This window comes from Echinicola sediminis, from assembly GCF_054777495.1.
The window spans coordinates 1-57,671 of record NZ_BAAHAP010000003.1; the positions used below are offsets into that span (position 1 = coordinate 1).

General features: G+C 44.5%; 51 protein-coding genes (1 of these 51 running past the window's edge). 16 read left to right on the forward strand and 35 right to left on the reverse strand.

Going from position 1 to position 57,671, the window contains the following annotated elements; translation table 11 throughout:
* Nucleotides 1-13: 13 nt before the first annotated feature.
* From ACYVAA_RS01325 to ACYVAA_RS01335, 3 genes are all read right to left on the reverse strand, one after another.
* Nucleotides 14-673 (reverse strand): hypothetical protein, encoded by a 660-nt coding sequence (locus ACYVAA_RS01325; RefSeq protein ID WP_460538204.1) that lies wholly within the window; start codon nucleotides 671-673, stop codon nucleotides 14-16.
* Nucleotides 674-1,576: 903 nt separating this feature from the next.
* On the reverse strand, nucleotides 1,577-2,809 hold the full coding sequence (locus ACYVAA_RS01330) for an ammonium transporter (RefSeq protein WP_460538205.1): 1,233 nt from the start codon (nucleotides 2,807-2,809) through the stop codon (nucleotides 1,577-1,579).
* A 48-nt stretch (nucleotides 2,810-2,857) separates the two neighbouring features.
* Entirely contained in the window at nucleotides 2,858-3,196 is a 339-nt protein-coding gene (locus tag ACYVAA_RS01335) for a P-II family nitrogen regulator (protein ID WP_460538206.1), read from the reverse strand.
* 303 nt (nucleotides 3,197-3,499) lie between these two features.
* Here ACYVAA_RS01335 and ACYVAA_RS01340 point away from each other — a divergent pair, with 303 nt between their 5' ends.
* Complete coding sequence (locus ACYVAA_RS01340) at nucleotides 3,500-4,402, forward strand: nucleotidyltransferase family protein (protein ID WP_460538207.1); 903 nt, start codon at nucleotides 3,500-3,502, stop codon at nucleotides 4,400-4,402.
* Between the two features lie 130 nt (nucleotides 4,403-4,532).
* Nucleotides 4,533-4,952 (forward strand): DoxX family protein, encoded by a 420-nt coding sequence (locus tag ACYVAA_RS01345; RefSeq protein ID WP_460538209.1) that lies wholly within the window; start codon nucleotides 4,533-4,535, stop codon nucleotides 4,950-4,952.
* A 34-nt stretch (nucleotides 4,953-4,986) separates the two neighbouring features.
* On the opposite strand, the gene ACYVAA_RS01350 is transcribed toward ACYVAA_RS01345, so the two are convergent.
* From ACYVAA_RS01350 to ACYVAA_RS01360, 3 genes are read right to left on the reverse strand one after another with little or no spacing between them, the layout of a single operon-like run.
* Nucleotides 4,987-6,342, reverse strand: a complete 1,356-nt coding sequence (locus tag ACYVAA_RS01350; RefSeq protein WP_460538210.1) for an FAD-dependent oxidoreductase — start codon at nucleotides 6,340-6,342, stop codon at nucleotides 4,987-4,989.
* A 45-nt stretch (nucleotides 6,343-6,387) separates the two neighbouring features.
* Nucleotides 6,388-7,668, reverse strand: coding sequence for a kynureninase (kynU, locus tag ACYVAA_RS01355; protein WP_460538211.1), 1,281 nt, complete (start codon nucleotides 7,666-7,668; stop codon nucleotides 6,388-6,390).
* A 43-nt stretch (nucleotides 7,669-7,711) separates the two neighbouring features.
* A complete protein-coding gene (locus ACYVAA_RS01360) occupies nucleotides 7,712-8,224 on the reverse strand; it encodes a 3-hydroxyanthranilate 3,4-dioxygenase (RefSeq protein ID WP_460538212.1) in 513 nt (170 codons plus the stop codon).
* 226 nt (nucleotides 8,225-8,450) lie between these two features.
* On the opposite strand from ACYVAA_RS01360, the gene ACYVAA_RS01365 reads away from it, so the two are divergent.
* Complete coding sequence (locus ACYVAA_RS01365; RefSeq protein WP_460538213.1) at nucleotides 8,451-9,062, forward strand: thiamine pyrophosphokinase; 612 nt, start codon at nucleotides 8,451-8,453, stop codon at nucleotides 9,060-9,062.
* Between the two features lie 115 nt (nucleotides 9,063-9,177).
* On the opposite strand, the gene ACYVAA_RS01370 is transcribed toward ACYVAA_RS01365, so the two are convergent.
* Nucleotides 9,178-9,831 carry a Tll0287-like domain-containing protein gene (locus tag ACYVAA_RS01370; RefSeq protein ID WP_460538214.1) on the reverse strand — a complete coding sequence of 218 codons (654 nt, stop codon included), beginning with the start codon at nucleotides 9,829-9,831 and terminating at the stop codon, nucleotides 9,178-9,180.
* A gap of 168 nt (nucleotides 9,832-9,999) precedes the next feature.
* On the opposite strand from ACYVAA_RS01370, the gene prfA reads away from it, so the two are divergent.
* The 4 genes from prfA (at nucleotide 10,000) to prmC (ending at nucleotide 12,940) form a co-directional block, all read left to right on the forward strand.
* The gene (prfA, locus tag ACYVAA_RS01375) at nucleotides 10,000-11,076 is read left to right on the forward strand and encodes a peptide chain release factor 1 (RefSeq protein WP_460538215.1); all 1,077 of its coding nucleotides are present in this window, start codon (nucleotides 10,000-10,002) and stop codon (nucleotides 11,074-11,076) included.
* Nucleotides 11,077-11,190: 114 nt separating this feature from the next.
* Nucleotides 11,191-11,721 (forward strand): GNAT family N-acetyltransferase, encoded by a 531-nt coding sequence (locus tag ACYVAA_RS01380; protein ID WP_460538216.1) that lies wholly within the window; start codon nucleotides 11,191-11,193, stop codon nucleotides 11,719-11,721.
* Between the two features lie 86 nt (nucleotides 11,722-11,807).
* Complete coding sequence (locus ACYVAA_RS01385) at nucleotides 11,808-12,017, forward strand: hypothetical protein (protein WP_460538217.1); 210 nt, start codon at nucleotides 11,808-11,810, stop codon at nucleotides 12,015-12,017.
* An 83-nt stretch (nucleotides 12,018-12,100) separates the two neighbouring features.
* Nucleotides 12,101-12,940, forward strand: coding sequence for a N5-glutamine methyltransferase family protein (gene prmC, locus ACYVAA_RS01390; RefSeq protein ID WP_460538218.1), 840 nt, complete (start codon nucleotides 12,101-12,103; stop codon nucleotides 12,938-12,940).
* 102 nt (nucleotides 12,941-13,042) lie between these two features.
* On the opposite strand, the gene ACYVAA_RS01395 is transcribed toward prmC, so the two are convergent.
* From ACYVAA_RS01395 to ACYVAA_RS01435, 9 genes are all read right to left on the reverse strand, one after another.
* Nucleotides 13,043-13,666 (reverse strand): DUF2306 domain-containing protein, encoded by a 624-nt coding sequence (locus ACYVAA_RS01395; protein ID WP_460538219.1) that lies wholly within the window; start codon nucleotides 13,664-13,666, stop codon nucleotides 13,043-13,045.
* A 603-nt stretch (nucleotides 13,667-14,269) separates the two neighbouring features.
* On the reverse strand, nucleotides 14,270-15,970 hold the full coding sequence (locus ACYVAA_RS01400) for a GMC family oxidoreductase (protein WP_460538220.1): 1,701 nt from the start codon (nucleotides 15,968-15,970) through the stop codon (nucleotides 14,270-14,272).
* Nucleotides 15,971-15,985: 15 nt separating this feature from the next.
* A complete protein-coding gene (locus ACYVAA_RS01405; RefSeq protein WP_460538221.1) occupies nucleotides 15,986-16,537 on the reverse strand; it encodes a gluconate 2-dehydrogenase subunit 3 family protein in 552 nt (183 codons plus the stop codon).
* Between the two features lie 164 nt (nucleotides 16,538-16,701).
* Nucleotides 16,702-18,042 (reverse strand): cell envelope integrity protein CreD, encoded by a 1,341-nt coding sequence (gene creD / locus ACYVAA_RS01410; RefSeq protein WP_460538222.1) that lies wholly within the window; start codon nucleotides 18,040-18,042, stop codon nucleotides 16,702-16,704.
* 53 nt (nucleotides 18,043-18,095) lie between these two features.
* Nucleotides 18,096-18,386, reverse strand: a complete 291-nt coding sequence (locus tag ACYVAA_RS01415; protein WP_460538223.1) for a winged helix-turn-helix domain-containing protein — start codon at nucleotides 18,384-18,386, stop codon at nucleotides 18,096-18,098.
* Entirely contained in the window at nucleotides 18,383-19,000 is a 618-nt protein-coding gene (locus tag ACYVAA_RS01420) for a hypothetical protein (protein ID WP_460538224.1), read from the reverse strand. The genes ACYVAA_RS01415 and ACYVAA_RS01420 overlap by 4 nt, the downstream gene beginning before the upstream one ends.
* Nucleotides 19,001-19,333: 333 nt before the next feature.
* Entirely contained in the window at nucleotides 19,334-19,801 is a 468-nt protein-coding gene (locus ACYVAA_RS01425) for a pyrophosphohydrolase domain-containing protein (protein WP_460538225.1), read from the reverse strand.
* A gap of 116 nt (nucleotides 19,802-19,917) precedes the next feature.
* A complete protein-coding gene (locus ACYVAA_RS01430) occupies nucleotides 19,918-20,688 on the reverse strand; it encodes a hypothetical protein (RefSeq protein WP_460538226.1) in 771 nt (256 codons plus the stop codon).
* Between the two features lie 293 nt (nucleotides 20,689-20,981).
* On the reverse strand, nucleotides 20,982-21,752 hold the full coding sequence (locus ACYVAA_RS01435; protein WP_460538227.1) for a superoxide dismutase: 771 nt from the start codon (nucleotides 21,750-21,752) through the stop codon (nucleotides 20,982-20,984).
* A 222-nt stretch (nucleotides 21,753-21,974) separates the two neighbouring features.
* Between ACYVAA_RS01435 and dapF the strand changes: the two genes are divergently transcribed.
* From dapF to ACYVAA_RS01460, 5 genes are all read left to right on the forward strand, one after another.
* Nucleotides 21,975-22,748 carry a diaminopimelate epimerase gene (gene dapF / locus ACYVAA_RS01440; protein WP_460538229.1) on the forward strand — a complete coding sequence of 258 codons (774 nt, stop codon included), beginning with the start codon at nucleotides 21,975-21,977 and terminating at the stop codon, nucleotides 22,746-22,748.
* A 113-nt stretch (nucleotides 22,749-22,861) separates the two neighbouring features.
* A complete protein-coding gene (secA, locus tag ACYVAA_RS01445; RefSeq protein WP_460538230.1) occupies nucleotides 22,862-26,245 on the forward strand; it encodes a preprotein translocase subunit SecA in 3,384 nt (1,127 codons plus the stop codon).
* Between the two features lie 5 nt (nucleotides 26,246-26,250).
* Complete coding sequence (locus ACYVAA_RS01450) at nucleotides 26,251-26,802, forward strand: hypothetical protein (protein WP_460538231.1); 552 nt, start codon at nucleotides 26,251-26,253, stop codon at nucleotides 26,800-26,802.
* Nucleotides 26,803-26,804: 2 nt separating this feature from the next.
* Nucleotides 26,805-27,995, forward strand: coding sequence for a M20 metallopeptidase family protein (locus tag ACYVAA_RS01455; protein ID WP_460538232.1), 1,191 nt, complete (start codon nucleotides 26,805-26,807; stop codon nucleotides 27,993-27,995).
* A 49-nt stretch (nucleotides 27,996-28,044) separates the two neighbouring features.
* Nucleotides 28,045-28,815 (forward strand): S1/P1 nuclease, encoded by a 771-nt coding sequence (locus ACYVAA_RS01460; protein ID WP_460538233.1) that lies wholly within the window; start codon nucleotides 28,045-28,047, stop codon nucleotides 28,813-28,815.
* Nucleotides 28,816-28,853: 38 nt separating this feature from the next.
* Here the strand turns inward: ACYVAA_RS01460 and ACYVAA_RS01465 are convergent, their stop codons facing one another.
* The 3 genes from ACYVAA_RS01465 to ACYVAA_RS01475 are packed head-to-tail and all read right to left on the reverse strand — an operon-like array spanning nucleotide 28,854 to nucleotide 32,881.
* Nucleotides 28,854-30,374 carry a GH3 auxin-responsive promoter family protein gene (locus tag ACYVAA_RS01465; RefSeq protein ID WP_460538234.1) on the reverse strand — a complete coding sequence of 507 codons (1,521 nt, stop codon included), beginning with the start codon at nucleotides 30,372-30,374 and terminating at the stop codon, nucleotides 28,854-28,856.
* A gap of 4 nt (nucleotides 30,375-30,378) precedes the next feature.
* Nucleotides 30,379-31,110: an LPS export ABC transporter ATP-binding protein gene (gene lptB / locus ACYVAA_RS01470; RefSeq protein WP_460538235.1), complete on the reverse strand. Its 732-nt coding sequence runs from the start codon at nucleotides 31,108-31,110 to the stop codon at nucleotides 30,379-30,381.
* A gap of 1 nt (nucleotide 31,111) precedes the next feature.
* Complete coding sequence (locus tag ACYVAA_RS01475) at nucleotides 31,112-32,881, reverse strand: single-stranded-DNA-specific exonuclease RecJ (RefSeq protein ID WP_460538236.1); 1,770 nt, start codon at nucleotides 32,879-32,881, stop codon at nucleotides 31,112-31,114.
* Between the two features lie 533 nt (nucleotides 32,882-33,414).
* Between ACYVAA_RS01475 and ACYVAA_RS01480 the strand changes: the two genes are divergently transcribed.
* Entirely contained in the window at nucleotides 33,415-34,005 is a 591-nt protein-coding gene (locus ACYVAA_RS01480; protein WP_460538238.1) for a peptidylprolyl isomerase, read from the forward strand.
* A gap of 2 nt (nucleotides 34,006-34,007) precedes the next feature.
* On the opposite strand, the gene ACYVAA_RS01485 is transcribed toward ACYVAA_RS01480, so the two are convergent.
* The 16 genes from ACYVAA_RS01485 to htpG all read right to left on the reverse strand — a co-directional run bounded on the left by ACYVAA_RS01485 (nucleotide 34,008) and on the right by htpG (nucleotide 54,810).
* Nucleotides 34,008-34,628 (reverse strand): SPOR domain-containing protein, encoded by a 621-nt coding sequence (locus ACYVAA_RS01485; protein WP_460538239.1) that lies wholly within the window; start codon nucleotides 34,626-34,628, stop codon nucleotides 34,008-34,010.
* Between the two features lie 147 nt (nucleotides 34,629-34,775).
* Nucleotides 34,776-36,176 (reverse strand): class II fumarate hydratase, encoded by a 1,401-nt coding sequence (gene fumC, locus ACYVAA_RS01490; RefSeq protein ID WP_460538240.1) that lies wholly within the window; start codon nucleotides 36,174-36,176, stop codon nucleotides 34,776-34,778.
* 228 nt (nucleotides 36,177-36,404) lie between these two features.
* Nucleotides 36,405-36,890, reverse strand: a complete 486-nt coding sequence (locus ACYVAA_RS01495; RefSeq protein WP_460538241.1) for a hypothetical protein — start codon at nucleotides 36,888-36,890, stop codon at nucleotides 36,405-36,407.
* A gap of 23 nt (nucleotides 36,891-36,913) precedes the next feature.
* A complete protein-coding gene (locus ACYVAA_RS01500) occupies nucleotides 36,914-37,297 on the reverse strand; it encodes a RidA family protein (protein ID WP_460538242.1) in 384 nt (127 codons plus the stop codon).
* Nucleotides 37,298-37,552: 255 nt separating this feature from the next.
* Entirely contained in the window at nucleotides 37,553-40,084 is a 2,532-nt protein-coding gene (locus ACYVAA_RS01505; RefSeq protein WP_460538243.1) for a phosphocholine-specific phospholipase C, read from the reverse strand.
* A gap of 130 nt (nucleotides 40,085-40,214) precedes the next feature.
* Nucleotides 40,215-41,687, reverse strand: coding sequence for a RagB/SusD family nutrient uptake outer membrane protein (locus ACYVAA_RS01510; protein ID WP_460538244.1), 1,473 nt, complete (start codon nucleotides 41,685-41,687; stop codon nucleotides 40,215-40,217).
* A gap of 37 nt (nucleotides 41,688-41,724) precedes the next feature.
* Entirely contained in the window at nucleotides 41,725-44,871 is a 3,147-nt protein-coding gene (locus ACYVAA_RS01515) for a SusC/RagA family TonB-linked outer membrane protein (RefSeq protein WP_460538245.1), read from the reverse strand.
* Between the two features lie 399 nt (nucleotides 44,872-45,270).
* The gene (locus ACYVAA_RS01520; RefSeq protein WP_460538246.1) at nucleotides 45,271-45,846 is read right to left on the reverse strand and encodes a precorrin-2 dehydrogenase/sirohydrochlorin ferrochelatase family protein; all 576 of its coding nucleotides are present in this window, start codon (nucleotides 45,844-45,846) and stop codon (nucleotides 45,271-45,273) included.
* Nucleotides 45,847-45,932: 86 nt separating this feature from the next.
* Nucleotides 45,933-46,697, reverse strand: coding sequence for a uroporphyrinogen-III C-methyltransferase (cobA, locus tag ACYVAA_RS01525; RefSeq protein ID WP_460538247.1), 765 nt, complete (start codon nucleotides 46,695-46,697; stop codon nucleotides 45,933-45,935).
* Nucleotides 46,694-48,796 carry a nitrite reductase gene (locus tag ACYVAA_RS01530; RefSeq protein WP_460538248.1) on the reverse strand — a complete coding sequence of 701 codons (2,103 nt, stop codon included), beginning with the start codon at nucleotides 48,794-48,796 and terminating at the stop codon, nucleotides 46,694-46,696. Before ACYVAA_RS01530 ends, cobA begins: the two co-directional genes overlap by 4 nt.
* A gap of 71 nt (nucleotides 48,797-48,867) precedes the next feature.
* Complete coding sequence (locus tag ACYVAA_RS01535) at nucleotides 48,868-50,127, reverse strand: sulfate adenylyltransferase subunit 1 (protein WP_460538249.1); 1,260 nt, start codon at nucleotides 50,125-50,127, stop codon at nucleotides 48,868-48,870.
* Nucleotides 50,128-50,224: 97 nt separating this feature from the next.
* Complete coding sequence (gene cysD, locus ACYVAA_RS01540; protein WP_460538250.1) at nucleotides 50,225-51,124, reverse strand: sulfate adenylyltransferase subunit CysD; 900 nt, start codon at nucleotides 51,122-51,124, stop codon at nucleotides 50,225-50,227.
* 9 nt (nucleotides 51,125-51,133) lie between these two features.
* On the reverse strand, nucleotides 51,134-51,841 hold the full coding sequence (locus tag ACYVAA_RS01545) for an adenylyl/phosphoadenylyl-sulfate reductase (protein ID WP_460538251.1): 708 nt from the start codon (nucleotides 51,839-51,841) through the stop codon (nucleotides 51,134-51,136).
* A gap of 7 nt (nucleotides 51,842-51,848) precedes the next feature.
* Nucleotides 51,849-52,091 carry a DUF2061 domain-containing protein gene (locus ACYVAA_RS01550; RefSeq protein ID WP_460538252.1) on the reverse strand — a complete coding sequence of 81 codons (243 nt, stop codon included), beginning with the start codon at nucleotides 52,089-52,091 and terminating at the stop codon, nucleotides 51,849-51,851.
* A gap of 74 nt (nucleotides 52,092-52,165) precedes the next feature.
* Nucleotides 52,166-52,582 carry an RrF2 family transcriptional regulator gene (locus tag ACYVAA_RS01555; protein ID WP_460538253.1) on the reverse strand — a complete coding sequence of 139 codons (417 nt, stop codon included), beginning with the start codon at nucleotides 52,580-52,582 and terminating at the stop codon, nucleotides 52,166-52,168.
* Between the two features lie 344 nt (nucleotides 52,583-52,926).
* The gene (gene htpG, locus ACYVAA_RS01560) at nucleotides 52,927-54,810 is read right to left on the reverse strand and encodes a heat shock protein Hsp90 family protein (RefSeq protein ID WP_460538254.1); all 1,884 of its coding nucleotides are present in this window, start codon (nucleotides 54,808-54,810) and stop codon (nucleotides 52,927-52,929) included.
* A 391-nt stretch (nucleotides 54,811-55,201) separates the two neighbouring features.
* On the opposite strand from htpG, the gene ACYVAA_RS01565 reads away from it, so the two are divergent.
* The 3 genes from ACYVAA_RS01565 to ACYVAA_RS01575 form a co-directional block, all read left to right on the forward strand.
* The gene (locus ACYVAA_RS01565; RefSeq protein ID WP_460538255.1) at nucleotides 55,202-55,993 is read left to right on the forward strand and encodes a formyl transferase; all 792 of its coding nucleotides are present in this window, start codon (nucleotides 55,202-55,204) and stop codon (nucleotides 55,991-55,993) included.
* Nucleotides 55,994-56,171: 178 nt separating this feature from the next.
* Nucleotides 56,172-57,332 carry a homogentisate 1,2-dioxygenase gene (locus tag ACYVAA_RS01570; RefSeq protein ID WP_460538257.1) on the forward strand — a complete coding sequence of 387 codons (1,161 nt, stop codon included), beginning with the start codon at nucleotides 56,172-56,174 and terminating at the stop codon, nucleotides 57,330-57,332.
* A gap of 173 nt (nucleotides 57,333-57,505) precedes the next feature.
* Nucleotides 57,506-57,671: the 5' end (the start) of an RsmB/NOP family class I SAM-dependent RNA methyltransferase gene (locus ACYVAA_RS01575; protein WP_460538258.1), read on the forward strand. 1,022 nt of this gene lie beyond the right edge of the window; 166 of the gene's 1,188 nt are visible here — the first part of the coding sequence; it begins with the start codon at nucleotides 57,506-57,508; the stop codon falls past the right edge of the window.

Consider the following 57,671-nt stretch of genomic DNA (forward strand, 5'->3'; position numbering starts at 1 on the left):
GTGTGTTCGTTTTTTATTGATAATTAATATTTTCCCAAACCAGCAAATCTTCAATCCTTTCCAAATTCAAGTTTTCTGATTCATTAATTGCTTGAATACGGTTTGCAAATTTCTCCAAAGTCAATTCCGCTTCTTTGATTGCTTTTTTCAAGTCATCTCTTTGCAACCGAAATTTTCTTTTCTTAGGAATAGGAGTAAACTCCTCATCAAACTCTTGAACTGTTAGGTCAAAAAAAATCTCGTCATTTTCAAATTTTACTATTGGTGCAGGGTGTCCTTCATAAAAAGATTCTTTGCCGTTTGATATGTTTCTCCAAAACTGGATATCGCCTAAATCTCCACAACATTGAGGATAGAAAAGTCTTTCTCCATTAATTTCAAGGACATAACCACCAAACAATGGACTTGCTTGCTCTCGGTCATACTCGCCTTTTCGTAATTCCTCGGTATGATCAACAACAATTTTTTTCAAGTTGTCGTCACTTAATAGTTCAATTTCGTAAAGTGACGCTCCAGGGTCAAATGGCTTCAAAGAGTCTTTAAATCCTGCCTTTTTGTATGACTCATTATTGAAGTTGTCCCATTCATTTGGATATTCCCAATAAGGTCCATGTTCAGGAGTTTCAACACCCTGATTTGCATATCCAATTTCTATTACTGGTATTAATTTCATTTTCTTTTAATGACACACAACTTATGGCTAAAAGTATTACGTTTAAATCTGCTATATCTTCCTGTTTTCAAACGCTTACAATCGATTATAAACGTTTGAAAACCGATCAGTCCCAAACATAGCCAATCCCCAAAAAACAAAAAATACCCTGCATGGGGTATTTTTACATAGGTATTACTTTTTATTTATCTGACTATCCGGGATTTTGCACGTAGCATTAACAAAACAATACCTGAATAAAAGAACAGAAAAAATAAAAACCTCATAAGATTTGGTTACGTGCAACATTACGGTTACTCATATTTATTTAACCACCGAAGACACTAAACCTACACCAAGGACACCAGAAAATATTTTTAAAAACCTTAACCTCCTCTGAGTCCATTGCGCCCTCTGTGGTTTTGTAAAAAATCAGGGCCAGTATTTCATTCCTCCCGCACCTTTGCGCCGCGGCGTAGTACAACTGACGGGACGACAGTCCCCTTTGGGCACTTTGTGGGTATTAATCTTTCCTCCCTGATACAGTTTTTTTTAAACCACGGAGGACGCAAATGGGATCAAGCAATATTTCTGGGGGTACGAAGTACAATGTACCAAGTAAGAGACTTGAAAGCCGAAGGTTGAATGTCCAAAGCCAGATTTAGAGCTTTCGGCCTTAGGCGTTCGGCTTTCGCTTTTCCAGGATCAAGCAATATTTCCTCTACTCCCCAACTTTTCCGCTTGATCCTACAAAGACACAAAAAAATTCCCCCGTGCCCTTAGCTACCTCCCTGGTTTTTCCAAAAGCATCCCCTCCCCCTCCCTACACAGCGGTAGTTGAACCCAAACAAAAACAGCCACCCGCTGAAGCGGATGGCTGTTTCTAGGTTGTTAGGACTCTATAGTATTAGAGGTTGTATACTGTTATTCCTTTGTTGCAAAATCCGGATAGGCGCGCATGCTGTGCTCATTGATGTCCAATCCTTCCACTTCTTCGTGTTCATGTACACGAATGCCCACTGTTTTCTTCATGGAATAGAAAACCACAAAGCTAAATGCCAAACAGAAAGCCCCTACTGCACCAATGCCGATCAGCTGGGAGATCAACTGTGAAAATCCTGCCAGATCGCCAAAAATACCCACAGCCAATGTTCCCCAGATGCCTCCTACCAAGTGCACGGATATCGCACCAACAGGATCATCTACTTTCACTTTGTCAAAGAACACCACAGCAAACACGACCAAGGCACCTCCAACAAATCCGATAATGGCGGCCTCATTTACCGACATCAAATCCGCTCCCGCAGTGATGCCTACCAATCCGGCCAAAACACCGTTCAGCACCATGGTAATATCATAGGACTTGAATTTCCAATAGGAGAACAATAAGGCCCCAAAAGCTCCTGCCGCACCCGCTATAGAAGTGGTCACAAATACCTTGGAAACCGTTCCAGGATCGGCAGTCAACACCGAACCACCGTTAAATCCGAACCAGCCAAACCACAGCAGGAATACTCCGATCACGGCCATGGGAATATTATGGCCAGGAATGGCACTCATGCCCTTTTCGGTATATTTACCGATCCTAGGCCCCAAGAGGTAGGCACCGACCAAAGCTCCCCATCCACCTACTGAATGGACAATGGTAGAACCTGCAAAATCATAAAACGGGGTACTCAGGCTATCCAAGAATCCTCCGCCCCATTTCCACATGCCCACGATAGGGTAACAGATGGCTACATACAGAACAGAGAAAATGATAAACGGCCCCAACTTGATTCGCTCCGCTACAGCACCAGATACGATCGTGGCGGCAGTGGCAGCAAACATGGCCTGAAAAATAAAATCGGTGAAAAAGGTGTAGCCTTCATTATAGGCAAACGAATCCCAACCTTCCGGCAGGCTAAGCCCCAATCCACTGAGGCCAAAGAAACCTCCGACAAAAGCTTCCCCTGGATACATCAGGTTAAAGCCTACAAAAGCATAGGTCAATAATCCCATTGCCGGGATTACGGTATTTTTAAATAGTATGTTTACGGTATTTTTTGCCCGGGTAAGCCCGGCTTCCAACGCTGCAAAGCCAAGGTGCATGATAAACACCAATATGGTTGCTACCATCATCCACACATTGTTGATGGTAAATAATTCTTGATTCATTTGAATGACAATTAATAGTTACTTAAGATTATCTGGAATGGAGGTTTTTTATAAGGCTTCGGCCCCGGTATCTGCATTTCTCACACGGTAAGCCTCCAACACGTCTGTGACAAAGATCTTTCCGTCCCCAATCTCTCCTGTCCGGCCTTCCTTGAGAATACAATCGATCACTGGTTTCACCAAATCATCAGTAACTACAATATCTAACTTAGTCCTGGGGATAAAAGCGGGCTCAAAGGCCACTCCTCTATACGTCTCCATCTTTGCATGCTCCAGCCCCATACCCTTTACTTCATAAAAAGTAAGGAATTTTACACCAAGAGCAGCAATACATCGCTGAATCACCTCAAATCGAGATGTTCTAATAATTGCTTCTACTTTTTTCATTTTATTTAACTGACAAACTGTTTGATTGAAATAACAACCGTTTTTCAATAATTTGGCTACAAATCTAATAACCATGATTGTATTTAACACCATAAAAAAGAAAATATTTATCAAAAGCAGGGAAACTAGGGTGTTTTCACAACCAAAACCCATCAACAAAGGCGATTTTCCTGAAAAAACCCGTTTTTTTTCACACTTTTCACCTCACTTCCATTTTTTGGAATGCTTTATGGTCACTTTCTAAAGAATGTCTTAATTTTAGGCACCAAAACAAACCAGATTCACAAAGCAACACTCTACTTAATGAACAAACCGACACTTTTAATACTCGCAGCAGGAATCGGCAGCAGATACGGAGGGAATAAGCAAATAGATGGTTTTGGCCCTAACGGGGAAACAATCATAGAATATTCAATCTATGATGCCATCCGGGCTGGATTCGGAAAAGTGGTTTTCATCGTTCGCGGGGAAATCCTTGAAATGGCCAAAGAGATTTTTTTGCCCAAGCTCAACGGAAAAATCGAGGTGGATTTTGTCATTCAGTCATTGGACAGCTTGGTCCCATCAGAGTTCCAACACCCCGACAGGAAAAAACCTTACGGCACCGGACATGCTGTACTTTGTGCAAAGGATGCTATCCAAGAACCATTCGCCGTGATCAATGCCGATGATTTTTATGGAAAGGAAGCGTTCAGAGAACTTGGAAACTTCCTAAAGAATGATGTCAGAGAAAACCTTCATTGCATGGTGGGCTATGCCCTCAAAAACGTCCTTTCAGAAAATGGAACGGTAAGCAGAGGAGTCTGCGAAACCAATGGAAATGCCAAGCTCATCGGGATGACCGAAAGGACGGCCATCGCCAAAGAAGGGGATAAAATTTTCAGTCGTGAAAACGGAAATGTTTTGGAAATTGATCCCGATACACCGGTGTCCATGAACTGTTGGGGCTTCCACCCTTCCTTCTTTGAAGAAACGGAAAGAATGTGGAAGGCCTTCTTACCTGAAAACAAAGAGAACCTCAAATCGGAATTTTATATTCCTTCTGTGGCCAACACCTTGATAGAAGAGAACAAGGCAGCCATCACCCTCCTGGAAGGCGGGAAAACCTGGTTTGGGGTCACCTACCCTGGAGACAAACCGGTAGTCGTGGCCGCCCTCAGGCAGCTTCATGATGCTGGAGACTATCCTGAAAAGCTCTGGGATTAACAACCACCCAGGAGATCCACTATATTAAAACAGTTTAATAAAATTCATCTATTGGCCTAATACTTGTTTTTATTTCCAAACGTGCCTGTTCCGAATAAAAGCAGGGGTGTTTGAAAACCAATCATTACTCATGAAAAAAGTTCTTTTCTCCCACAGCCCCATTTCGACCAGCTTGGCCCTGCTGATCCTCAGGCTCAGCACATCAGCCATGATGATGACCCATGGATGGGCAAAAATCGCCAACTTCAGTGAATACCTTACCAAATTTCCTGATCCTTTGGGGATAGGCACCGCCATTTCCCTACAGCTCACTATTTTTGCGGAGTTTTTCTGCGCCGTTTTGCTGGCGCTGGGCTTTATGAGCAGAGCAGTCCTGATCCCTATGATCATCACGATGATTGTTGCCGCTTTTGTTATCCACAGCGGAGATCCCCTGGGCGACAAGGAGCTTTCACTCCTTTATTTAACGGCCTTTCTGACCCTTTTCCTGACCGGGCCCGGAGCTATTTCCATGGACGCCCAAATATTGAAAAAAAACAGGTACAGATAAAAAAAAGCCGGGAAGTTGAAGTTCCCGGCTTTTTTTATACCATCCTTGAAGTCTCTATCTGATTAATGATATCCTCATAATTGATTTTATCCCAGTTTTGGGTAATGAGCGGATCAGCCATCACCTTATCCATTATTTCATCCTGAAGCTTGCCCTGGGCATAGGCATCGGCATATTTCATATCGGAGAAGGTCACCATGGTATAAAGCGGAATCCACTCATTCGGGTACAGCTCATGCAGCTTGGCCTCGATCTTTTTCCGAATGATAAATTTCGGATTGGCCACACTGTCCCGCATTTCTATAAAGTTGTCCCTGGCCATCTGGCTGATGGCATCAGTGTCAGGTTTTCTTATTTTCTGAAACTTCTCGAATACCAACTCCCATGAAGTGGTCCCGTATTTTTCGATCAGCTCGTCCAAAATATAGCAATCTTCAAAACCACAGTTCATACCCTGGCCAAAGAAGGGAACCATCGCATGGCAAGCATCTCCGATCAGCAAGGACTTGTTCTTTAACCATGGGAAACACTCCACATTGATCAATGAGGAAGTCGGATTGTTAAAAAACTCCTCCGTCAAATTAGGCATGAGCGCATAAGCATCATCAAAGTAAGTCCTGAAGACACTTTCCAGGTCACTTTTATCATTGATTTTGTCAAAACACACCTTTTCTCCTTCAAATGGCAGGAATAAGGTACAGGTAAATGATTTATCTGGATTGGGCAAGGCGATCAACATAAACAGGCCCCTTGGCCAAATATGCAGTGCATTGGGGTCCATGGCAAACTCACCCTCTGCCGTAGGGGGAATGCTCAGTTCTTTGTATCCATGGGAAATATACTCCTGCTTGTAGTTAAGTCGGGTCTGCTTTTGCATGGCATCACGCAAAGAAGAATAAGCTCCGTCGGCACCGATAATGACATCGGACTCATTCGTTGATTTCTGCCCCTCCCCAGAGGTTAAACTCAAGGAGGTCTTTGAAATCTCTATTGCATCGCATAGATGATCAAAGAAAACCTTTACCCCTTCTTTTTCGGCTTCATCTATCAGCACCCGATTAAATTCCCTGCGTGAAATGGAATAAATGGCTTGCCCCTCCTTTCCATACGGCAAGAATGTTGTCTCGCCATGCTCATCATGGATTCTTCTTCCGTACATCGGAATAGCCATGGGCTTGACAATATCACTTATCCCTATCTTTTCCAAAGCCTTCCAGCCCCGGTCACTTAAAGCCATATTGATAGACCGGCCCTCCTTGCTGTTTTTCTCATCACGCAAATCCGGACGCTTCTCATAGACATTTACCTCCAGACCTCTTTTCTGAAGAAAAATCCCTAGAAGAGAGCCTATCAAGCCAGCCCCAATAATACTCACATTGTTATTCTTCATCTGTTTTAATTCGATTAAATAGGTTTGTATGTTAGGTTCTTTTAGTTAAGCAAATTTTTTTAAAGAACGTTCCAATATCTGTGCAAAACGAAACACATCCTCAAAACTGTTATAAAGTGGAGTAGGCGCCACCCTGATCACATTGGGATTCCTCCAGTCACCGACAATTCCGTTCTTATAAAACTCATCAAAAACGGCCTTTCCCCCCTTATGGATGAGCAGGGACAACTGACAGCCTCTTTCTTCCGGATTTTCAGGGCTTATGATCTCCAGCACCCCATTGTCTCCGTTGATTTCCTTGATCAGCAACTCCAAATAACCTGTTAAGCGGATACTTTTTTCCCTTAAGCGTTCCATTCCCGCGGCATGAAAAATATCCAAGGAAGCCTGATGTGCAGCCATACCAAGGACATTGCCGTTGGAAGTCTGCCATCCGTCTGCCCCATACATGGGCTTAAAACCCTTTTTCATTAAAAAGCGCACCTCTTCATCATGACCCCACCAACCGGCAAAGCGGTTGATCCCTGGATCATCGGCATACCTTTCATGCACATAGATACCCGCCACATTGCCGGGACCTGAATTCAGGTACTTATAACTGCACCAGGAAGCAAAATCCACCCCCCATTCATGCAGCTGCATGGGATAGTTCCCCACGGCATGTGCAAGATCAAAGCCCACTTTGGCCCCTACCTCTTGCCCTGCCCGGGTTATTGTCTTCATATCAAACACCTGCCCCGTGTAATATTGTAAACCGGCCATCATGACCAAGGCCAACTCCTCTCCTTCTTCGACTATTGCCCGGACAATGTCTTCTGTCCTCAAGAGGTGTTCCCCTTTCCTGGGAGCCACTTCCACGATAACCTCCTCCGGGTCGAAACCATGAAACCTTGCCTGGCTCTCGAGCATATACATATCGGATGGAAAAGCCCCCGCCTCTGTAAGGATCTTCCGACGTTTACCTTCGGGCTTATAAAAAGAAACCATCAATGCATGAAGGTTGCTCGTAAGGCTGTTCATCACCACTACCTCATGCTGCTGGGCCCCCACTATCCCGGCCAAGGCTTCCTTTCCTCTTTTGTGTACAGCAAACCAAGGCTCCTCCCCCTCAAAATGTCCATCTACCGCTTTTTCGGCCCAACTTTCCAGTTCTCTGTCCAAATAGGCCTTTACGGACTTTGGCTGCAGGCCAAGGGAATTGCCACAAAAGTAGATGGCATCCTTGCCATTGACCTTTGGAAAATAGAACTGATTCCGGTATTCCCTTAGGGGATCCTCCTGATCCATCTTCTGGGCATATGCCTGGCTATATTCGCTAGGGTTCATATTCAAGGCTTTTGTATCGTTAAATTCAGGCAAAACCTAAAACTTACTTTTCCATTTTGGTCCCGCACTTGGCACAGGTGGTATGTTCCGGGTTGCTCCAAAACCGCTCCATAATGGGCGGCAACTGGTTGACGATATCCGTTACCACTGCATATTCCTCATAGAGTTTATGGCCGCAGTTTTCGCAGTGCCAGATAAAACCGTCCTTTTCTCCTTCCCTCCTGTACCGTTCAAAAACCAAGCCTATGGTATTGGCGGGACGCCTCGGACTATGTGGCACCCTCGGAGGCAAAAGGAAAATCTCCCCCTCTTTGATCTCTATATCCTTCGGCGTACCCTCTTCAATCACTTTCAGCACGATATCTCCCTCCAGCTGGTAAAAGAATTCCTCTCCCTCATTGTAGTGATAATCTTTTCGGGAGTTTGGCCCTCCTACTACCATTACAATAAAGTCTTCGTTCCCCAGGTATACCTGCCTGTTGCCCACAGGAGGCTTTAACAAATGACGGTTATCATCGATCCATTTTTTAAAATTAAACGGTTTGGCTAAAGACATTTTATCAGTGGTTTTGGTACAAGTTTTTTTAGGCAAGCTTTCACTGCCTAAATGGATTTATCAACATCCGAAGAATGTCGGTTTTGGAGCCCTAAAAGTAAAAAAAAAGTACCAGTTTTTTGATTCCTAGACCTAACAGCTTTACCTCCTGAACTAAAAATATGACCTCATTTCGGCTTTTTTGATTACTTTGGCAACCTGTACCATTTTCAAACCTCCCTGCCACATGTCATCGCACCATTTCGTCAAAGAACAACAGGAGCCGGCTTTGCTGATTCTGGACACCAACCATATAGGATATGATCAAATTGCCCCGCTGTTGGAATGGGTTCCTACTGTACTTGTAGCTGAAAAAGAAGTGGAAAAGGTCACTTCCTGGGGGATCAAAATCGATGTGATATTGGCCTCAAGCGATTTCCAAAAGCTGCATTATCAGCTATTGGAGGAACAGTTTCCCCTCCGCTTTATGACCGTAAAACAAAATGATTTTCTTGAAGAGGGACTGCAATACCTCATCGCTACCAAACACCCTGCCGTCAACATCATAGGCTTTGACCATTTGCAGCTTTTCTCCATGGAAGCCAAACTGGACCTGATCAATATGGTTGTCTTTGATGGACCGATACGCTACTTCCCTGTCCGGGAAAAAACCTTCAAAAAATGGTTCCCAGAAAGCTCGGTCCAGCTACATGCCCCAGAAGGTTCGCTTATCGAGATGAAAACCGCCACAGACAGCCAGTTGATCAAAATCCAACACGCCACTTTTGTGGAGACGGGAGAAGGAACTGTTATCTTTCAATCCATGCAGCCCTTTTGGATCGGGGAAATGGTGAGTTAGTAGTTAGTAGTGAGTATTGAGTCGTGAGTCGTGAGTCGTGAGCTCAGAGTATTTTAGGTGGTATCAAGATAGAATGGGGTTAAGAAACCCAAGTTCCAAAATGAAATTACCCAAGTTATAATTTCTTCACCACTTCCCGTTTAGGAATCGCTATGCTCCACATTCCCCTGAGGTCTCCTATTTTATGCCCCTTAGCTTTGTCCTCAGGATAGAGCTCCTGGAGTTTTTTGAGGGTTCCCTCAGCAATGTCTTTCCCTGGCTCTCCATGGCAATTTAAACACAGCTCACCCGGAATCTTAATGGGCTTGGTATACAGTAAAACTTCCCCATTCTTAATTTCCTGCACATTGGGTTTGCTGGCCATACCTTTTTCCTCATTGTACTCATAAGCCTGCAGCAACATCTCCTCCTCTTCCGTTGGCCTATCCACGGGATTACGATAATCATGGGACACCCTACGGACAGAGACACCGAACTTATCACTCACTGCTTTCAGAGAGGGCAAGGCCTCCACCTGACAAAAAGCCACTGCTCCTTCAGGTCCTTGCTCTTCCAGCGCCTTAGTCAATTTGGCCATCAGTTCTTCTTGGGCCGCTTGGCTGATTTCATTTCCCCATTCCAAGGCTTTATTGATAATATCCACATCATCGACCTTTTTTATCTCCATGGACTGGTTTACTTCATCTAAAACGGACTTATCCACTTTTTCGCCAGAACCGCAAGAAACCAGCAGAGGAATAAAGGATGCAATTAAAAGAGATCTTAACATAAGCTTCCAGATTTATGTCCAAAGTTAATTTTTTCTTGCCTTCAAAACCAGTTTTGACCAGAATCAGGGAGCAACCACCGGGTAAACATTGCCTATTGATCAGGCAAAACAGGCTATTACAATGTCACTTATTTTCTTAATTTTGCCTTGCATAAAGTAAAAACAGCCATGCTTGATAAGTTAGAGCACATAAAAGACCGATTTGAGGAAGTGGGCCAGTTGATTGTTCAGCCGGACGCGATGTCCGATATGGGCAAGTACACCAAACTCTCCAAGGAATATAAGGATTTGGAAAAAGTCGTTGCGGTATACGACGAATACAAACTTGTCCTGGAAAACATCGATAGCTCCAAAGCCATTTTGGATACTGAAAAAGACCCTGACTTTAGGGAAATGGCCAAGGCTGAGCTGGACGAACTGAAAGAGAGGCAGACAGTACTGGAAAAGGAACTCAAGCAAATGCTGATCCCCAAAGACCCCAATGATTCCAAGGATTGTATCCTGGAAATCCGGAGTGGAACCGGTGGGGATGAGGCGGCGATTTTTGCAGGGGATCTCTTCAGGATGTACCAACGCTTTGCAGAAAAGCAAAACTGGAACCTTACCATATTGGACCTTACCTTTGGTTCCGCGGGAGGCTACAAGGAAATCATCAGCACCGTCTCCGGCGCCGATGTATACGGCATGCTGAAATACGAATCAGGAGTACACCGGGTGCAAAGGGTCCCTGCCACCGAGACCCAAGGACGGGTGCATACCTCCGCCGCAACTGTAGCTGTGCTGCCGGAAATGGAAGATGTGGACGTGCAAATCGATATGAACGATGTCCGCAAAGACACTTACTGTTCTTCAGGACCGGGTGGGCAGTCGGTAAACACCACCTATTCGGCTGTAAGGCTTACCCACGAACCCACAGGAATCGTAGTAACCTGTCAGGACCAGAAGTCCCAGATCAAGAACTTCGAAAAAGCCCTGAAAGTGCTTCGTTCGAGAATCTATGAAATCGAGCTGGCCAAACACAACGAGGCAGTCGGGGCGCAAAGAAAATCCATGGTGGGCAGTGGGGACAGATCAGACAAAATCAGGACCTACAACTACCCACAAAGCCGGGTAACCGACCACCGTATCAATAAGACGGTTTATAACCTTCCCGATGTGATGGACGGAAATATAGAAGAATTTATCAGTGCCCTGCGGTTTGCAGAAAATGCTGAAAGACTCAAAAACAGTGGCATGGAAGGTTAACCTTCCATGCTTTTTTTTAGTTAAGCCTAACCTAATTCTTTCTTTTTTGATTTTGGGTACGAAATATGTAGTGGGGTCAAAATTATACTTAAATGACCAAATTGAACACTTTACATGAGAGTCCAAGGCACTAAAAACATAGAACTTGTTACCTGGAGAGACCAGCATTTCCACAACCTGTACCCACTTGCCAACAACCCTGCCATAGCCAAAAACCTTAAAGACAGCTTTCCCCATCCTTATACCATCCATGACGCCCGCTTTTGGATAGAGCACAACATCAAATTCAACCCTGCCAAAAACTTTGCCATTGAAAAAGAAGGCAAACTGGTGGGGGCGATAGGCGCCAATATGGGCATAAACGAATTACGTACCAATATGGAAATCGGTTTTTGGATAGGCGAACCCTTTTGGGGACAGGGCATCGCCACTGAGGCTGTAAAGCTTTTTGTTCCCTATCTTTTCCAAAAATTCCCCGTACAGAGAGTCTTTGCCGGAGTTTACGACTTCAATATCCCCTGCATGCGCGTGCTTCAAAAAGCAGGTTTTGAAGAAGAGGCTATCCTTAAGGGGGCTTATGTCAAAGGACAAAACATCGGCGACATTTATCAGTATGTGGTATTGAGAGAAAACATAGACAAATAGGGCCAAATCCGATACAACCTACCCGTAACTGCGCATAAAAGAACTGATTAACTAAATTTGGCCTGGTTCTTGGAATTCTTATCCCTATGAAAGCATTCACCAAATCTATCAGCTACACCATAGGCATACTCTTGGGGTTCGTGCTGATGACCTCCTCCTGTATAGTTCATGAGCACTACGGACACCATGGTCAGCAGAAACACATGTATAAAAAAAAGACCAAAAGAATGCCTCCGGGGCAAGTGAAAAAGTATTATGGTATCCATCCCAAACATCAGAAAAAAGGAAAATGGTAAAGTAGGGCCCAGAAGCTGCATGTCCTTTTTTAGCCGGGCCTCTTAAAATTTCTCTTTACCTTTGTCCCAACCAAATCAGAAACATGAGCTCCGCCAGGCAACTTTACAGTACTTTCCATACGGAACTTCTAAATCTTTATCCCGATCCAGAAGCGCAGCAGCTGGTGTTTTGGCTTTTTGAGCATTTTCTGCAGTGCAGTAGAGGAGACATCGTCAGGGACAAAGAACTCCCTGAAATCCCAGAAAAGCTATATTTGGCTTTTGAGGAACTGCAAAGAGGAAAACCCATCCAATACATTATCGGAGAGGCGCCATTTTATGGATATGAGTTTAAAGTGAGTCCAGCTGTTTTGATCCCAAGAAATGAAACCGAGGAACTGGTCCACTTGATCAAAAAAGAGAATCCCCAATCCGGCCTTCATTTACTGGATATCGGAACGGGCTCGGGCTGTATTCCCATCACCCTTTTTTTAGAGATGGAGCAGGCCAAGGTCAGCGCCATCGACATCAGTGAAGCCGCTTTGGGGATTGCCCAAGAAAATGCAAAAAAACTGAAGGCTGACGTCAATTTTTACCACCTGGATATTCTCCAAGAGGATATACCATTAAACCAATTGGACATCTTGGTCAGCAACCCACCCTATGTAAGAGAGCTGGAAAAAGCCCAGATGCATCAAAACGTCTTGGAACACGAACCTGAATTGGCCCTTTTTGTTTCAAATGAGGATCCCTTGGTTTTTTACAGAACCATTGCCCAAAAGGGGCGGATGGCACTGAAGACCGGGGGAAAGCTGTATTTTGAAATTAATGAAGCCTTGGGAAAAGAGATGACAGAATTGGTAGAAGGACTTGGCTATCAAGGAGTCCGTATCCACCAGGATTTGCAGGGCAAAGACAGGATATTATCCGCCATAAAAGCCTAAGATACTTGGCTTAAACCAGGCATCACCAAGGAGATATAGTTGGAACCGGTATAAACAAGGGGAGCAACACTGCCGACAGTTGACAGTCGACTGAAAACCGTACTAGGTAGACCTGTTCATGGAAAATCCAAAGCTTCTATTCAGCCACCAGGCCACCACCAGATTGGGCACCCAGCAAAGCCAGGCCACCAGGGTATAGGCCACTACAAAATCAGCGAATATCAAATTGAGTAGAGGCAACCATATCCTTAAGGTGACCGCCGCCCAACATGCCGCATAACTATAGGTCATCATTCTTTGATGCTGCACAAGCTTCTTCCTTAAAATAAACAGGTAAGCCATAAAAGTGCTCACAAACCAAACGGTTCCCAAAAGGATAAAACCAAGTGATGTCAACCAAAATCCCGTAGCATGAAACCCCAAATAAAAACCGGCCAAAGCCCCAAGCAAGGCTGAAACCACGTAGAACCGGCCGATGGTCCGGTGCAGGGAAAGGTATCTGTTTCTAAGCCTTTGGTTAAACTGTACCCAACCTACCAAAAGAGCAATTCCGCCAAACACGATATGGATATAAAAGCCCAGGTTCCAAAAAAAGTCGGCCAAGAGTCCCGGGGCCTTTGTCCCCAACAAACCGATTTCTGTGTCATACATCACCAAATAAACCAAGGGATAAAGGCCTATTGATATAGAAAGAAGGGCAAAAACTATCAACACTAATGTTTTCATCCTATACGGGGAAGGCTTACAGCAAATTAGTGATTTCCAGCAAGATAAAAAACAACGTTCTCTATCACGCAGGTAAATCGCTATTAACAAGCTGAATGGGAGGAACCCATTGAGGGCTAATGAAAAAAACAAAACAAGGATTCCTTCAAAATCTATTACTTGAGAGGTATCCCACTACTTTAACCTGGATTATGTATTAGCGATCGTAGTAGCCTGTCCCGGCTACTGTCGGGAAGGTATGAAAAAGCAAGAAAATCAGGCTGTTTTCGACCTCACCATCCACCGTGGGTGCTCCTGTGATTGTTTTTTAAATAATGGTTATAGCCCTGGAAGGGCAAAACATTGATAACCCTGGGTACCAACCCAGGGCCAGAAGTATCTAAGTTGTCCGCTTTCTAACTAAAAATAGCAAACGGTCACTGAGCTTGTCGAAGTGAGCTGGTTTTCCTGTTAATTGTGAAAAATCTTTTCCTACCGATAGCGGTAAAGGGCCTCTTTGAACATCAAGTCATTTAGATCTTCTAAATAACTTAAATTTGTCTACCCATAGTAATCCATATAGAACCAAAAAAAAGACCGGATCGCTCCGGTCTTTTTCGATTTTTACAAATTCTGCTTTTTCAATTCTTTGACGGCATAATCACAGGCCCTGGCCGTAAAGGCCATATAGGTGAGTGATGGATTTTGACAGGCAGAAGATGTCATAAAGGATCCATCCGTGATAAATACATTCGACACCTCATGCATCTGGTTGAAGCCGTTGAGCACGGAAGTCTTAGGATCCTTGCCCATTCTGGCGGTACCCATTTCATGGATACAGTGGCCTGGAGGCGGAGCACTGTCATAGGAGCTAATGTTTTTCGCCCCAGCAGCTTCCAGAATATCAATGGCACTTTGACGCATGTCTTTCCTCATGGCCAGTTCATTTTCCTTAAACTCACAGTCGATATCCAAGGTAGGCAATCCATAAGCATCCAGCTTATCGTGGTTCAGGCTCACCTTGTTTTCGTAATACGGCAAATGCTCGCCCCATGACCCTATACCAAAGCCCCAGTTTGGACTTGGCTTGGTCTTGGAAAGTTTAAAATCGGCACCGATACCTTCAGGGCCTCCTTCACCACGGCCCCTACCGGCACCTCCTTGGTAGCCAAAGCCCCTGACATAATCATCCCGCTTGGTAGCCTCGCTGATATTCCTGAACCTTGGCACGTAGATACCGTTTGGCCTTCTTCCGTAAAAATATTTATCCTCAAAACCTTCGAATGTCCCCGAAGCACCTACACCAAAGTGATGGTCCATCAGGTTATGCCCTACTTGCTCACTTCCATTGCCCAGGCCGTTTGGAAATGCATCTGAAACTGAATTCAATAGTATCCAAGAAGTACCCAAAGTCGATCCATTCAAGAAAACAATCTTTGCATAATACTCCGTATATTCCTTGGTTTCGGCATCCATGATCCGAACACCGGTCGCCTTGCCGGACTCTTTGTCATAAAGCACCTCGGTCACTATGGAGAAGGGCCTCAAGGTCATGTTGCCCGTTTTCATTGCTGCAGGAAGCGTAGCGGAATTACTGCTGAAGTACCCCCCAAAAGGACAACCGCGGGAACAAAGGTTCCTGTACTGGCAAGGTCCCCTTCCGTTATGCGGCTGGGTGACATGGGCCGCCCTGCCGATGGTGATGATCCGATCATCAAATTTTTCCTTAACCCGAGCAGCCACATGCTTCTCGACACAGTTCATCTCCATGGCCGGCAAAAAATGGCTGTCAGGAAGCTGGGGAAGCCCCTCTGCCTGACCGGAGATTCCGGCGAACTTTTCCACATACTCGTACCAAGGGGCGATGTCCTTGTACCTTACCGGCCAATCCACACCAAAACCGTCTTTGGCATTGGCAGCAAAGTCGATATCGCTCAGCCTGTAACACTGCCTGCCCCACATCAGCGACCTACCGCCCACATGGTAGCCCCTTAGCCAGTTGAAAGGTTTGACTTCATTATAGGGGTTTTCCTTATCATTGACCCAAAAATGCTGGGTATCTTCCCCGAATGCATAGCAACGGCTTTGGATGGGATGGTTTTCTTTGGTCTCATTGGTTGCCCAGCCATGGTGCTCCAGCTCCCAAGGGTTCAGGTTGGTCGTCGGATAGTCCTTGATATGTTCCACATTCCTACCGCGCTCCAGCACCAAGGTTTTCAGGCCTTTTTCACACAATTCCTTGGCTGCCCAGCCCCCACTGATACCTGAGCCTACTACGATGGCATCGTAGGTATTTTCTTTATTTGCTTTGATATTTAAATTCATAATGTTGGTTTTGTTTTATGCCCAAGCCTTATCACCTGGTTTCAAATCAATACAGCCCTCATAGCGCCCCGGCACCAATTCGTACCTGAGTGCCTGGGTAGCTCCTGCTTCAGAACTGAAGTATCCAAAAAGTGTAAGTTCTTTGATTATCTTATATCCTCTGCTTAGCTTCTCATCCAATGCAGCGTCTTTACCGTAAACCTGGCCATCAAGTGCCGCGATAATCTCCACTTGACCTGTTGCATTCTCGGAAGAAAAGCCTTTTTCATCCTGGAGATAAACCAATGCAGTGGACACCTTTTCCCTGTCTTCCTGGGAGTAGCAGTCTTCCAACATTTTGACCATAAATGCACCTATTCCTACAGCCTTTGCTCCGGGACTATCAGGTGTTTCGGGGATGATGATATCCCCAATTTCCGCCATCAAAAGGGTGTCTTCTTCACTGAACACTCCCATAACGGCATCTTTTGAGCGGGTACAGCCTTGCTGGAAAACCGCAAGGGTAGACACTGAAAGTGCACTGCCAAAAAGCACTGCCACGCTCTTCATTGCTTCGCGTCTATTCATACTATCAATAGGGTTATACTTGATTTGAATCCCTGAAAATATCGAATTCGGAAGGGATAAAAAATTATTTTTTATGAAAAGCCATAATTCCCTGTGATTATTAAAGACCCGGGATAGACGGTAAAAAGGGAATTGCCCCTAAAAGCAATCCCCTCTTGTCCGGTTTACTCCTTGCCAATACTCATTTTGTACCAGTCTATCTTCCTGGTAAAATACATGGTCAAGGCCAAAATCACCGTAAGGCCAATACTGCCCATCAACAATGCATAATCAGTCAGCTGGAGCGTAATATAAAGAAAACCATAGGCCCCCAACAATATCAAAACCAATAAAAAGGTCAGCTTCCTGGCTTTAAAAATGGTCAGTGAGTAAAGTGCTATCATCGTCACAATTCCAAAGGTGGAAATTCCATAGGAAATATTAAACTGTGTATGTTCTGTGATGGAAACCAAAAGCACATAAAAAAGACATAAAGCAAAACCCACCAGGGCATACTGAAAAGGATGTATCTTGATTTTGTTCAAGATCTCGACCAAAAAGAAGATCAAAAAAGTGATGACGATGGTCATGGCGGCATATTTTGCTGACCGCATGGACTTTTGGTAATCATCAAGGCTCAAAATCAGATCCACCCCAAAGGCCGCTGAATTTAAATTCTCCCGCTGATTTACCCCTGTCCAAGATTGGGGGAAATTGCGGTTTAACTGAAGGACTTTCCAATTGGCTTCAAAGCCATCCTTATGGACATTGCGGTCATCCGGCAAGAAATTACCGTTGAAACTTGGGGATTGCCAGGAAGACTTGAGGCTCACCTCAGTAACACCTCCAACAGGTACAAAGGACATGTTCTTGCTTCCCTGTAGATTTAAGGCAAATTGAAAGGGTATCTTCTTGCCTACATCTGCACCGATATCAGGAAGCTCTACGGTGATACCCGAACCCAACACATCAGGGATGTTGGTGCCAGGCTTTACTTTAAGGGACTGTCCGGCCCACTGTAGGCCAATCTCTTCTTTGATCCCGCGCAAATCGGAAATCCCTATGGTCAGAAAAGCCCTATCATATTGGATTTCCTTTAGGTTTTTGGCATCCACTTTTTCCGACAACTGAAAATCACCCGAAACCCTGAGCTGTGATTTGTAAACCACCACTTCATAGATCCCTCTTCGTAACTTTTCAGGGCTGATCTCCCCTTGAATGGTAAGTTGATCAGGAAGAACATAGAGGTATTTAATGATTTCCTTGACCTCTTCCTGCTCCACCTGCTCATAAAGTAAAGGTATGGTCAATATGGGACCGTTGATCTGTTGACTGTTTGCCCATTTAGAACTGACTTCCGCAGTGGCCTTATCGCTCAATGTTTCCCTTTCCTCAATAATCCCCATGATCATTGTCGCCGGGATCAACAGCAATAATGCCAAGAAGGTGATAACTAATAGCTTTAGGGTAACTGAATGACTTATCCAGTTCCCTAACTTTTCGATTGGATTGATTTCATTTTTCATTTTTGTACATTTTTTAAAAGTACTTTGAATTACAAAGTATATGGGTAATTTTTTTATTTTAGTAACTGCTCTATGGCTCTAATATGTTTTTCAAAGGCCTTTACACCCTCTTGGGTAGCAGAGTATTTGGTATTCGGCTTTCTATCCAGGAATTCCTTTTTGAAGATAATGTATTTAGACTTTTCCAGTGATTTGAGATGACTGGCCAAATTTCCGTCCGTCACCCCTAAGAGGTCCTTTAGACTATTGAAATCCAGGTACTCGTTGACGATCAGGGCAGACATGATCCCTAACCGGACTTTATTTTCAAATGCTTTATTTAAATCTTTCAGCAGCTCTCTCACGACTTATATTTTACCTGCATCACCGCTCCGTAGATGACATGCAGTACCCCAAAACCTATGGCCCAAAACAATAGTCCAAACCCAATAAAATAACTCGCCAGCAAACCTAATACTATTTCCGCCAAGCCCAAAGTCCTCACCTCACCTAAGGTATATTTGCTGACATTGACCAGCGCCAGTCCATAAAAAATCAGGGTCAAGGGAGCTATCAATCCAATATAGCCTTTGACCAATAAGATCACGCAAAAAGCCCCCCCGGCAAGCAAAGGAATGGCCAGATTGATCAACAACCTTTTGGTTTGGTAATCCCAAAGTTTTTCCTGCCTCTGGGCCACCTTTCTTTTGGTAAATACTATTCCTGCCACCACAGAACACAATAGGGTAAGCGCCCCGATCAGTCCTAAGATGAGTATACTTTCCCTATTTACGATCAGTGTACCGTACTCCATCGACTCCTGATGTACATACACCAATTCATAGGCCGCATAAGCCCCTATGAGCGCAAAGACTCCCGCAGCAATCCCTGACAATCCGCTCAAGGAAATAAACTTGGATGACCGGCTCATGATCTCCCGGATAGACTGTAAATCTTCGATGTATTTTTGTTGGTCCATAAAAAGTACTTTGAATTACAAAGTAAATATAGAATCTATTCAGCTCAAATCAAAAAAAGCAAATGTTAAACATTCTTAACAGGCTCTTGGAATGAATTGGTTATTGCGCAATTTAACTATACACCTATATTTCAGTGGATTCCTATTATACAAGTACCCTGAAATGCGGAAAATCAAGAATAAATAATCTGCGGCGATCTGCGAGCTCTGCGGGAAACACTTTGTAAAATTTGAAGCTACCCACAGCATTGCGTACAATTACGCTGGAGTATTTGATCCCTTAATGAACAAGATGTTTGGGCATCCTACATTGATCTTTTAGACCTTTCTCAATCACTTGCCCAAAATCCCCTTCAGATCCGCAGGAGAGTAATTTACAGACTTAAGGGTTTTGCGGTCCTCTTTTCTAAATACAAGGTATAAATCCCCTTCTTTCTCATAAAAACAGTCCACACCTCGTGCTTGATAATGCGCCACCGTTGCTTCAGCCTCCTCTACGGACTTACACGCCTTGCTCATATTGGAACGCTGCACTTCATTGAATAAGGCTTCAAACTTATCCGCCAAACCAAACTCCAGTACTGCCCCAGCCAATACATACTGTATATCACACAATGCATCGGCCACTTCCACGATGTCTTGATTCCTGATCCCTTCCTCCAACTCTTTCAATTCCTCAGCAATTAATGAAACCCTTAATTTTGACCGCTTTTCCTCCGGGATGGCAGGCTGCGACAATACGGGATGCTTAAAAGTTTCATGAAAAGCGGCTACAGCGCTAAGTGTTTTAGGATCTTTCATACTACAATTACTATCACTTGGTTAATGGCAGCGAAAAAACTTTAAATAATCTCTAAATACAAAAAAAGGCCAGAAAAATTTCTGACCTTCTACCGTTAATACTTCACAATAGGTTCTTATTTCTTCAGCATTACCGCACTTTCAATATTGCTTTCGATTTTGCTGTACAGCGCGGCATTGCCATCGACGTTACCTGGACCGATTTCGATTACGCCATCCAAATCAGTATCCAAAGCAGCACTCATGTCAACTCCTGCAAATACCTGCTGCATATCAAAAACAATGTTCATATCGGTATTGCCATTTACTTCATATCCTTGGGAACTTTCTGCTGCAGCTCTCAATTGCTTCTCAGCTTCCAACCACACATGGGTAGCCTTACCTTCTACTTCACCGGTAATCAATAAGGATTTATCCTGCATTTCACTTTCCGTACCGGCCTCTGTATTTTGATACAATTTAAAAAGCACTTCCGTGTAGTTTCCATTGGGAGTTTCTCCCTGCCCAATAACCACTACTTTACTTTCTCCATCAGCAATTAAAGAAAGGTTCTTCTGTTGAGAAACTTCAGAACCAAGTTCTGCACTGATATTACTTTGTAAAGTACCGTTGCCAATGCTGATACCCGCATTGATTTCCGCCATGGAAACATACTTCATTTCCATATCCTGGGTACCTACTTTGAAGGAGCTAATACTCATTGCCCCAGCTCTAACTCTTCCATTTTCACTACTTGTTCCTGATTCACCCTCTGCGGTAGATTTCAATGTAACCTGACTATGTCCCTCTTTGGGAGTTTCCTCGTCTTCAGAACAAGCCACCAATACAAGCCCTAAGCTCAAGGGCATCATCCATTTTGCAAAATTTTTCATTGAGTTCCTCATCATAATAAATAGTTGGTTTAGTTTCTGCGGAATTTATTGCAAACAAAATGCCAAAAAACGATATCAAATCAACTTTTTATGTAAACAAGCAATCAAATCACTGAAAAACAGACAATTAAATGAAAAACACCGTAATAAACAGCGAACCAATCAATTACTATAGTTTATTCAACTTGCACCAAAACCTAAGGAAAATAAGTAAAACAACAATTTAAACCTTAGTGCTGAGCCTATAAAAACTAAAAAGTCGGACCAGAAACCCGGCCCGACTAGAAGTTAAAATTTTGACTTACCAATTACACAATAGCTTTATAACGCTGAGCTACCGCATTCCAATCAAGCACTTTCCACCAATTAGAGATATACTTTCCTCGTTCATTTTGATAATGCAGATAATAGGCATGTTCCCAAACATCGATCCCTATTAATGGTATTCCTTGAAAATCCGAGACATCCATCAGCGGATTATCTTGATTTGGTGTTGAACCAACCTTTAGCTTTTTGTTTTCGTCCACTACCAACCATGCCCATCCGGATCCAAACCTTCCTTTGGCTTCTCCTTCAAATTTTTCCACAAAAGCATCAAAACTTCCAAACGCTTCATCAATGGCAGATGCCAATTCACCATCAGCCTTTCCACCACCCTCAGGAGACATAATGCTCCAGAAAAGTTCGTGATTATAATGGCCGCCCCCATTATTACGCATAGCTGTACTGTAATTGGAAACCTTCATCAGTACTTCTTCCAAAGGCTTCTCCATATCCACCCCTTCTTCCTCACATGCAGCCTTAAGCTTTTTGGCATAACCTGCCGCATGCTTGGTATAGTGTATTTCCATGGTCATGGCATCTATGCTCGGCTCCAATGCAGTATAATCATAAGTCAAGCCAGCCTGAGAATATCCTGTGCTCAAGGAAACGGCTTCTTCCTCCTTTTCAGTCGAGGAACCGCATGCAGATAAAAACGCCGAACCCACCGCGCTACTACCAATCCCCACTGCCAATGTGGCTTTAGTACTTTGTGTTATAAAAGTCCTTCTGGAAGGATTAAATGAAACTTTCTTCATTTTATATAAAATTTTATTCCGAAAATATTTTTGTATTCAGTACTTTTCCAAGTATTTATTTTACAGCACTATTGGAGCAAGTTAAGTATTTACTTGATAAAATAAAACCAATAATCAGACAATGCGTCCGAATTAATGACAAGTTGGTTATGTTTGTAAGATAATCGGAAAGTGGATTGGTTTTTGAACCGCCCCTTTTGCCTAATTAATGTTAACGAGGATATGGAGATTTCATTTTATAAATACCAGGGCACAGGAAATGATTTTGTCATGATTGATGATCGGCAGGAGCAGTTTGATGAGCAAAACCTTGAGCTGGTCAGTCGGCTTTGTGACCGAAAGTTTGGAATAGGCGGGGATGGACTTATCTTGATCCGCAACAAGGAAGGGTACGACTTTGAAATGGTTTATTTCAACTCCGATGGTTCCCAAAGCATGTGCGGCAACGGCGCCCGCTGCGCCGTAGCATTTTCCAAGTTTTTGGGAATCGTTGACGAGCAAACGAAATTTTTGGCCATAGACGGTCCCCATGAAGCCCGTATTAACGGCCCCCTTATTGAATTAGGCATGAGCAATGTAAACAGCATATCGGTTGCTGGAGAAGATTATTTTGTCAATACCGGCTCCCCACACCATGTCAGGTTTGTGGAAAATGTGGAAACCTATCCGGTTGTCGAAACAGGTGCCACTATCCGGTACAGCAAACCCTACGAACCTGCAGGAACCAATGTCAACTTTATTTCCCCTTTGGAGGAAGATAAAATACATGTACGTACTTACGAGCGGGGGGTAGAAAACGAAACCCTTTCCTGCGGTACCGGTGTCACAGCATGTGCTTTGGTTTACGGACATCAGAACCAACTTAACCATATTAAAATCAAAGTTCCCGGAGGAGAATTGGCGGTCAAATTTGCTGCAGCATCAGACGGAACTTTTAAAAACATCCAGCTCATCGGACCTGCTGAGCAGGTATTTAAAGGAACTGTATCATTATAAGAAGGTACGCTGTTCATTTAAAGCTGGAAACCATGGCCAATCGGTTGGCCAAAAACTACCGATTGTTATAAAAAGAAAGTAATTTTAAGCGCTATTATAATATATAAACTAATATGTTAGACTTTATTGCAAAAGGCTTGGCCAAAGTGTTCGGAACCAAGTCAGATCGTGATATAAAAGAGCTCCTTCCCATCGTGAATCAGGTGAATGCCGAATTCGCCCAACTATCATCCATCAGCGATGAGCAACTGAGAGCCAAAACCATTGAAATCAAAGAAACCATCAATACTGAGCTGAAGTCCTTTGATGACAATATCGCTTCCTTGAAGACGGAGATCGATGCATTGGCACCGGACAAGGTCCATGAAAAAGATGCCCTTTTCAATAAAATAGATGCAATAGAGAAAGACCGTAACGAAGCCTTGGAAGTAGTACTGGAAAAAGTATTGCCCAAGGCTTTTGCCGTAGTAAAGGAAACAGCACGAAGGTTTAAGGAAAACACCCAATTGACCGTTAAGGCCAACGATTATGACCGCGAACTTTCTGCCAGAAAAGACAATGTAGAGATCAATGGAGATCAGGCCATTTGGCACAACAAGTGGATGGCCGCAGGCACAGAGATCACCTGGGACATGCTGCACTACGATGTTCAGCTTATCGGTGGTATCGCACTTCATAAAGGCAAAATCTCCGAAATGGCCACCGGGGAAGGTAAGACGCTTGTCTCCACCCTGCCTGCCTACCTAAATGCCTTGGCCGGTCGTGGTGTCCACGTGGTAACGGTCAACGACTACCTGGCAAAAAGGGACTCCGAATGGAATGCCCCGCTTTTTGAATTCCATGGCCTTAAAGTGGACTGCATCGACAAGTACCAGCCTAATTCGGCAGGAAGAAGAAATGCCTATCACTGCGACATCGTTTATGGTACAAACAATGAGTTCGGCTTTGACTATCTCCGGGACAATATGGCCCGCAATGCCAATGACCTTGTTCAGGGCAGACACCATTTCGCCATGATCGATGAGGTGGACTCCGTACTGATTGATGATGCCAGAACCCCACTGATCATTTCCGGTCCAGTGCCAAGAGGCGATGAGCACGAGTTTTACGAAATGAAGCCAAGGGTTGCCACTTTGGTGGACGAGCAACGAAAACTGGTACAAGGATACCTCACCGAGGCCAAAAAGCTGATTGCTGCCGGCGACCAAAAAGAAGGCGGATTGGCACTTTTCAGGGCCTACCGCGGTATGCCAAAATACAAGCCTTTGATCAAGTACCTCTCTGAGCCAGGCATCAGGGTAGTACTCCAAAAGACAGAAAATTATTACCTGCAGGACAATAAAAGAATGATGCCGGAGGCGGATGAACCGCTTCTCTTTACCATTGACGAAAAGTCCAATACGGTAGACTTGACTGATAATGGGATCGAAGTCATCACCAAGAAAAATGAAAACCCGGACTTCTTTATATTGCCGGACATTGGTACCGCCATTGCCGATATGGAGAAGGACGAAAGCCTGGATGATAAGGAAAAACTAATCCGCAAAGAGGAAATCATCAAGGATTATGGCGTAAAAGCCCAGAGGATCCATACGGTCAACCAATTGCTCAAGGCTTACTGTATGTTTGAGAAAGACACCGAATATATCCTGGTGGATGGCAAGGTGAAAATCGTCGATGAACAAACAGGCCGTGTGATGGAAGGCAGGAGGTATTCTGATGGACTTCACCAAGCCATCGAGGCCAAAGAAAGTGTGAAGGTGGAAGATGCCACACAAACCTATGCCACCATCACCCTACAAAATTACTTCAGAATGTACCATAAGCTTTCCGGCATGACCGGTACTGCCGAAACTGAAGCCGGTGAATTCTGGGAAATCTATAAGTTGGACGTAGTGGTCATCCCTACCAACAAACCAATTCAGAGGGACGACAGAGAAGATAAAGTTTATAAAACCGTTCGTGAAAAGTTCAATGCGGTCGTTGACGAGATCAACGAGCTGACAGAAGCGGGCAGACCTGTGCTGGTAGGTACCACTTCAGTGGAAATCTCAGAAGTGCTCAGCAGAATGCTCACCCTGAAGAAAATCAAACACCAGGTGCTGAACGCCAAGCAGCACGCCAAAGAAGCAGAGGTAGTCGCTGAAGCAGGTAAACCAGGTACAGTAACCATCGCCACCAACATGGCCGGTCGTGGTACCGATATCAAACTGACACCGGAAGCCAAAAAAGCGGGCGGCCTTGCCATCATTGGTACAGAAAGACATGAGTCCAGAAGGGTGGACAGGCAGTTGAGGGGACGTGCCGGCCGTCAAGGGGATGTAGGTTCCTCCCAATTCTTTGTTTCTCTCGAGGACAACCTGATGCGACTGTTCGGTTCCGAAAGGATCGCCAAGCTGATGGACCGCATGGGCTTGGAGGAAGGAGAAGTGATCCAGCATTCCATGATCACCAAATCCATCGAGCGTGCCCAAAAGAAAGTTGAGGAAAACAACTTTGGCGTACGTAAGCGTCTTTTGGAATACGATGATGTGATGAACTCCCAGCGGGAAGTGGTCTACAAGCGTAGGAAAAATGCCCTGATGGGAGAAAGGCTGGAACTGGACATTCTCAATGTAATGTATGATGTATGCGAGGACATTGTCGAAATGGCAAAATCCACTGAGGACATGGAAAACCTCCGCATGAATATTTACAGCTCTTTGGGTATCGACTACAAATTCAATGAAGAGGACATCAAGACCAAAGACACCAACACCTTGACCCAAGCCTTGTTTGATGCTTCTTATGACAATTATATCACCAAGAACCAGAGGGTTCTGGAGAGGGCAATGCCTGTACTCAAGGATGTCTATGAAAACCGGGGCGCTACAGTAAAAGAAATCATGGTTCCGATTTCTGATGGCATCAAGCAAATCGGTGTGGTAATCAATCTGGAGTCTACGATCCAAAATGAAGGTCGGGACCTGATCAGGGCCTTGGAGAAAAATGTCACGCTTGCCATTATTGACCAAAACTGGAAGGAACACCTCAGAGACATGGACGACCTGAAGCAGTCAGTTCAAAACGCCGTTTATGAGCAGAAAGACCCGCTCTTGATCTATAAGTTTGAAGCCTTTGAGATGTTCAAACGCTTTGTAGGCAAGCTCAATGATGATGTCATTTCTTTCCTTGCCAAAGCAGAGCTGCCAAAACAAAATCCTGACCAGGTAAGAGCCGCTCAGGCAGCACGACAACCTGAACCACAAGTTCAAGCTTCCAAAGAAGAAGCGGGGAGCAGCCTAAACCCACACGCAGACCGGGCAGCCGCTGCGGCAGTAGCGGCCAACAGAACTGCCCAAAAACAGCCGGTGGCTCCCAGAAGGTCAGAAAAAGCCTATGGCAGAAATGACCGTGTTTCCGTCCAATATTCCAATGGCAACGTCAAGAAGGATGTGAAATACAAAAGTGTCGAACAGGACATCAACTCCGGTAAATGTGTTGTTATAGAAGAATAAAGACCATGACAAAACAAGCCTTTGCTCTAGTATTCGCCCTTATTTTCCTGGCTGGTTGCGCCGGGGGTAGCAAGCTCAGCAGATCAGCTGCAGCTTATAATGACTATGAGGAAAACCTTGGCCGTAGCAGAGTGACTTTTCCTGAAATCCCTCAGGAAAACCTCATTGCTCCTACAGAAAACAGTGGCCCTATAAGTGCGGATGCGGGAGCTGCTGTGGATTCAGACCTCCAACAAGCCTTGAACAATTTTGCAAGGGAAAATGAGGAAAAAGGGGCTTTCAATGGCTTTACCATCTTGGTCTATAGCGGTGTAAACAGAGAGCAGGCTTTTGAAACAAGAAACAAACTGTACAATACCCTTCCCAGCCAGATCAAAGCAGAAATGGAATATGAACAGCCACGCTATTTGGTAAAGGTAGGCCGCTATATCCACCGGATTGAGGCCCAAGCCCTGTTTTATTCCATTAAGCAGGATTTCCCCACCGCCAGAATCATCAGGCAACGTTTCGGAAAAACTCCAGAAACCGAGGAAATTGAAGAAGGAGACGACATTTAACTATGCTAAAGAATAGAGTCCAAGAATTGGCCAAGCAGTACCTTGGTCAAATCACTGATAATAGAAGGCACCTTCATGCCAACCCTGAGCTTTCGTTTGAGGAATATAAAACCAGCGCCTTTGTAGAAGAACAATTGAAGGCATTGGGCATTTCCAGCATAGAAAAAAAGGCCGATACGGGTTTAGTAGCGCTGATCGAAGGCAAAAATCCCTCAAAAAAAGTCATTGCACTAAGAGCCGATATGGATGCCCTACCCATCGTAGAGCAGAATGAAGTGCCTTACAAATCCAAAAATGAAGGGGTAATGCATGCCTGTGGCCATGATGTGCATACCGCATCCTTACTTGGAGCTGCCAAAATCTTACAGGAAGTAAAGGAAGAGTTTGAGGGCACCGTTAAACTTATTTTCCAGCCAGGTGAAGAGAAAATTCCCGGAGGAGCCTCTTTGATGATTAAGGACAAAGCCCTGGAAAACCCGGCCCCTCGTGCGATTGTGGGGCAACATGTGATGCCTTTAATAGATGCAGGAAAAGTAGGCTTCCGCAAAGGCATGTACATGGCCAGTGCCGATGAACTTTACTTGACAGTAAAAGGAAAAGGGGGCCACGGAGCAATGCCTGAAACCCTGGTGGATCCTATTCTGATTGCTTCCCATATCATTGTTGCTTTGCAGCAAGTAATCAGCCGGAATGCCAGCCCTAAAATCCCATCAGTACTCTCCTTTGGAAGAATAGAGGCGCTGGGAGCTACCAATATTATTCCTAATGAAGTAAATATACAGGGCACCTTCCGTACACTCAGTGAGGAATGGAGAGCAGAAGCCCATAAGAGAATGGTAAAAATCGCAGAGGGAATTGCTGAAGGCATGGGGGGATCAGTTGATTTTGAAGTGCGTAAAGGATATCCTTTCCTGCAAAATGCTCCCGAACTGACTGATCGGGCATTCCAGGCCGCTCAGGAATATTTGGGCGAGGAAAATGTAGAAGAATTGGATATCTGGATGGCTGCCGAAGATTTCTCCTATTATACACAAGAAATGGACGGCTGTTTTTATCGACTGGGAATCAGAAATGAAGCTAAGGGCATTACCTCGGGAGTTCATACGCCTACTTTTGACATCGATGAAAGTGCCTTGGAAGTGGGCGCAGGACTTATGGCTTGGATTGCCATCAATGAGCTTTCCTGCCCGTAAAACCATTCCCTAAAAGGGTACAAAGCTGTTTAAATAATTGCTCTCAAACATGAAAAAACTGTTTACCACGCTTTTATTTTGCGCATCCGTCACTTTTCACTCTTTTGGTTGGGGACAAACCGGCCATAGAGTTGTAGGGCAAATTGCCGCTTGGCACCTGAACAATAAAGCCAGTATGGCGATACAGGAAATCCTAAAACATGAATCCATCCCGATGGCAGCCAATTGGATGGATGAAATACGCTCAGACGACGCCTATGACTTTGCCACTACCTGGCATTATCTTACCGTAAGGGAGGGGAAAGGATATGAACCTGAGATTCAGGAAAAGGAAGGTGATGCCTACCAAACATTGATAAGATTGATTGACGAGCTGAAACACCGGCCTCTCTCCCTAAAAAAGAAACAGGAAAACCTCAAAATGCTTATCCATATCGTTGGAGACCTGCACCAGCCTTTACATGTTGGAACGGGTAAAGACCGTGGTGGCAATAGCGTATCGGTGACGTATTTCAGCCAAAAAACGAACCTCCATAGCGTTTGGGACACGAAAATGATCGAAAGGCAAAAGCTAAGTTTTACGGAACTTGCCAAACACCTCAATCGAAGAGCGGATAAAAAAGCTGTCACCAAACTTCAATCAGCCCCCTTATCGGAATGGCTCTCTGAAGCCGTCTCCTTGCGGCCATTTGTCTACGATCTACCTGATCACAAGAAATTATCCTACGAATACGATTACAAATATTTCCCAATCATAGAAGACCGCCTTTTTGCAGGGGGGGTAAGGCTTGCCGGTATCTTAAATGATATTTACGGATAGATAAAGAATGATTTGTCGAGCAGATCAATTCAGTTCTCTCATTTCATCATTTCAATCAGGCTATCAATATATTCCCGATTATTGGCCAATCGCGGCACCTTATTTTGCCCGCCCAATTTGCCGCGGCATTTCATCCATTTTTCAAACAAGCCTTCCGAGGCAAAATGGATGCGGGGCTTATCCAGGGCAATATCTTTGTAGCGCTTGGCATCATAGTCCGAATTGATCTCCCGCAATGTACTGTCCAACTTCTCTTTGAAAAGAGCGGCATCGTTGGGCTGCTTACTGAACTCGATTACCCATTCATGGGCACCTTTGCTGTCTGAACTGTCAAAATAAACCGGTGCAGCGGTAAAATTAACAATAATCGCATCGGTGGCTTCTGCAGCTATCTCTATGGCTTTTTCGGCGTTCTCCACGATCACTTCCTCTCCAAAGGCATTGATAAAATGCTTGGTGCGGCCTGAAATCTTGATCCTGTAAGGTCTGATCGACGTGAATTTAACCGTATCCCCTATTTTGTAACGCCAGAGCCCTCCGTTCGTGCTGATCACCACCGCATAGTTTTTCCCCAATTCCACCTCTTCAAGAGGGATCACCTTGGGGTCATCCTCCTCCCACTCTTCCATGGGAATAAACTCATAATATATCCCATAATCCAGCATCAAGAGCAATTCATCAGAATTCTTCTGATCCTGAATCCCGAAGAAGCCCTCGGAAGCATTATAGGTCTCCATATAATGCATTTTTTCTGATGGAATAAGTTCTTGGAACAGTCTCCTATAGGGGCCGAATGCTACGGCTCCGTGAAAAAACACCTCCAGGTGAGGCCATACCTCCAAAATATTGCTGGAATTGGTCAGCTCCAAAATCCGTTGCAACAGCACAATGGTCCAAGTGGGGACTCCTGAAATACTGACCACATTTTCCTTCATGGTCTCGTGGGCCATTTTCTCTATTTTCTCCTCCCACTCGCTCATCAGGGCCGTTTCCAGACTGGGTGTTCGAGCCAATTGCGCCCAAACGGGCAGATTACGCATGATCAAGGCGGAGATGTCCCCATAATGGCTGCTTTTATTGACATCCAAGGTGTTTACCTCGCTACTGCCACCAATTGCAAGACTTTTACCGGTAAACAACTTACTCTCGGGATAATTATTGACATAAAGGGACAACATATCCTTTCCCCCTTTAAAATGACAATCTTCCAGTGACTCCTGGGAAACCGGGATAAACTTACTCCGACTTCCGGTGGTTCCTGAGGACTTGGAAAACCAATGGATGTCCGTTGGCCAGATGACATTTTGCTCACCCCGCATGGTCTGCTCAATATAGGGTTTCATCTGCTCATAATTATGTACAGGTACCTGCCGGGCAAAATCCCCGATCGATCTGATGTCCGAAAACCCGTACTTTTTCCCAAACTGGGTCTTTCTGGCGGATTTGATGAGGTCAAAAAATATATCCTGCTGTACTCTGATCGGATTTTCCTTAAAATTGTCAATCTGACCTATCCGGATTTTAAAAATCCAGGTCATAAAAGTGTTCAGTACTTCCATACATTTAAATCTTACGTTTCAACTCAAAGTGTTTACCTAGGTAAACTTTCCGAACCTGCTCATCTGCTGCCAGTTCCTCGGCCGTTCCTGCTTTGAGTAGCTTACCTTCAAACATCAGGTAAGCCCGGTCGGTTATCGAAAGGGTTTCGTTTACGTTGTGATCGGTGATCAATATACCGATATTTTTATTCTTTAACTTGGCGACGATGGACTGGATTTCCTCCACAGCAATGGGATCCACTCCGGCAAAAGGCTCATCCAGCAGCACAAATTTTGGATCCACCGCCAAAGCCCGGGCAATTTCAGTCCTTCTGCGCTCTCCGCCGGAAAGCACCATTCCCAGGTTTTTGCGCACATGGGTAAGGCTGAATTCCTCCAGCAACTCCTCCACCTTTTCCTTTTGAGCGGATTTCGGCAGATCGGTCATTTCCAGCACCGCCATAATATTTTCCTCCACAGAGAGCTTTCTGAAAACCGACGCTTCCTGTGCCAAGTAGCCGATACCGCGCTTGGCCCTTCGGTACATGGGCAAAGGAGTGATTTCCTCCTGATCCAGATAGACCCGGCCACTGTTCGGCTTGATCAGGCCAACAATCATATAAAAAGAAGTAGTCTTTCCCGCTCCATTAGGCCCCAAAAGTCCTACAATTTCTCCCTGCTCCACCTCTACAGAGATATTGTTCACTACTTTTTTGCCTTTGTATATTTTGACAAGGTGCTCTCCTTTAAGTATCATTTCAGTCGAATTTAATGTCCTTAACGTACAATTGTAAGCTACTGGTATTCCTAAAAGTATTTTCCCTCACCTCAAAAGCGATATTGAAGCGCATTTTGCTTCTCAGCATTTCATAATAGGTAGCAAATCCAAAGGCAATACATACCGGGGTAGTCACTTGTCCGTCTTGTACAATTTCAAATTTGAGGTGCTTGTCCTTAAGCACTTTGATGTTTTGTGCATACACTTGATTGGCACAAAAAATGGGCTCGGTGTTCCCTGGGCCAAAAGGCGCCATTTGCCTCAAAATATTGTAGAATTTATAGTTGATCTGATCCAGCTCCAGCTCATCGTCCACTTCCAGCACAGGTTTCTTGTGTATCTCAGAAATCCTCCTGCTTACCACTTCTTCAAATTTCTCCTGAAACGCCGAGACTTTGTCCAGCTCCATGGTCAGACCTGCCGCATACTTGTGGCCACCAAACTGTTCCAGCAAATCACTGCATTCATTGATGGCTTCATAAATATCAAAATCATAGACCGAACGGGCACTTCCTGTAGCTTTATTATTGGACTCGGTCAGGATAATGGTAGGACGGTAATACTGCTCTATGCAACGGGAGGCAACGATTCCTATCACCCCTTTGTGCCAGTCCTCCTTGTACAGGACCGTGCTCTTATAAGGCTTCACCTGCTCTCGGTCCTCGATCATCTTTATCGCCTCCTTGGTGATGTTTTCATCAAAGTTTTTCCGGGCAGAATTCACATCCTCCACATCTTCAGCACGCTTCAGGGCATCCATGATATCCTTGGAATTTAACAGCTCAACTGAAGCTTTGGCGTGTTCCAGCCTCCCTGAGGCATTGATCCTGGGACCAATGCGGAAAACGATATCTGAAATTTCTATGTCCTTGTCTGATTTTAGCTGCAGCATTTCCCTTTGTAGCAGCTGCCTGTTTTGCTGAAGTTCTTGCAGGCTCCGCTGCCCCTTTCCGGCCAAGATCAGGGCCATCAGTCCTGGGCGCGGATTATTGTTTAGGCGCTCCAAGCCATAATGTGCCAAAATCCTGTTTTCCCCCGTAATGGGAACAATGTCCGCTGCAATGCTGACCGCCACCAGGTCCAGCAGCCCAAAAAGATGGCTGGCGTTCTTGCCTGTTTTTTCCGTAAATGCCTGGATCAGTTTAAAGCCCACCCCACATCCACTCAGTTCCTTATAAGGGTAGTTACAGTCCTTCCTCTTGGGATCCAGTACAGCAAGGGCATTGGGCAAAATCTCCCCCGGAGTATGGTGGTCACAGATAATAAAGTCCAGCCCCAGGCTATTGGCCAAATCGATCTTCTCCAATGCCTTAATGCCACAATCAAGGGAAACGATCAGCTTAAAGCCCTTTTCCGCCGCATAACGCACACCTTTTTCAGAAACGCCATAGCCCTCTTGGTACCGATCTGGGATATAAAAATCCACGTGAGGATAAATCTCCTTTAAAAAGCCATAAAAAAGTGCCACCGCTGTGGTACCGTCAACATCATAATCACCATAAACCAGGATTTTCTCCTCCTTTGTCACAGCTTCAACTAAACGCTGAACGGCCTTATCCATGTCCTTCATCAGAAAAGGAGAATGAATTTTATCCAAATCCGGTCTAAAGAAATCTTTAGCTTCCTGAAAAGTATTCACCCCCCGGTTTGCCAAAAGATTGGCAAGGGTCGGGTTTACATTGATTTCACTGCTAAGGGATTGTACGGTTGCTTGATCTGCTTTACTTTTTATTTCCCACCTAAACTCCATACCGCCTAAATTACTAAACTAAACTGCTTCTTTATTAAAAATAATTGCAATAATTTACCCTTAATATTCCCACAAACTCCTAAGTCACTGTGTTTAAGCATTTGAGAAAGAAATCCTGCAGTATAATAGCGCCATAAAATCTGCTTCTTTCCTATATTCATGAAGATATATTCACCCCGTTCTGGGTCGGGCTTTACGGAACCTGTTGCTTTATGAATAACATTTGATCACTTCGTGATTTCCAATTGCCCATGGTATTTTTAAACGCTCCCCTTCCATTACAAGAATCACAACCTTAGGGGGCTTAATAGGGCTAAAACCATCTTGGAAACACCTTAAACCCTGAAGACAGTCATGAACCCGAAGGGTCCATCTATTTCTAGAATTGAAATTCAAAAACCAACGACCCAGAATCCCTCTATTTGACAGCTATCGCAATAAAAAAATGGAGGTCATGGATAGATCTCCTACCACAATGTTTAGAAAGAATTTAGTATCATTACCTTCCGAAACCCCAAAAAATGGACTCAAAAATGAATAAAAATCTAATTGCCCTACTTTTACCCATTCTCCTCTTTTCCTGTGGCAAAAAAACCGCCGATACCTATCCCATAGGCCAAATCATCACCCCTAAAGGAGAAATGCTCCTCTGGCTTTATGATGAAACTCCCCGCCATAAAAAGAGCTTTATCGAACTGGCCAATGCCCATTATTGGGATTCGCTGACCTTTAACCGGGTGATTGAGGGATTTGTTATTCAGGGAGGATGTCCCGATACCCCCGAAGGATTTTCGGATTCCCCTTACCTGTTGGAACCGGAATTTGTTGATAGCATAAAACATGTATATGGCGCAGTGGGAGCAGGACGGGACGATAACCCTCAAAAACTATCAGCTGGCTGCCAATTGTATATCGTGCATGACAAAGATGGCATTGAAAGACTCGATGGCAATTACACCGTTTTCGGTCAGGTATTTAAAGGACTGGATGTGCTGGAAGCCATTGCCACTGTCTCCACAGACTCAACAGACACTCCCTTTGATGATATCTACATGCAGGTCAACCTTGTCCAAATGACCGCCGATGAGCTAAAAGAAAACGGCTATGATATAAAAAGTAAATAACCTTATTCCACCACCTGATCCAGTACCTCGCTTAGCGGAACCCTTTTTCCATCCCTATAAGGAACGATCCAAGCCGTACGTATACCCAATTTCCGCATCAACTTTTTGAAAGTATCTGCCTCATGGTAATTCCTGTAATAACCAAGGACCATTCTGCGAAGGTTGTCTTTGGACTCCACGTCCACACTAAAGCCTGAAGGTATTTCCTTGTCGTATTCCCTATCTGTCAAAGCACCGATCTGCACCCGGAAAACTACCCCTTCGTTCCATTGGGAAGTATTAATTCCACTGCCATTCAGCTCTTCAGGAGCATCTACCATGGTAGCAGCTGTATATTGTTCTTCCAACTCCTCATGACGTTGTTGGAGTGCTCCGAGTTCTGTCGACTTTTTGTCGAGCCCCTCCTGAAGCATTTTCTTTTCCTTTTCAAGTGTCATGATCGTAACCTTTTGCTCCTGCTGCAGTTCTTGCATCTTTTTTAGTTCTTCAGGTGTTAGCTTTTTAAGCTCCTTTTTCCAAGCCTTTCTCTCTTTCCTGGAAAGCCCCTGTGCCCACGTAGTCGTACTTAGACCGAGCAAAAGCATCACCACCATACAGCATCCCAAAAGGTTTTTTGAAATCATATTCTTCAATGACTATTTAGGTTAAAACAAAAAAAGAAGAAGCATATTCCATGTAAAATACGAAATATACTTCCTCTTTTAAAATTTGGATAAAATAAAGTTAAAATATCGGTCTATTGGGATTTTTCATTTCCCTATAAGTTCCAATTATTTCAAACTTCCGATCATATCTTCTGGTTTTACCCACTCATCAAACTGCTCGTTGGTAAGTAAGTCAAGTGCCAGGGCTGCTTCTCTCAAACTCGTTCCTTCTTTGTGTGCTTTTTTGGCAATAGCCGCAGCGTTCTCATAACCGATATGCGTATTTAGGGCCGTTACCAGCATCAAGGAATTCTCCAAATGCTTCTTGATAAATGGCCGGTTTGGCTCTATCCCTATCACACAGTTGTCATGGAAAGAAACACAAGCATCTCCCAACAACCTGGCAGAACTTAGCAGGTTGTGGATCATCATCGGTTTGAACACGTTCAATTCAAAGTGCCCGTTGGAACCTCCAACCGAGACCGCGGTGTCGTTACCCATTACCTGAGCACAGACCATGGTCATGGCCTCAGCCTGAGTAGGGTTTACTTTTCCAGGCATAATGGAAGATCCGGGTTCGTTTTCGGGAATAAGGATTTCTCCGATACCGGATCTTGGGCCTGAAGAAAGCATCCGGATATCGTTGGCGATTTTCATCAAGCTCACCGCCAATTGCTTTAAGGCACCGTGTGTCTCCACAATGGCATCATGGGCTGCCAATGACTCAAACTTGTTGGGCGCAGTCACAAATGGATGCCCCGAAAATTCAGCAATTTTCTTTGCCACCAGTTCCGCATAGCCTTTAGGAGTGTTCAAACCGGTTCCTACCGCAGTGCCTCCAAGGGCAAGCTCTGAAAGGTGCGACAAGGTATTCTTCAAAGCCCTCAAGCCGTGATTCAACTGGGCCACATAGCCAGAAAACTCCTGTCCTAAGGTCAAAGGAGTGGCATCCATAAAGTGGGTCCGGCCGATCTTTACCACATCCATAAACTGCTCGGATTTGCTTTTCAGCGTATCCCTCAGCTTTTCAACGCCCGGAATAGTTGTCTCCACCACCATCTTATAGGCCGCAATGTGCATGGCAGTAGGAAAAGTGTCATTGGAAGACTGGGACTTGTTTACATCATCATTTGGATGGATGGCTTTCTTTTCATCTTCCAAAGCTCCCCCCATCAATACGTGACCGCGATAAGCGATTACCTCATTGGCGTTCATATTGGACTGGGTGCCTGATCCGGTTTGCCAGATCACCAAAGGAAACTGATCATCCAATTTTCCTTCCAAAATCTCGTCGCAAACCTTGGCAATGGTATCGGCCTTTTCCTGTGCCAACACACCTAACTCTGCATTGGTAAGGGCGGCAGATTTTTTAAGGATGGCAAAAGCATGGGTTACTTCAAGTGGCATTCGGTTACGCTCACCACCAATCTTAAAGTTGTTGATGGATCTTTGGGTTTGGGCTCCCCAAAATTTGTCCGCAGGGACTTCCACCGGGCCCATGGTGTCTTTTTCTATTCTATATTTCATGTGTTTATATTTGTTTTTAACTGTCACATCGTCTGCCCCGCATGCATCATCATCTTTGGGTAAGAGTTCACTGTCATGCGCGGTTTCAAGGGAATAACCAACATTGATTTTGATCAAAAATGCTGCAGCCCTTCTTTGAGTCCAATCGAAGACGGCATTTACAGCGCCCCTAAATTACTAACAGAGCGCCACAATCCATAAATGAAGAGGTGATTTTGTACCTTAAAATCAGCCGTTTTTTTGCAAACTCAGCATTTCATGGAAGATTTTTTGGGACTGCCTGACTTTCCGCTTAAAATGTCCCCAGGCAAACCAAACATTCCCCACACCGATGGCCAGGCTAATGGCTCCAAACCACGGCTCCCCCGCTAAAAGAAAGAAAAATATGCCCATGGCCAAGGTGATGATGGACCAGAAAACCAAAAAAAATACCGAACCAGAAAAGAGGCGATAATCCAAGAAGATGATACATCCGGAATGACTGGATTCTATTTTTCCCTTGATGAGGGGCAAAAAACTGTCTGCCCGTCTTACCACCAAAGAAAGCCGGAAAGAATGGTCATAGACCTTACCGTTAAAAAGCTGTCCTTGATCATTTAAAGGATGGGAAAGGTAATCCACATCCTTGGTGACAGCATCCAGACGAGTGATGACTTCCTCGCAAGTCATCGAGGAAACCAACACTTCAGTATGATGGGGCAAGTATTTTAACATTTGCTCCTGCCTCCACAGGTAATTTAGGCTTTTACAGCTATGCAGCTAATTTCTACATGCACATCCTTGGGCAAGCGACTGACCTCGACAGTTTCCCTTGCCGGAGGGTTACTTTTAAAGTACTGACCATAAGCTTCATTGATGGTCCCGAAATCATCCATGTCTTTAATAAAAATAGAACATTTCACGACATCTCCAAAACCATAGCCCGCTGCTGATAAAATTGCATCGAGATTTTTCATCACCGCATGGGTTTCCTCCGTGATATTTTCGTTGATCAGTTCACCGGTCTCCGCATCCAGTGCGATCTGACCAGAAACAAAAAGGGTAGCGCCGGCCTGAACCGCCTGACTATAAGGACCGATAGGCGCCGGTGCCTCTTTCGAATAATGAATCTTATTTGCCATAATTTAAAATTTTGCTCCAAAGTTAGGGATTTATAGTTGAATATAGTGCCACGTCTTGAGTCCTAAGTATGGAGTACTAAAACGGCTGGAAATAAGAGGCCATTGAGCTTGTCGAAATGTCCTCTTATTTCCAGAATATTCAAGACTCTCCCCGTAGGAAATTGCAATTCCAGAAAGGAATTAAATACCTCTTCTCGGAAACCAATCAAACATCTAGCGTCTCCAATCTCAAGGCTCAATACTCCCGACTAAATACTATACTTCCTCTCTCCCCATAAATGGATCAGAAATACTATCCTTGCCAGTCTCCAATCTTCCTGCGTATCGGATTCCGAAATTATCCAAACCTGGTACTTCAAGCTTAAAGTCATACCAGCCCTTATTTTTGGAGGTATCCAAAGTGAAGCTTTCTGAAGAGTCAGGAAGAACAGTAAAGGTCTTTTCCAGTTTCTGATAAGTATCATCTGCCAACCTTAAGTTCAAGGATTGCAGCCCGCTGATGTTATTTACCGTGATTTTAAGACTGTCAGTGATTTTCTTGCGTTTTTTGACGGGCGCACAAGTCATGCTCACTCTAGGTCCCTGAGCGGTACCCATAAATTCCCTAAAGTAACCGTTTGGCCCATAAACCCTCAAATGATACTGCCCGTTTTCAAAAGATTCAAGAGGCCACTGGTATTCCAGCTCATCTCCTGACTTAACGGCAAAAGCCCAGGTTTTTACCGGCTCAAATTGTCCGCTATGTTCATCTTTATAGTTCCCTGGAGCATAGACATTGAAAGGGGCACCCAATGCCTCCTCCCCGAAAATATCTTTGCCGGCCTTAAACCGGATGACAAAGTTTTTACCGTCCTTACTGAGCTGTCCATCCGCATAAAGCTCATATTTCAGCGCATTGGAGGGCTTGGTTCCCGGCTCTTGTTGGGGTAAAACAGCATTGCCTTGTGGGTTTGAACCAAGCTCCCTCGCTTCCTCTTCAGACAGGGTTTTAAAGTTTTTGGGCAATTCTTTGAACTGGGCGTTGAAGATCTGCTGTATGTGCTTGTTCCTTTCCAACCATTCAGGAAGATCGATTTTTTCCCCATTGTACGGTCTGAAAGCTGAAGTCAAATCCCCGCTTATTTCCCTTCTCCAGCTACTGATATTACTTTCTTCGATTTTCTGACCGGTCTTATGGGACAACCACTTTTCCATCAGCATGATGGTGGAAGTAATGTCACATACCTGCGAATTCACCCAGCCACCACGGGTCCATGGGGATGCGATCACCAAAGGCACCCGATAGCCCAGGCCTACAGGGCTTGTTCTGGCATCCCTTTCCTTAAAACCAACTGCGATCTCTTCTTCCTTAGTCACAAACTCACCGGTAACATCCAACCCATCAGAAACCTTTCCAGCTGTCGGATCATGTGGATTTGGGGCAACAAAAGGAGGTACATGATCAAAATAACCGTCATTTTCATCATAGTTCAGGATAAAAATGGTCTTTTTCCATACCTCAGGATTTTGGGTCAAAATATCCAGAACCTCCGAAACGTACCATGCCCCGTACCAGGGAGCACTGGGATGATCTGAAAATTTCTGGGGAGCTACCACCCAGGAAACAGCCGGAAGTTTTCCCTCCCGGACATCCTTGCGGAACTGGTGGAGAATATCGCCCTTTGGAACACTTGCCTCCCGCTTTTCCCCATTGTCACTGTAGGTCATGGTCTCCACTTTGTGGTAATCAGGATCTTCTATATTAGTGGTGAATGCCTTGGCATGCAGGCTTTTTTCCCTTTCCGACAATTGCTGAAACTTTTCTGGATTCCAGTGTTTGAGGTACTCTTCCAGCGCTGCGATGTCCTCTTTTTTCTCAGCAATCTTTTTGGCAAGTTCTTCCTTATCCCCTCCATTCTCAAGCTCCCTTTCCAAACCGGACAAATCCTTGGCCAGGCTTTTTTCGCGCTTTTTGAGGTAATCATAATGCCCCGGACTGAAACGCACCCCAAATTGGGAAAACCATTCCAAGTTATTGTCTGTAAAATTGGCCAATAAAGAACTATCCTCCACATCAGTTCCTACACTCAGTTCATTCTGGTAGACTTTCCAAGAAACCCCGTGATCTTCCAGTCTTTCCGGAAATGTTTTCCAGTCCACCTCATTGCTATAGCCCATCTCCCCATTTCTGACCTTTGGCTTTTCACCGGGATTACCATGTGTTTTTCCTGTCCAAAAATAATTTCTATTGGTAGTGGTACCGGTAATTGAAGCACAAAAATGCTGGTCACAAACAGTGAAGGCATCGGCCAGCGCATAGTAAAATGGAATATCTTCACGGCTGTAATAGCCCATGGTCATGGGAACATCCCGAAACTCCCTGTTACCGGGCCTTTTTGCCTCTATCCAGCCATTATATTTTCCTTCATTTCGTGCATCCACCTGATTTTCCCAGCTGTGTGGGATGTCCCGCATCCAGGTGGCCTTGGTGTCCTTGATGTCAAAACGGAAAGGAGCAAAACGGTTTCCATTTTTATCGGGCTGCAACCATACGGGGTTTTTATCCGGCAAAGTAATCGCTCGGGGATCGTTGAATCCTCTGACACCTTTCAAGGTCCCGAAACAATGATCAAAGGACCGGTTTTCCTGCATCAAAAGCACCACATGCTCCGCGTCATAAAATGTCGTCCCTGGATCGGGAGTAATGGCCAGGGCCTTTTCTATAGAACCCGGCAAAACACTCCACAAACCGGCACTTCCTGAAAGAAGTGCTGCTTTCTTTAAAAAGTCTCTTCTTGAATCACTCATATTTTCAATTAATAATCATTGCTCAAATTAATAATTTCGGTTTGGTATATCTTATAAAATAAAAAATAGTGGAACATTGACCTGATAAACGGTCTCCGTTCCACTATTTGTTAAATTAGAATTCAATGGTCTACTTCAACCACCAGGTCATCTCATCAATATGGTCATTCCCCTCTCCAAACTGATTGGTAATGGCACTTGCTACGTTTGACGCATTGTAATTATACTCCGATTGTGGATAGATCCATCTGTAAGGAACCTCCACCCCAGCAGGCCTTCTGAAGGAAGGATAGCCCCCTGTGCGGTGATGATCATAGAAAGAAGTCCATCCCAATTGGAAAAATGACTGAAGGTATTTTTGCATGATGATCAATTGAATCTGCTCCTCTTCGCTGACGGCCATGGTAAAGTCATTCATGCCTAGCCCCAGGTAATCCTCCGCTGCTGCCTCAGTAACATACATTGAGTAGTTTTCGGCGTACATTTCATAAAACTTGAAGGAAGCTTTAACGGCTGAAGCATAAAGGGCCTCCGCATCTGCAGAAATCCAGCCTCTTACTGCCGCCTCAGCCAAAATCAACTGCTGTTCAGAATACCCTAAAAGCATGTAAGGCTCGTTTACCGGATCTTTATGATAACGGTCATTGACCTTGGACACATTGCCCTGAGTGGCCTTTTCATTTACTTCTGCATAAGGAGCGGCAGGATCCCCTCCTTCATAGGCTGAAAAATCATTGATTGCCTTTCCTGCTTCCTTCGCCGATTTTGTCTGGGTACAATAAATAAACAATCGTGGATCCTCACGATCCTGAAGACGCTTTACAAAAGTGGAGTCCATGTACATACCTGAACTGAAACCGCTACTGTTGAAGTCAGGATAGCGGTTGTCCTGCTGGTCCAGGAACACCAGCTGGCCACTGTCCTCTACTTTCTCCATCAAAGGCTCATTCTGGTAGATGGAAGCAAACTCTCCCAGGTTTATCTCTCCTGATTTTTCAGAAAGGGTCAATAATACCTTAAGACGGAAAGCATTGATCAGTTTCCTCCAGCTAGTCATGTCCCCACCATAGATGATATCACCTGCTATGATGTTGTTATCGGCTGCAAGCAAGTCATTGGCCTCTTTAAGCTCGGTTAGGACCCCCTCAAAAACCACCTTCTGATCATCATATGCGGGGGTGTAGCTCTCCTGAGACTCACCCATTAGCGCCGCCGAATAAGGGACATCTCCAAAGGTCAAGGTCAAATTATAGAAATAATAGGCCCGGAAAAACTTGCCCAAAGCAACATAAGACGGATCTCCTATACGCTCCCCCTCCTCAATCATCTTGGTTACGTCCCTTAGATCACTGTAAACACCATAACTTCCCCTGTCCCATTTATAATACTGGTTGGTATTCTCACCATCTGTCTGCACCAGCATCTTTAAAGCGTATAAAGGAGAGGTTCCTCTATACGACCGGAAAGCATTCCACTCCACCTTGGTCAGCAACAGCTGGGGGTGGGTTTCAGTTGGCAGGTTGGGATTGACATTCATTTCCTCCAGATTTTGACAGGAAGCCAGGCCCACTAGCAAAACCAATGCTGCAATTATATTTTTCATTCTTTTTGTCATTTTTAAAACTTTGCCAGAAAATCAATTAAAAGGTCGCCATAAGGGTAAAGCCTACATACCTGGATGAAGGATCCTGTAGGTTGTTATCATTGCCATAATCAGGATCAAGCAAAGGCAACTTCTTCCATACCGCCAGATTGTAGCCATATACCGAAAGGTCCAATTTCTTGATCTTTTGAGAGGTCATGATATTCATCAGGTCATAAGTCACAGACAGCCTTCTCAGCTTGAAATAAGAACGGTCGTACACGTTGGCAAAAAGCTCGCTTTCCTCTTCGGTTACCTGCGCCCGGTAGGGATAAATCTGAGACCAAGTCTGCCAGCTTACGGCCGTGGTATTTTGAGTATATTCCCTGGTATCAGAAATTACATTCCCATCTACATCTCTTACCAGTTCGCCTCCGGTTAGCACTACACCTTCTGGTACATACACCGGCTCACCTGCAGCATATTCCTGATCACGATAAAGTACAGAATTTGGATGCTTACCACCCCACCACATTTTCTCTATGGTCAGTGAACGGATCAAACCTCCCCAAGCTCCATCTATGTCCATATCTACCCTAAAATCGCCCACTCTGAACCTATTCTGAAGGCCTAATCTCCACGAAGGATCCAAGTGCCCTATTTTGGTAGGATAAGGATCACGTGTAGGCAATCCGGTATTGGCGTCCAAAATCACCTGTCCATCGGCACTCTTTTGCCAAACGGTGGCATAATAACTGTCTGCCCGATCACCTTCACGAAGGTTGCCGAAACGTGCATTGTCACCATAGATATCGGTGATTTTCTTTACATAGCGGGTCCAGTTTAGGCCCAAATCCCATCCAAAATTATTATGATTCACTGCATTGAAATTGACCATCGCCTCAAAGCCGTGCGTGGTATACTCATTGCCATTCACTTTGCGTGAGGTAAAGCCTGATGCTTCAGAAACACTGAGGTCGATGATCTGGTTTTCATCCAAAATCCTGTAATAGGTACCTTCCAAGGTCACTCTTTTTTGTGCAAAGGAAGTAGAAAAACCTGCTTCAAAAGAAGTGGATTTCTCCGGCATGATTCCAGCGTTCACCAAGCCTGAAGGATAATAGACAGAAGGGGTGGAGCCATAGGTCACTCCCTTGTTATAGGTAGCTTGAAGGCTATAAGGGTCCAAATCACTGGAAACCTGCGACCATGAACTGTAAACCTTCAAGTAGTCAACGGCTTTCGGCATCCTAACAAATTCAGAAAGCATCGCACTGACGGATGCGGAAGGATAAAAATAAGAGTTCGTCGAAGTAGGCAAAGTAGATGACCAGTCATTTCTGGCTGAAAAGTTCACAAATACCGAATTCCACAAGTCCACATTCGCAGAGCCGTATACACTTCGGATGGCTTTTTCCTGAAAATAATTCGTGGCCCTCACCGGTCCTTGGGTATTGCTCAAGCTGTATACTCCTGGAACAATCAGCCCATCGGAAGAGGCATATTCCTGCTGATAGGTTCTGTAAAAGCTGGAAGCTCCGGCATTGACTGTAAAGCCAAGATTTTGATTGAGCGTTTTACTATAAGAAGCCAGCACATCGGTATCCAGGTTCAGCTGGCTGTCGTTCCACATCTTGTAGTCACCGTTTCTGGAGTCACCATAGTTCATGTAGGACTTAGGACTTTCCATGTCCTCAAACAACCTTCTTTCCCTTGCCGACACCCTGCCCTGAATATACAGGTCTGGAGTGATCTGGTATTTCAATTTGAGCTTTCCATCCAGGGTATTCCTGTTATGGATCTGGTTTAGCTCATAAGCAGCAAAATAAACATTATTATACCAAGCATAATTGTAGTTGGCCTGACGGTAACCTTCCAGACCGGGTACATACATATGGTCTTTCAGATCCTGTCCGTTTACATCATCACCCATCCAGATCAAAATGGTATACATATGGTTCTTAGGCCCATAACCATAGCGTGGATAATTAGGAGAAAACACCTTATTATAACTCAAGGTTGCATCCAACTGAAGGTCTTCGGTCAGATCAAATGAGGAATTGAAATTCAAGCCTCCGGTATGCAATGAGGTATTGGGAACCTGACCGGTTTGGTAAGAATAGTTTCCTGAAAAATAGAACCGGGATTTTTCACCTTGGTAGGCTACCGAGAAATCGTTCTTGGTCACCACACCGGTATTCAAGAAATCCTTAAGATTATCGTGCCTTTTCCATTCGGTCGGTACGCGCTCGTAGCGGGATTTGTCATCATAGATTGTCCCGGAGACATTGCCGTACCACTCGATGGTTTCCCCAGTAACCTTATCACGGATAGGACTGTTCCATTGAGGGATCATGACACCTGGCTCAAACTTTGGCCCCCATATCATGTCTCCATCGGAAATACCGCCGTCGGCACCGTCCCAAAATTCATATTTACCATTAGAGCCATTGCCATATTCGGTCTGGGTCTCAGGGAAAACGGTAAAACCTGCTGTGACCATGTTACTGGTAGATGCAGTCACAGTAAGTCCTTCCTTACTCGCATTTTTTCGCGTAATCAAGATAGCACCGTTTTTCCCTCTTGCTCCATATAGCGCTGAGGCTGCTCCTCCCTTTAGCACATTGATACTTTCGATATCTTCAGGAGAAATATCAAAAAGATCCGACTCTACTGGAATACCGTCCAATACAATCAAAGGAGTCTTTCCTCTAAGGCTAAATGAAGGAGATTGGAAAATCCCTGTCGGATTGTTTACTGTAAGCCCAGCTACTTGGCCGGAAAGGGCATTTCCCAAGTTCATCGTTCTGGACTCGCCCAATACATCTGTATTGACCTCCTGGGTGGCATACCCCAGCTTTTTCTTTTGTTGCTTGATCCCGATGGCCGTAACCACCACTTCATCCAAACTTTGCTCATCCTCCTGAAGGACTACATCAATTACAGACCTCCCGTTTATCGCCACCTCTTGGGGCACAAAGCCAATAAAACTGAAAAGCAGCACATCCTCTTTAGTGGTCTGAATAAAGTAGTTGCCGTCAAAGTCGGCCACCGTTCCATTGGTAGTTCCTTTGACCATCACCGTTACCCCTGGAAGACCTTCTCCTGAAGCATCGGTTATTTGGCCACTGACCTGATCCTGTCCCATTGCGATAAGGGGAATGTTCAAAATCAGGCCAAACAATAATGTAAAAGCGTGTTTCATAAGTTAGTGTGATTATTTATTTTATAAAATGCTGATTTTCTTTACTTTAACCCTCCAACAGCCTTATACCGCTGAATTTGGGAGCAAAATTATCATCCACACCAACTTTTATTGGGAAACAGCAATTATCAATTCTTTAATTGATCTAAGCAGACTTAAGTAAAATTTAAACCTTAAGAGGTGGTTGTATTTGAATAATTTCAATCACGAAACAAAATGACATCATACGATCATAAAAAAATATCAAAATCCATCCACACCACCTTCCATAAGTCCTATTTTAACATAGAAAAAACTATTAAAAATTTGTTAACGGATAAAAAAAAGGCAGATAGATACCTACCTGCTTTTCCAAAATTAAATCAACCGCATATATTAAATCTTTACTGAAGTATCAGCTTAGCTTTTCAGCAAAAGCTCTTTCGTCAGTTTATTCAAAGCTTCAACTTTATATTCAAAATCCCCTTTCAAGGTGTCCCTGTATTGGTTAATATTTTCCACCATTTCGTTGATATCATCAGGAATCACTTCTTCCAGGAACTGCCGCAGCCGCTTGGCCGTGGTTGGAGACTTACCATTGGTACTGATAGCAATTTTCACATTTCCCTTGGTCACAATACCTCCCAAATAAAAATCACACAATTCAGGCGTATCAGCAATGTTTACCAATAAATTTTTTGCCTTTGCGTCCAAATGAATTTGCTTGTTTACCTCTTTGTCATCAGTAGCACCGATCACCATATGGCGTCCTTCCAAATATTTGGGATCATAAGCATCCTCCACCAAAGAAAGGTTCTTTTTTTCAGATGCTATCTTTCGAATATCGTTAGAAATCTCCTTGGCAACAATAGTTACCTGGGCATTGGGGCTTGATTTTAGCAAAAAAGACAATTTCTCCAATCCCACATTTCCAGCTCCTACGATAAGTGTATTTAACTGTGCTACCTTCAGGAACACAGGGTACAATTCATTCATTTCTTTTTTGGTTATTGTGGTTCAAAGCAATATCAGGAAATATTGAACCAATACTTCCTGATAGCTTATCTCATTCGTCAAACAGGCTAAGCCTTGACAGCCGCCCTGTATATCTCCATCAGCTTAGGGCTTTCTCTAACGACATCCCCAATAATGATCACTGCAGGAGCTCCAATACCTGATTCCTCTACTTTTTGCTGTATATCACTTATTAGTCCGGCTACCACCTTTTCATTGGCGGTGGTACCATTCTGTATCAAGGCTATTGGCGTATCCGCTTTTCCTGATTGGCTAAAAGCCCCTACTATTTCCGCCAACTTCCGGGTTCCCATCAGCACCACTACTGTGGCTGTAGACTGGGCCGCGATCTTAATATCCCTGGAAAGTTGCCCTGAAGAGGTGGTTCCGGTAATTACCCAAAAACTTTCTGCCACCCCCCTTTTGGTCACCGGAATACCTTGGTAAGCAGGCACCGCCACACTGGAGGTGATACCGGGGATCACTTCAGTGGCTATGCCAAACTGCTGGACATAGTCAATTTCTTCAGCTCCCCTTCCGAAGACAAAAGGATCTCCCCCTTTGAGCCTTACCACATGGCCATATTTCATGGCATATTCCACGATCAGCTGGTTGGTATCCTCTTGAGGGTTATTTTTGCTCCCATGCCGCTTGCCGACAAAGACTTTGAGGGCATTTTCAGTGGCATGCTTGAGCAATGATTTATCTACCAATGCATCATAGAGTATCACATCCGCCTTGCCCAAGGCCAAAATCCCCTTAAGGGTGATCAGCTCTGGATCACCGGGACCGGCCCCTACCAAGGTCAATTTTGGTGTGATACTTGGTATCATGCTTCTACCTCCTTTGCACGGTAATCGCTCAAGGCATGGTAAACCTGCTCTGCTTTTGCATAATATGTCTTGGCAAAATCTTCGGTAGGTTCATTTTTCTGGATTTCGTAAACGATATCCGCAAAAGTACCTCCGAGGTTGATCTTTCCAGATGCGACAAATAGTTCATCAAACTGCTCCACGATATTAGAGTAGGAGTTGGCAGCCTTACCTTCTGAAATCAAAATGGCTTTGGCAGAATTTACCAGCCCTGCGTAAGTATGGTAAATACTATCTGACCATTTTTTGTCATTCATGCTGTCTTCGGCATTGGCCAGCTTCTCCCGTGCTTCCAAAAGCAGGGTTGCCACCAAGTCAATAACTACACCGGCACATTCACCTACACCTACCGCTTTAACATAGGCCTTTTCATTGCCCCAGTCGATATAATCGGAATCCACGACATCCTCTGTGCTTGACAGAGGCTTAAGGAATTCATAGAAATACATCTGCCCCTGACGGTCATAGTATTCCACATATTTCTCGCCCTTTTCGGCATTTTGCTCAAAATCATCCAAAATCAACCTCAAAGCCTGAGGAGCCCTTTTACTGGGGATTTTGATGACCTTATCCGCAAACCTTCCTTCTCCGTTTCCTAGCGTCGCTCCGCCAAGTAGCACCTGCAGGGCAGGGATTACTGACTTGCCCACTTTGATGGACATTCCCTGGAAGCCGATAGATGCCATATTGTGCTGGCCACATGCGTTCATACAACCTGAGATTTTGATGTTCAGGTCTTTGTTGAACAAGTATTGTGGATATTCTTTGAAGATTACCTCTTCCAAAATATGGGCTGCACCTGTACTGCTGGCAATTCCCAGGTTACAAGTGTCAGTACCTGGACAAGCCGTAAGGTCTCCCAGTGAATCGTAACCATAAGCCACGAAATTGAGTTTTTCCAATTCCTGATAGAAAAATGGTAGGGCTTCTTCCTGCACATCCCTGATCAGAATATTTTGCCTCAAGGTAAGACGGATCTCATCGTTGGCATATTTGCTTACCAGATCCGCTAACTTTCTTGCTTTGTCGGTATAGAAATCGCCCAAATGTACTTTGATCCCTATAGAGACATATCCTTTTTGCTTTTGAAGAAGCACATTGGTCTTTAACCATCTCTCATAGGCTTCACCCTCAGGGGCTGTTACTGCCGGAAACTCAGCCTGAGGCAATTTCTGCTTGGCTTCGTAGCTCTTATAGTCAATAGGATAAGACTGGAAAGGAAGTGCTTTTTGCTCCTGCTCCACCAGTTTCATGAATTCCTCCACACCAATATCCTTGATCAGGAACTTCATTCTGGCTTTCATCCTTTTGGCCCTTTCACCGTGACGGTCAAACATCCTCACCACTCCTTCAATAAAAGGAATCAGCTTATCTGTTGCCAAGAAATCGGTGATCACATCGGCATGTCGTGGTTGGGAACCCAATCCACCACCCAGTAGGACCTTGAAGCCTCTTACTTCTTCCCCGTCCACAGTCTTCACTTTGGGGATAAAACCAAGGTCGTGAAGGTAAGTCAAAGCGGTATCTTCCTCACTGCAGGAAAACGCCATCTTAAACTTTCGTCCCATTTCTTGACAGATAGGATTACGCAGCATGTACTTAAAGGTAGCGTCTGCATAAGGAGTTACGTCAAAGGGTTCGTTTGGATCCACCCCCGCTCTCTCAGAAGCAGTCACGTTTCTTACCGTGTTACCACAAGCCTCGCGCAAGGTGATATCGTCCTTCTCCAAATCCGCCCATAGTTCTGGTGTACGGTCCAGGCTTACATAGTGGATCTGAATATCCTGACGGGTAGTAATGTGCAGCCTTCCTGTAGAGTATTCCTCAGACACATCACAGATCCTATGTAATTGCTTACCGCTAACTTTACCATAAGGCAACTTGATACGGATCATCTGTACCCCCGGTTGGCGCTGGCCATAAATGCCCCGTGCCAATCTCAGGCTTCTGAATTTTTCTTCGTCTATCTTACCGTCCCTGAAAAGCGCAATTTTCTTTTCCAGTTCGATAATATCTTTTTCCACAATGGGATTTTCAATTTCTGTTCTAAAGCTTTGCATAGTGGTTGTCTGATTTTTTTGGTTGTAAGCAAATGAACCTACTCTTCTTCATCAATAATAGTAGATTCTTTTTACTGAATGAACCCTACACTTACTGTGTCAAAAGAACCTTCATCTACCAGGATAAAGCTTCCGTTGGACTTGCTCACATGGTAAGGATCAAAGTGAATCGGTTTGCTTAACCTGAATTTCACTTTACCGATATCATTTAACTTCAACTGGTCTGTCCCCTCTTCCCCTGAGAAATCGGTATGAACCAAGCCATCTATGCTGTCCACTTTGGCCAATACTTGGTTGACGCCGTGTTGAAGGATATATTTTGCACCTACTCTTAATGGCTTGCTGTTCACCTGACAGATCGTCGCAGAAAGTTGCTTCTCTGATTTGGGAAGCTCGCTGGATTTGACCAGCATGTCCCCACGGCTTACATTGACTTCATCTTCAAGGGTAATCGTCACAGAGCTGCCCGGCACTGCCTCTTCAAATTCCTGATCAAAGAAATTGATCGATTTGATCTTGCTGCTCGTATAGGAAGGCAAGACGGTCACGTCATCTCCTACCGACAGGTTGCCCCCGTAGAGCTTTCCGGCAAAACCGCGGAAATCATGATGGGTATCGGTTTTTGGCCTTACCACATATTGCACGGGAAAACGGGCGGCACTGTTTTCTTCCAGCTCATCCAATTCAAGATTTTCCAGATAATCCAACAATGAAGGACCACCATACCAATCCATTTTATCAGATCCTGAAGCAATGTTGTCTCCATGAAGGGCACTTACCGGAATAAAGGTCACCTCATCGACTTTGTAATTGCTTTTATCAATCAACACCTCAAAGTCCTTCTTGATCTCTTCAAAAACCTGCCGGTCAAAATCCACCAGGTCCATTTTGTTGATCGCCACTATCACATGCCCCACTCTTAGCAGGTTGTTGATGAAAAAGTGACGATAAGTCTGTTCAATCACCCCTTTTCGCGCATCGATCAAAATGATCGCCACTTGGGAGGTGGAAGCTCCGGTCACCATATTTCGGGTATATTCCACATGGCCCGGGGTGTCCGCAATGATATAATTGGTCTTATCGGTATTGAAATAAATATGGGCCACATCAATGGTGATACCTTGCTCCCGCTCTGCCACCAATCCATCAGTAGCCAAGGAGAAATCAAGGTAATCAAAGCCTTTTTGCCTACTGTTACGCTCGATGGCCTCCAGCTTATCCGTAGTCAGTGACTTTGTATCATACAACAGCCTTCCGATTAGGGTGCTTTTCCCATCATCCACACTTCCTGCTGTTGCCAAATTGATCAGTTTTCTATTTTCAGTGCTCATTGTATTCTTAATTTTTAAAAGGGATTGGTTGATGCCGGATGCCAATTGGTCCACCGACTGTCCTGCTCACGATTTTTACGGCAAAACCTGCCGCATCCTAGAAGTAACCTACTTTCTTTCTGTTCTCCATGGCTGCCTCGGAACGCTTGTCATCGATTCTGGCTCCACGTTCGGAAATGGTACTTGCACGGATCTCATCCACTACCTCCTCCAGGGTCTCTGCTTCAGAAAGAACAGCCGCTGTACAGGTCATGTCCCCTACGGTCCTGAAACGAACCATACGCTCTTCCACCTCCTCATGATCCTCCCGGTAAACGTGCTCAGAAGCAGTCCAAATCATACCGTCCCTCACAAAAATCTCTCGCTTATGCGCAAAATAGATAGAAGGAATTTTGATATTTTCAGTCTTGATATATTCCCACACATCCAGCTCCGTCCAGTTGGAAATAGGGAATGCCCTTACATTTTGTCCTTGATTGACCTTACCGTTGAGCATATCAAACAGCTCAGGCCGTTGGTTTTTCTCATCCCATTGTCCGAAGTCATCCCTCACGGAGAATACCCTTTCTTTTGCCCGGGCTTTCTCTTCATCCCTTCTTGCCCCTCCGATACAAGCATCAAACTTGTGCTCTTCAATGGCATCCAGAAGCGTGGTCGTCTGCAGAGAGTTTCTACTCGAATAACGTCCTTTTTCCTCTTGCACTTTACCTTGGTCAATGGAGTCCTGAACTTTGGCCACTATCAACTCCAGCCCTAGTTCTTCCACCAATTGGTCCCTGAATTCTATGGTCTCAGGGAAATTGTGGCCAGTGTCCACATGTAACAATGGAAAAGGAATTCTCGCAGGATAAAAAGCTTTTTGAGCTAATCTTACCAGTGTAATGGAATCTTTGCCACCTGAAAACAATAAAACAGGCCTCTCAAACTGCGCCGCAACTTCGCGAATAATATGAATTGATTCGGCTTCTTTCGGATTAGGAACAAATATATTTTTCATGCTAAACATCTATTTTATATGTAAACCACATTCTTTTTTTGAACTTTCCCACCACCATCTTCCGGCTCGTGGATCCTCTCCGGGCTCAATGGCACGGGTACAAGGGGCGCAGCCTATGCTGACAAACCCTTTGTCATGAAGTGGGTTATAAGGGATTTTATTGTCGTTGATATACTGAAGCATCTCTTCCATGCTCCATTCCAACAATGGATTGAATTTGATGATCTGGTTACCTTCGTCCCATTCAAGTTTTTGCATGGCACTTCTGTTGCTACTCTGCTCGGCCCTCAGACCGGTAATCCAGATACTGTTTCCCGCCAATGCACGCTTCAAAGGCTCTACCTTACGCACATAGCAGCAACTCTTTCTATTCTCGGGGGATTCATAGAATCCGTTGATCCCGATATCACTTACCAATTTCTCCACCGAAGCGGTGTTCGGGTAATAAGGCTGGATCTTGATCTTGTACTTGCTTTCTGTCCTGGACAGCAGATCATAGGTTTCATAAAACAATCTTCCGGTATCCAATGTAAAAATAGTGACAGGTAAATTGTTCTTGGCGATGATTTCGGTAATCACCTGATCTTCTTGCCCCAACGAAGTGGAAAAAACCACTTTCCCAGGAAACAGTTCACACAGCTGGGCAATAGCATCTGCTATGCCTAGCTTCTCAACACGTACAGACAAGTCTTTCAAAAGGTTCTTCTTCATCATCATGCTAATTTTATCTGTCTGTTATCTTTGCCCAAGCTCTTTCGTGGAAATAGTACAGCACCATTTTGCTGACCACTTCAATAGATCCAATCGAAAGGGCCGTCTTTATCTCGCCGGTAATCAGATAGGAAATCACCATTGTATCTATGGTCCCTACCAATCTCCAGGACACCGACTTTAAAACACTTTTTCTCTTAGTGTCTTTTCCTTTTTCATCTATAAACCACTTTTTGATAGGCTGATCAAAAATCATAGGTTTTATAATTTGTTGAAAGACAAAAGTATATAAAACCTATAAAAAAAGTAGGGTTTATAGAAAATTTTTTTTTACCCCTTATCGAGTATATCAGATAAGGTCTTGTTTTCCAGTATATTAAGTGTTTCATCACGCACCTGTATCATCACTTTATTTAGCCCACAAATTTCCTGATCTTTACACTCCTCACAGGCCTCATAATAGTTAAGGCTTACACAGGGAAGAAGTGCTATGGGACCGTCCAAAAGACGGATAATTCTGGACAACGGAATCTCCTTGGGCTCCTTGATCAGATAATACCCTCCTCCTTTGCCTTTTTTACTTCCAAGAAAGCCTGCCTTCTTCAATTCCAGCAAAATATTTTCCAAAAACTTGTGGGAAATACCGTGCTCGGCGGCAATGTCCTGGATCAATACAGAACCCTCTTCTTTATGCTTTCCCAGATAGGTCAAGGCATGAAAGGCATATTTTGTTTTTTTGGATAACATCTTACAAAAATAAAATAATTCCTTAAATCACCCCATTTGTACTTATTTTTTCCACAAACTAAGCCGAGGTTTTACAATTGGGCCATCCAAGCACACCTCGAATGACGTGTTGAAAACAAAGAGGCTGCCTCATAAGTTCTTTTCAGTGCGTTCCGCCCTGACTGAGCAGACAGTTGCAATGGAAAAGCCCGCCTTCCACAGGCGGGCTTCACTGCGTTTGCTATGAGGATGCTAAACCACAACTGTCATGCTACTTCTTTACATCTTTAAAATGTAAATTCTGGTAATGAAGCATTTTCTTGTTATGAGACAGCCTCCAGGCATTTTATTTCATATCGGATGGATTAGATCATCTCCACACTTCTTTTGACAAACTCCGTAAGGTCTTTCCCCGAAAGCATTCCCTGAGAAAGCTTGGCCAGATCAAAAGCCTGCTTGGCAAGCTTGGCCTGCTCCTCCTCACCTTCTGCCTTTAGGATCTTGTCGATGATTTTGTGGTTTCCATTGATGGCTACCTTGTAGTTATCCGGCATTGCCCCATAAAAGCCCATGCCTCCTCCGGTCTGCGCCATATCCTTCATCCTACGCATAAACTCCTCCATCGTGATGGTCACGGGCAACTCCTCTGGACTCAGCCCCTCTACTTCTACAGAGTAGCTATTGCTTCCGATGGCCTTTTCAAAAATTTCCTTCACCTGCTTGCTCTGCTCTTCTGTAAGCACGTTGGCCGTGCTCTCTTCCTTTTTGATCAGTTTATCTGCCACATCAGCATCCACGCGCTTCAGGGATGTCTTTTCCAGCTTTTGCTCCAGGTTATTGATGAAGTGGCTATCTATAGGCGAATCCAATACCAATACATCATAGTCTTTGCTATTCGCCGACTGAATAAAGGCATCCTGTTTCTCTGTGTCCGTGCTGTAAAGGAACACGGTTTGTTCATCCTTATCGGTTTGGTTGCCCTTTACCTTTTCCTGGTACTCCGTAATGGTAAAATATTCGCCCTTGGTATTGTTCAGCAACGCAAAATCTTTTCCTTTTTCATAGAATTTATCCTCACTGATCATACCATACTTTACAAACAAGCCGATATCATCCCACTTGCTCTCGTATGATTTTCTATCTTTCTTGAACAGCTCACCAAGTTTGTCTGCTACTTTTTTGGTGATATAGCTGTTGATTTTCTTCACATTTCCATCGGCCTGCAAGAAGCTTCGTGACACGTTCAGCGGGATGTCCGGAGAATCGATCACACCATGCAGCAACATCAGGAATTCAGGGACAATGTCCTTCACCTCATCTGTAATGAATACCTGACGGGAAAACAGCTTGATTTTATTGCGCTGCAGCTCAAACTCATTTTTAACCTTTGGAAAATAAAGTACCCCCGTAAGGTTAAATGGGTAATCCACATTGAGATGGATCCAGAAAAGAGGATCCTCGCTCATCGGATAAAGCTCCTTATAGAAAGCCAGATAGTCCTCGTCTTTAAGTTCACTTGGAGATTTGGTCCAGATCGGCTCCGTGGTGTTGATGATATTATCTACTTCTACCGATTTATACTTAGGCTGGCCTTCATCATCCTTCCCGTCTTCTACGCTTTCAGTTTTCGTTTCAAACTTGATGGGTACCGGCAAAAACTTACAGTACTTGTCCAAGATCCCCTGAAGCTTCCACTTGTCCAAAAACTCTTCTGACTCTTCGTTGATATGAAGAACTATTTCCGTTCCTCTTTCGGTCCTATCACCTGCTGAAATTTCAAAGGATGTACTGCCATCACAGGTCCATTTGGCAGGCTCTGCCCCCTCCTGATAGCTAAGCGAGTGGATATCCACCCTGTGCGCCACCATAAAAGCTGAGTAAAAACCCAGACCAAACTTACCGATGATTTCATTGGCATCTTTGGCATCCTTGAATTTTTCCACAAATTCGGTAGCTCCTGAAAAAGCAATCTGGTTGATGTACTTCTTTATTTCCTCTGCGGTCATACCGATACCCTTATCGGCAATGGTGATGGTCTTTTTCTCCTTGTCAAAACTCACCTCCACCTGGACATCACCCAGCTCTCCTTTGTACTGCCCCAAGGTTGCCAGTCTTTTGATCTTCTGTGTGGCATCCACTGCGTTGGACACAAGTTCCCTAAGGAAAATCTCATTATCTGAGTAAAGAAACTTTTTAATAATCGGGAAAATATTCTCGGTATGAATCGAGATGGTACCTTTCTCCTGCATAACTATATGGTTTTTATAATTTTATCGATTTTTAAACATTTTCCTTTTATCAAGCCTTGTTCCAAAAGGATTTTTACGCCATAATGACAGTCATGGCATCGAGCAACACCCTTTACCCTGTCAGACACCCCCATTGCCCAACTCAACGATGTCCTACAGCTGGAGAATATCCTAGTTTTGCAAAAACTGCCTAAGCCTATTTAGGAAGGAGATGTTAACCCTCCTTCGTTATCAAGCGGATTATAGCAAGATATTATTTGTTTAAAAACATTTTAATATATTTGAATAACATATTTTTTATTACTAAATTTCTTACGTGCAAACCGGTAAGAGATGAAACGTTTCTTAGCTTTTTTTAAAAACCTGAACATACTGAAAATTTTAATTTTGTATGAAGATTGTTCTTATCAGCGAATGTCAGATTCGGGAGATGGCCGTCATCGAGCAACTCCTCTACCACTACCCTTCTACCATTGTGGTGAGCCCTAATTTTTCAAAAGGTCCTAAGAAAAAAAAATCGCTCACCCCTTCCGCTGTGCTTTCCCGCTTGGCCAAAAGGACATTGGTCAAACTTCACTTAAACACCCTAAACCGTAAACTGTACCCCGATCCACAGTCTAAACCCTCTATTCAAAACAGGATCGAGATCCACGGCCCCAAACTCAATCAGACCGAAGGAATAACATTGCTACAGGAGTTGGAGCCGGATGTCCTGATCACTTGCCGTGCACCTTTGCTAAAACCCGAAATCATAAAAATCCCAAAAATAGCAGCCGTCAATATCCATTACGGAATTGCCCCGGCCTACAGGGGCAATGACTCCCTATTTTGGGCGCTTTTTTTCAGGGACTACGAACACTTAGGAGGATGCATTCACCACCTCAGTGAAGGGGTGGACACAGGGGACATTTTGTCAGAAGCTTTCCCGGCGCTGGCACCTGGGGACGGAGAAACCGAAATTGACATCAAAACCACCCGATTACTTGGCACCGCCCTGATCCAATACCTAAAGGCCCTGGAAAACGGAGAGGCAAAAACCAATGGAAAACCCCAAACGCAAAAAGGCAAAAACTTCAAATCCGCCGACCGGACCGTAGGCAAAAGCCTGCTTTTCTGGCTAAAGAAAAATGTAGGTGCTTCACGGCCGCCCAAGCGGGAAGAAAAAATCATCACTTATTTCTAAATTCCACTATTCTAAAATAAGCCCTCTTTGGAAAAACAAAAATCTTCAGCCTTACGCTAATTTCCCTCACCCAACCTTTCACTCTTTCTTCTTGCGAGCGCGGCCAGCAAATCATCCATTTTCTTCGGTATACTGCGGACTATTTGTTAAATTATGAAAACGCATAAACCCTCAAAATATGGCCTTTTATCATCGAATGGGAAAGACCCCTCCCAAAAGACATACCCAATTCCTGCAACCAGACGGCAGCCTGTATAAAGAAGAACTGGTTTCCTCCAAAGGCTTTTCAGGAATCTATTCCATTCTCTATCATATCCATAATCCGAACGCCATCAAGGCAATCCTCAAACCCACCTCCTTTGATTGGGAAATTGCCAAGGATTACGGTCTTCGACAAACCCACCTGAACACTTCGGAAGTAAGCACCACCGGAAAAGACTACCTCACGGCAAGAAAGATCCTGTTGAAAAACAACGATGTCATGATGGGCATCTGCGCGCCAAGCAATCATAAAATGGACTACTTCTTCAAAAATGCAGATGGGGACGAGGTGGTCTTTGTCCATGAGGGTCATGGACAGCTTATTTCTCAGTTTGGAAAACTGGATATCCGCGAAGGAGACTATATTGTCATCCCAAGGACCACTATCTATAAATTTGAATGGAAAAAAGGCCCCATCAAACTCCTTATTATTGAATCCGCCAGTCCGGTGGAAACTGTACGGCGTTACCGCAACGATGTTGGCCAGCTATTGGAACACTCCCCCTACTGTGAAAGGGACATCAGGGTTCCTGACAAGCTGGTTATTGAAAAAGAAAAAGGAGAATACCACATACAGATCAAAAAAAACAAGCAGCTGTTTCACTATATCTACGAACATAGCCCGCTGGACATTGTCGGCTGGGACGGTTACTTGTACCCCTATGCCTTATCCATAAAAGATTTTGAACCCATTACCGGCAGGATCCACCAACCACCGCCAGTGCACCAAACGTTTCAGGCTGCCGGCTTTGTCATATGTTCCTTTGTACCGAGGCTCTTTGACTACCATCCCCTCTCCATTCCTGCTCCTTATAACCATTCCAATATTGATTCGGATGAGGTCCTGTATTACGTCGATGGGGATTTTATGAGCAGAAAGGGCATTAGCCGGGGATCCTTCACGCTCCATATGGGCGGTCTTCCCCATGGCCCTCACCCCGGTACCGTAGAAAAAAGTATTGGCGCTTCCAAAACAGAGGAGACTGCCGTTATGTTGGACACATTTAGCCCCTTAAACCTGACCCAAGATGCCCTGCGCTTTGTAGATAAAGACTACCCAATGAGCTGGACAGAATAGGTCAGGAGTTTTAATTGGAAATGCCCAGATCATTCTGGGCGGCTAAAAATCCTGACGGGAAAAAGTGGAAGGCATACCGCTTGAAGATGCCAGCTCTTTGAGAAAACGTGGCAGTTTTGGAAACCTACCCCGTTTTTTTAATTATCTTTGCCCCCCAAACCTAAACATTCTTCATGAGGCTTCATTCCAACACGGTATACGGAGTAGTCAATGCCATTGACGAAATCTTCAATCACCAACAGTATGCGGACAAGGTTATCGAAAGGACCTTAAAATCCAATCCTAAATGGGGATCGAGAGACCGTGGTTTTATCGCTGAATCCACTTATGAAATGGTCC

Coding starts and splice junctions, on each gene's coding strand:
- ACYVAA_RS01565 (WP_460538255.1), top strand. CDS start 55,202: ATGAAGATTGTTCTTATCAGCGAATGTCAGATTCGGGAGATGGCCGTC.
- ACYVAA_RS01400 (WP_460538220.1), bottom strand. CDS start 15,970: ATGAATTTAAATATCAAAGCAAATAAAGAAAATACCTACGATGCCATC.
- ACYVAA_RS01335 (WP_460538206.1), bottom strand. CDS start 3,196: ATGAAAAAAGTAGAAGCAATTATTAGAACATCTCGATTTGAGGTGATT.
- ACYVAA_RS01500 (WP_460538242.1), bottom strand. CDS start 37,297: ATGGCAAATAAGATTCATTATTCGAAAGAGGCACCGGCGCCTATCGGT.
- dapF (WP_460538229.1), top strand. CDS start 21,975: ATGGAGATTTCATTTTATAAATACCAGGGCACAGGAAATGATTTTGTC.
- ACYVAA_RS01510 (WP_460538244.1), bottom strand. CDS start 41,687: ATGAAAAATATAATTGCAGCATTGGTTTTGCTAGTGGGCCTGGCTTCC.
- ACYVAA_RS01515 (WP_460538245.1), bottom strand. CDS start 44,871: ATGAAACACGCTTTTACATTATTGTTTGGCCTGATTTTGAACATTCCC.
- ACYVAA_RS01430 (WP_460538226.1), bottom strand. CDS start 20,688: ATGATGAGGAACTCAATGAAAAATTTTGCAAAATGGATGATGCCCTTG.
- ACYVAA_RS01425 (WP_460538225.1), bottom strand. CDS start 19,801: ATGAAAGATCCTAAAACACTTAGCGCTGTAGCCGCTTTTCATGAAACT.
- ACYVAA_RS01555 (WP_460538253.1), bottom strand. CDS start 52,582: ATGTTATCCAAAAAAACAAAATATGCCTTTCATGCCTTGACCTATCTG.
- htpG (WP_460538254.1), bottom strand. CDS start 54,810: ATGCAGGAGAAAGGTACCATCTCGATTCATACCGAGAATATTTTCCCG.
- ACYVAA_RS01345 (WP_460538209.1), top strand. CDS start 4,533: ATGAAAAAAGTTCTTTTCTCCCACAGCCCCATTTCGACCAGCTTGGCC.
- ACYVAA_RS01420 (WP_460538224.1), bottom strand. CDS start 19,000: ATGGACCAACAAAAATACATCGAAGATTTACAGTCTATCCGGGAGATC.
- ACYVAA_RS01505 (WP_460538243.1), bottom strand. CDS start 40,084: ATGAGTGATTCAAGAAGAGACTTTTTAAAGAAAGCAGCACTTCTTTCA.
- ACYVAA_RS01325 (WP_460538204.1), bottom strand. CDS start 673: ATGAAATTAATACCAGTAATAGAAATTGGATATGCAAATCAGGGTGTT.
- ACYVAA_RS01385 (WP_460538217.1), top strand. CDS start 11,808: ATGAAAGCATTCACCAAATCTATCAGCTACACCATAGGCATACTCTTG.
- prmC (WP_460538218.1), top strand. CDS start 12,101: ATGAGCTCCGCCAGGCAACTTTACAGTACTTTCCATACGGAACTTCTA.
- ACYVAA_RS01360 (WP_460538212.1), bottom strand. CDS start 8,224: ATGTCTTTAGCCAAACCGTTTAATTTTAAAAAATGGATCGATGATAAC.
- ACYVAA_RS01405 (WP_460538221.1), bottom strand. CDS start 16,537: ATGAATAGACGCGAAGCAATGAAGAGCGTGGCAGTGCTTTTTGGCAGT.
- ACYVAA_RS01380 (WP_460538216.1), top strand. CDS start 11,191: ATGAGAGTCCAAGGCACTAAAAACATAGAACTTGTTACCTGGAGAGAC.
- ACYVAA_RS01395 (WP_460538219.1), bottom strand. CDS start 13,666: ATGAAAACATTAGTGTTGATAGTTTTTGCCCTTCTTTCTATATCAATA.
- ACYVAA_RS01480 (WP_460538238.1), top strand. CDS start 33,415: ATGAATAAAAATCTAATTGCCCTACTTTTACCCATTCTCCTCTTTTCC.
- ACYVAA_RS01460 (WP_460538233.1), top strand. CDS start 28,045: ATGAAAAAACTGTTTACCACGCTTTTATTTTGCGCATCCGTCACTTTT.
- ACYVAA_RS01365 (WP_460538213.1), top strand. CDS start 8,451: ATGTCATCGCACCATTTCGTCAAAGAACAACAGGAGCCGGCTTTGCTG.
- secA (WP_460538230.1), top strand. CDS start 22,862: ATGTTAGACTTTATTGCAAAAGGCTTGGCCAAAGTGTTCGGAACCAAG.
- cobA (WP_460538247.1), bottom strand. CDS start 46,697: ATGATACCAAGTATCACACCAAAATTGACCTTGGTAGGGGCCGGTCCC.
- fumC (WP_460538240.1), bottom strand. CDS start 36,176: ATGAAATATAGAATAGAAAAAGACACCATGGGCCCGGTGGAAGTCCCT.
- ACYVAA_RS01465 (WP_460538234.1), bottom strand. CDS start 30,374: ATGGAAGTACTGAACACTTTTATGACCTGGATTTTTAAAATCCGGATA.
- ACYVAA_RS01455 (WP_460538232.1), top strand. CDS start 26,805: ATGCTAAAGAATAGAGTCCAAGAATTGGCCAAGCAGTACCTTGGTCAA.
- cysD (WP_460538250.1), bottom strand. CDS start 51,124: ATGAAAAATATATTTGTTCCTAATCCGAAAGAAGCCGAATCAATTCAT.
- ACYVAA_RS01370 (WP_460538214.1), bottom strand. CDS start 9,831: ATGTTAAGATCTCTTTTAATTGCATCCTTTATTCCTCTGCTGGTTTCT.
- ACYVAA_RS01435 (WP_460538227.1), bottom strand. CDS start 21,752: ATGAAGAAAGTTTCATTTAATCCTTCCAGAAGGACTTTTATAACACAA.
- ACYVAA_RS01545 (WP_460538251.1), bottom strand. CDS start 51,841: ATGATGATGAAGAAGAACCTTTTGAAAGACTTGTCTGTACGTGTTGAG.
- lptB (WP_460538235.1), bottom strand. CDS start 31,110: ATGATACTTAAAGGAGAGCACCTTGTCAAAATATACAAAGGCAAAAAA.
- ACYVAA_RS01535 (WP_460538249.1), bottom strand. CDS start 50,127: ATGAGCACTGAAAATAGAAAACTGATCAATTTGGCAACAGCAGGAAGT.
- prfA (WP_460538215.1), top strand. CDS start 10,000: ATGCTTGATAAGTTAGAGCACATAAAAGACCGATTTGAGGAAGTGGGC.
- ACYVAA_RS01495 (WP_460538241.1), bottom strand. CDS start 36,890: ATGTTAAAATACTTGCCCCATCATACTGAAGTGTTGGTTTCCTCGATG.
- ACYVAA_RS01330 (WP_460538205.1), bottom strand. CDS start 2,809: ATGAATCAAGAATTATTTACCATCAACAATGTGTGGATGATGGTAGCA.
- ACYVAA_RS01530 (WP_460538248.1), bottom strand. CDS start 48,796: ATGCAAAGCTTTAGAACAGAAATTGAAAATCCCATTGTGGAAAAAGAT.
- creD (WP_460538222.1), bottom strand. CDS start 18,042: ATGAAAAATGAAATCAATCCAATCGAAAAGTTAGGGAACTGGATAAGT.
- kynU (WP_460538211.1), bottom strand. CDS start 7,668: ATGAACCCTAGCGAATATAGCCAGGCATATGCCCAGAAGATGGATCAG.
- ACYVAA_RS01350 (WP_460538210.1), bottom strand. CDS start 6,342: ATGAAGAATAACAATGTGAGTATTATTGGGGCTGGCTTGATAGGCTCT.
- ACYVAA_RS01520 (WP_460538246.1), bottom strand. CDS start 45,846: ATGAATGAATTGTACCCTGTGTTCCTGAAGGTAGCACAGTTAAATACA.
- ACYVAA_RS01450 (WP_460538231.1), top strand. CDS start 26,251: ATGACAAAACAAGCCTTTGCTCTAGTATTCGCCCTTATTTTCCTGGCT.
- ACYVAA_RS01340 (WP_460538207.1), top strand. CDS start 3,500: ATGAACAAACCGACACTTTTAATACTCGCAGCAGGAATCGGCAGCAGA.
- ACYVAA_RS01570 (WP_460538257.1), top strand. CDS start 56,172: ATGGCCTTTTATCATCGAATGGGAAAGACCCCTCCCAAAAGACATACC.
- ACYVAA_RS01550 (WP_460538252.1), bottom strand. CDS start 52,091: ATGATTTTTGATCAGCCTATCAAAAAGTGGTTTATAGATGAAAAAGGA.
- ACYVAA_RS01485 (WP_460538239.1), bottom strand. CDS start 34,628: ATGATTTCAAAAAACCTTTTGGGATGCTGTATGGTGGTGATGCTTTTG.
- ACYVAA_RS01475 (WP_460538236.1), bottom strand. CDS start 32,881: ATGGAGTTTAGGTGGGAAATAAAAAGTAAAGCAGATCAAGCAACCGTA.